This window comes from Streptomyces sp. NPDC051569 (assembly GCF_044454085.1).
GTDB lineage: Bacteria > Actinomycetota > Actinomycetes > Streptomycetales > Streptomycetaceae > Streptomyces.
The window spans coordinates 169,369-226,719 of record NZ_JBITDJ010000008.1 but is presented as its reverse complement, the minus strand read 5'-3'; the positions used below and the strand labels follow the sequence as shown (position 1 = coordinate 226,719).

The following is a 57,351-nucleotide window of genomic DNA, read 5'->3' as shown; positions in this document are numbered from 1 at the left end:
TCACCGCCCAGTACTCCGGCGCCCTGGTCGCGGCCGGTGAACCAGACGAGGCAGCCAACGCCGCACTGGAGTCCCTGGCGCTCGCCGCCGGGGCCCGCTTCGGGCAGGCCCTCGCAGAGCTCCACCGCACCGCCGACGACCTCGCGTCGCATGCCCGACGTCCGGCCGTACGCGAGTTCCGTCAGCGGCTGGGCGAGCTGACGGTGGCTTAGCCGGCCAGGAAGGCGCTCACCTTCCCGATCACCTCGCGCTGCCATGCCTGCGACTGCGGGTCCAGGTAACTCGGATCGTCATGGACGGCGAAGCCATGCTGGGCACCGTCCAACTCCACCAGCTCCACCGGCCCGCCGAACATCGGCTTGTGCCGGCGGGAGGACGCGATCGGCACAAAGGTGTCCGCGGTGCCGTGCACCATCAGCACCGACGCCCGCACCGCGGCCAGAATCGCCGGGGTGTCCAGGTAGAAGAGCTCGTTCAGCAGGGCTCGGTTCACCTCGAACGGCGACTTCTCGGTGAAGCCATGCTCGTCCAGCCGGGCCGCCATGTCTCCGGACAGGTAGTCGTCCGACCATCCAGGCCGGGAGGTGACGTACCGCTCCTTGTAGTCCAGCCGCGGGTTGAGCAGCACCAGTTTCCCGACATCGGCGGGCCGGTGGGCGGCGTGCAGCGCGGCGGCCCCGCCGGAGAACGAGGCGGCGATCACATGCGTCGGTCCCGGCCAGCCGGTGTACGCGCGCAGGTGGTCGCCGGCGGCGCGGATGTCATTGGTCACCGCGGCGATCGTCAGCTCCGACTCACTTCCGCCGCTGGCCCCATGGGCCCGCAGATCGAACCGCAGACTGGTCACCCCCGAGGCGGCCAGCCCGGCGGCCAGGCGCGCGAAGAAGCCGCCCTCTTCCCGGGTCACCCCCGACCCGTGGACCAGGACCGCCATCCCGGCCGGAATCTCCGCCAGGGAGATCGTGCCGAACAACGCGGTGCCGTCAAGGGACTGAAACGCCGTCTCGTGAGTGACCACAAGCAGATCGTAGCTATTCGGCCGAGCATCCGGGCCCGCTCGTCGGTTCCTTACCGACGGCTCCATCGAGGCGATCCGCAATCGTCTGTGAACTCTTGTCGGCGCCGACACCGCCGACCGGTACTTCCGGGTGCGGTGGGGCGAGTCCTCCCGCTGCGCCTAGAGGGCTTGTGCCTGCGTGGAGACCACCGCATCGGCCACGTCCGAGGACCGCTACGACTGCGCAGCGGACCTGGCTTCTCTCACGACCGCCGCACTGCACACCGCGCTCGCCTGCCGGGCACTTCGCGGCAACCGAACACCGAAACGTACCGGCCGCAGCCGCCTTGGTGGATGCCGACATCCTTCGACCGCCTTACCCGCACTGACAGCCGCATCGATCGCGCCGGTCCTGGACCGGGTGCTCGATGCGGCCCTACGTACTCTCGCACCGCGCCGATCCCCAAGGCCCCCGCGCTGAGGTGCATCGATATCGCCCAGGAGCAATGCACCGACGAATGACCGGGAATGTCGGATGGAAGCCCCGGGGCAAGGCTCTCCCGGAGCACAGGGTCTATTCGTCGTCGTTCAGGGGGCGAACGGCAGCGGCAAGAGCGCCACCGTCCACCACCTCTTACAGGCGCTGCACCGGCAAGGCCGCGCCGTCCGTACCACCGACCGGGGCCCAACCGCAAGGAGGCCGTCCGCCGACCTGGTCCACGCGGTGAAAGCGCGCGTAGCTGCCGGAGGCGCGCAGCGGGCGGAGCCGGCTCGGCACCCCGGTCCGGGAAGGGCCGGGCCGGGAACAGGCGCCGCTCAGGCGTCGAGCGCCTCGCGCCAGGCACGTACCGCCGTCGCCGACACCGGCTCGCCCCAGCCCCCCGGCCGGGCCGCGCCGCCGATGTGGAACGCGTCGATCCCGCCTGCCCGCAGCGCCGCCACGTGGTCGAGCCGCAGCCCGCCGCCGACCAGGATGCGCTGGCCGTAGCCCGGCTCGCCGCGCTCCGTGGCCGCCGCTTCGGCGAGCAGCGTCGGCAGGCCCTCGTCCACGCCCGCCGGCGAGCCCGCCGTGAGGTACGTGTCCAGGCCCGGCAGCTCCGCCAGCTGCTTGCGCAGGGCGTCGCGGTCGGCCGCGCGGTCGATCGCGCGGTGGAACGTCCACCGGCAGCCTTCGACCTCCGCGATCAGCCGTTCGACCGTCACCAGGTCTGGTGTCCCGTCCGCGTCGAGGAAACCGAGGACGAATTCCTCCGCTCCCACCGCCCGCAGCCCGCGTGCCGTCTCCACGAGTGCGTCCACGTCGGCCGCGGAGCCCGCCGAGAAGCCGTCGGAGAGCCGCAGCATCACCCGCAGCGGGATGTCGACGGCGGCGCGGATCTCCGCGAAGGTCTCGCGGGGCGGGGTCAGCCCGTCCGCTGCCATGTCGGTGACGAGTTCGAGGCGGTCCGCGCCTCCGCTCCGGGCGGCGACCGCGTCCTGCGCGTCGAGAGCGATCACCTCCAGGACTGCACGCTTGCTCATGGGGACCCCATTCGTATCGGTGGAGGATCGGTGGGTGGAGGGACAGTGGAGGGACAACTGGCCGGTTATAGGTCTAGTCCAATGTCCCAGCCTACGGGGCGTTCACGCCTTTACGCATCAGCACATCCACACCGCGCCGGCCCTCCCGCCACCGATCTCGCCCACCGGCTCCACCGAGGACGCCACCCAGGACTCCCTCTCGGGGAAATATACCCCCCTGGGGTATTGAATCGAATAGGGGTGGGGGGTATACATGGAGGCAGGTGGGCACCCCTGAGGGGCAGGATGGAGCCATCGGTCGATGACAAGGAGCCGTCAGCCATGAGCGTGACCCGGACCACCGGCGCACCCGCCGAAGTCGAGCTCACCATCGGCGGCATGACCTGCGCCTCCTGCGCGGCCCGCGTCGAGAAGAAGCTCAACCGCATGGACGGCGTCGCGGCCACCGTGAACTACGCCACCGAGAAGGCCAAGGTCGCCTTCGGCGAGGGCGTCGCGGTCCAGGATCTGATCGCCACCGTCGAAGCCACCGGCTACACCGCCCAGGAGCCCGCCCCCGTACGCGGGCCGGACGCGGCGTCGGACGCGGTGGACCCGGCGGACGCGGCGGACGCCGCCAAGGACGCCGAGCTGCGGCCCCTGCGTCGGCGGCTCGCCACCGCCGTCGTCCTCTCCGTCCCGGTCGTCGCGATGGCGATGATCCCGGCCCTCCAGTTCACCTACTGGCAGTGGCTCTCCCTCGCCCTCGCCGCCCCCGTCGTCGGCTACGCCGGCTGGCCCTTCCACCGCGCCGCCTGGACCAATCTCCGGCACGGCGCCGCGACGATGGACACGCTCGTCTCGGTGGGCACGGCGGCCGCGTTCCTCTGGTCGCTCTGGGCGCTGTTCTTCGGTACGGCGGGCATGGCCGGGATGACCCATCCCTTCGAGCTGACCATCAGCCGGAGCGACGGCGCCGGGAACATCTACCTCGAAGCCGCCGCCGGTGTCACCGCGTTCATCCTGGCGGGCCGCTACTTCGAGGCGCGCGCCAAGCGCAAGGCGGGCGCCGCCCTCCGGGCGCTGCTCCGGCTGGGCGCGAAGGAGGTCACCGTGCTGCGCGACGGGCGGGAAGTCGTCGTGCCCACCGGAGAGCTGCGGGTCGGCGACCGCTTCCTCGTACGGCCGGGAGAGAAGATCGCCACCGACGGCACCGTCGTGGAGGGCTCCTCCGCCCTCGACGCCTCGATGCTCACGGGCGAGTCCGTGCCCGTCGAGGTCTCGGCCGGCGACGCCGTGACCGGGGCCACGCTGAACGCGGGCGGCCGGCTCGTCGTCGAGGCCACCCGCGTCGGTTCCGACACCCAGCTCGCCCGCATGGCCCGGCTGGTGGAGGACGCGCAGAACGGCAAGGCCGCCGCCCAGCGCCTCGCCGACAAGATCTCCGCCGTCTTCGTGCCGGTGGTGATCGCGCTGGCGCTCGGCACGCTGGCCGCCTGGCTGGCCGGTGGCGCGGGGATGACCGCCGCGTTCACCGCCGCCGTGGCCGTACTGATCATCGCCTGCCCCTGCGCCCTCGGCCTGGCGACCCCGACGGCGCTGCTGGTCGGCACCGGGCGGGGCGCGCAGCTCGGGATTCTCATCAAGGGCCCGGAGGTCCTGGAGTCGACCCACCGCGTGGACACGATCGTGCTCGACAAGACGGGCACCGTCACCACCGGCCGGATGACGCTCCTGGCGACGCACAGCGCGGGGACGGACACCGACGAGGTGCTGCGGCTGGCCGGGGCACTGGAGCACGCCTCCGAGCACCCCGTCGCGCGCGCCGTCGCGAAGGGCGCGGCCGAGCGCGTCGGTGAGCTCCCCGTCCCCGAGGACTTCACGAACGTCCCCGGCCTCGGTGTCCAGGGTGTCGTCGAGGGCCACGCCGTCCTCGTGGGCCGGGCGAAGCTGCTCGCGCGGTGGGAGATCCATCTGCCGGAGGAGCTGGACCGGGCCCGGCGGGCCGCCGAGGCGGCGGGCCGTACGGCGATCGCCGTGGCGTGGGACGGCGAGGCGCGGGCCGTCCTCGAAGTCGCCGACGCGGTGAAGGAGACGAGCGCGGAGGCGATCCGCCGGCTGCGCGCGCTGGGCCTGTCGCCGATCCTGCTGACCGGTGACAACGAGGCCGTGGCGCGGACCGTGGCCGGGGAGGTCGGGATCGATCAGGTCATCGCGGAGGTCATGCCCGAGGACAAGGTCGACGTGATCAGGAAGCTCCAGGCGGAAGGCCGGTCCGTGGCCATGGTCGGCGACGGGGTCAACGACGCGGCGGCCCTCGCCCAGGCCGACCTCGGCCTCGCCCTCGGCACCGGCACCGACGCGGCCATCGAGGCCGGTGACCTGACCCTCGTACGGGGGGATCTCCTGGCCGCCGCCGACGCCATCCGTCTCGCCCGCCGCACGCTCGGCACGATCAAGGGCAATCTCTTCTGGGCCTTCGGCTACAACGTCGCCGCGCTCCCCCTCGCCGCCGCCGGCCTGCTCAACCCGATGATCGCGGGAGCGGCCATGGCCTTCTCGTCCGTCTTCGTGGTCGGCAACTCCCTGCGGCTGCGGGGCTTCAAGGCCTCCTGATCACGGCCGGGAACGCGGGGCACGGTCCACGGCCGGGGCGTGCCCGGGAAAACTGCCTATGGTTTTCCCATGCCCGACACCGATCTCCGCAGCCGTTTCGCGACGACACTCCTGGCCCTGCGCGACCCGGCCCACGAGTCCCACAAGTCCCACGAGACCAACGAGACCAACGAGACCCGCGAGGCTCACCCGGCCGCCTCCCCCGACCCGTACCCGTACGCCGACGATCTCCTCGCCCGCTGGGCCGAGCCGCAGCGCCGCTACCACACCACGGATCATCTGGTCGCCGTCCTGGCCCACGTCGACACGCTCGCCGAGTACGCCGACGAGCCCGGCCTCGTCCGCCTCGCCGCCTGGTTCCATGACGCCGTCTACCGGCCCGACCGCTCCGAGAACGAGGAGCGCTCCGCCCGCCTCGCGGAACGCGCCCTCCCCGAGGCCGGGTTGAGCCAGGACCGTACGGACGAGGTCGCCAGGCTCGTACGTCTCACCACCACCCACGCCGCCGGTCCCGGCGACCGGAACGGCGCGGTCCTCTGCGACGCCGACCTCGCCGTCCTGGCCGCCGCCCCCGACGCGTACGCCGCCTACGCGGCGGCGGTGCGGGAGGAGTACGGCTTCGTCCCGGACGACGCCTTCCGCACGGGCCGGGCCGCTGTCCTGGAGCAACTCCTCGCGCTGCCGGCGCTGTTCCGCACCCCCCATGGCGTACGGGAGTGGGAGGCGCCCGCCCGCCACAACCTGACGACGGAACTGGCCTCGCTCACGCACGGAATGTAATGGGCTCCACGGGCGTTGGCCCCTGTTATGCCAGACTCCGACGAACGACGTTCCAGCATGCCGCTCGCCGTCTACATCCTTGGTCTTTCGGTCTTCGCGCTCGGCACGAGTGAGTTCATGCTCTCCGGCCTGCTCCCGCCGCTCGCCGACGACATGAACGTGTCCATCCCCACCGCCGGGCTCCTCATATCCGCCTTCGCGATCGGCATGGTGATCGGCGCCCCGCTGCTCGCCGTCGCGACGCTGCGGCTCCCGCGCCGCGCCACCCTCATCGCGCTGATCTCGGCCTTCGGCCTCGGCCAGGTCCTCGGGGCCCTCGCTCCGACGTACGAGGTGCTCTTCGCGTCCCGGGTGATCAGCGCCTTCGCGTGTGCCGGGTTCTGGGCGGTCGGCGCGTCCGTCGCCATCGCCATGGTCCCGTTCGACGCCCGCGCCCGCGCCATGGCCGTGATGATCGGCGGCCTCTCCATCGCCAACGTGGTCGGTGTCCCGGCCGGCGCGTTCCTCGGCGAACACCTCGGCTGGCGCTCGGCTTTCTGGGCGGTCGGCGCCGCCTCCGCGATCGCCCTCGTCGGCGTGGCGACCCTGATCCCGCGCATCCCGCCGGCCGCCGAGAAGCCGCTTCTGCGGCGGGAACTGACCATCTACCGTGACCGGCAGGTCTGGCTCGCCATCGTCGTCACCGCGCTCGCCGGGGGCGCGGTCTTCTGCGCGTTCTCGTACCTCGCCCCGCTGCTCACGGACGTGGCGGGCCTGGACAGCGGCTGGGTCCCGACCGTGCTGGGGCTGTTCGGGGTCGGCGCGCTGATCGGCACAGCGATCGGTGGCCGGTACGCGGACGCGCACCTCTTCACCGTCATGATCAGCGGCATCACGGCGTCGGCGGTCCTGCTGGCGCTCCTGGCGCTCACCGCCTCGAACCCCGTCGCCGTGGTCACGCTGACGTTCCTCCTGGGCGTCTCCGCCTTCTACACGGCCCCGGCCCTCAACGCCCGGATGTTCAACATCGCCGCCGCGGCCCCCACCCTCGCCGGTGCCACCGTCACGGCTGCCTTCAACTCCGGCAACACCGCCGGGCCCTGGCTCGGGGGCGTGATGATCGACGCGGACTTCGGCTTCGCCTCGACGGCGTGGGCGGGCTCGGCGATGGCCGTGGCCGCGATCGGCCTGGGCGTCCTGTCACTGCGTCACCACCGCAAGGCCGGCAGCCGGATCGTCGCGGGATCGGGCCCGGCGGAGAAGGCACCCGTGCGGGTGCCGTCGGACGCGGAGTCCGTGTAGTAGGGGGGCGGGGCCTCCCGCGACGTGGTCGCCGACCTCGTCGCCCGGAACTCGTCCCCGAAGGCGTGACGTTCTCCCGAAACCCGGTCGGGTGGGCGTGGCCACGCCATTGGTAGCCTGGCGCCTCCCCTATCACTCCCCTATCGCTCCTCCGAAGAGATGTGAATGAAGACAGGCAGACGAACCGTCGCGGCGGCCGCGCTCGCGGGGGCGCTGGGCCTCTCGGTGCTCAACGCTCCGACGGCCCAGGCGGCGGACACCGGCATCACCGTGTCACATATCGTCATCAACAACGGCAAGCCGATCGTGGTCGGCACGTCGACGACGGTGGAGCCTCCCATCAGCTTCAACATCGCCCTGCCGTCCGGCTACAGCACAGCCGACTCCCTTCGCTACAGCGCGGCTCCCTTCCTCTACCGCGGCAGCCCGAAGACGGCGGCCACCAGCGGAGAGAACTTCATCCAACCGGGCCTGTACATCTGCTACGAGATCGGCGACAAGCACGCTCGCTGCGAGGGAAACCTCCACATCAACCCGCGCCGGAGCTGGAAGCACGTCGACTCCAACAGCGACGCCACCACGTGGAAGGTCGCCGTGTCGCTCCGCCTTTTCAAGGCCAGCGGCGGCCTCAAGGCGGAGGAATACGAGACGAGGTCCCAGACCGTCCGACTCAAGCGCGCCGCCAAGATCACCGCTGCCGACGCCACGCCGGAGCCGGTCACCAACGGCAAGAAGATCACCATCACGGGCAAGCTGACCCGGGCGAACTGGAGCACGAAGAAGTACGGCGTCCACGGCGGCCGTTCGGTCAGTCTCCAGTTCCGTGCCAAGGGCACGAACTCGTTCAAGACGGTCAAGAAGGCCACCACCAGCAGCACCGGTGCCCTCAAGACCACCGTCACGGCCTCCACCGACGGTTTCTACCGCTGGGTGTACTCCGGCGACACCACGACCGGCACCGCCGTCAGCGCGGCGGACTACATCGACGTGCGCTGACGGGCCGCCCTCCGGCCGCCGCCCTTCGGCGTCCATGGTCCTGGCAACGCCAAATGCCACGAAATACTGCGCAGGCCCTCGTCCCGCTCGCCCAGGGCGGGGGCCTGAGCGTGCGATTTCCCGGGTTCGCGTTGTCCCTGTGGGCCTGGGCGGTGAGCCAGGCCGCTACCCCGACGGCGTGCGGGTCTTCGGACTCCTGAGCGGCGATCATGCCCCGCTCGATGGCGGGGGAGACCCGAGGGCGACGTCGGCCGGCGCCGCGGCGTGGGACGACGTAGTCGCTGCGCGAGAATGCGCGGCAGGTGGTCGCGTCTCCGCATACAACGACGTCGGTTCCTCCTGGACACAAGCGATATCCCGGCCCGTTCCCGCCGCCATCGCCCTGACGCGGCAGCACCAACCTCACGAAATAGCACAGCCAGCCCGGGATGAAGGACACTGCGGCTACTGACGATATCCGGCGGGCGAGGTCCGCTGCGCCAGGGATTCCTCGGCGCGTATAGAGAGCGAGGGCGGAGCGCATCGTCTCCAGTTCACGGCGATTGCGCTGGGAGGCGACGCCGTCCATCAGCTCGACGCTTCGGCTCCACAGGCCGATGGCTTCTTCATGCCGGTCTTGGGCGGCGACTGCTTTGGCGATGTTCGCGAGGGTGAGGCCCCGGACGCGGCGGCAGGGTCCTGCGGCGCGTTCGTTCAGCGCTCGTCGGTAGTGGCGCTCGGCGGCCGGGTGGTCACCCATCTCCGACAGGGTCCGACCGGTGTGAGAGGAGACGACCGCGGCGACCGGCCCCGCGGCTGCCGCGTAGTCGGGAAGGCTGTCTGTGCCGGCGAGCACGGCGTCCTCTGCGGCAAGGATCAAAGCGGCGGCTTCCGGGCCGTTGCCGCTTGCCCCGTGGGCCCGGACAGCCGCGATGAGCAGAAGCGCTTCGGTACGCCGGTCGACTTGGCCCCGCGCGCACCAGCGCTGCTTCGGCGAGTTCGACGGTGCCTGCCGGCTGGCGGACATCGATGGCCTGGTGGACAAGCGCCCGCATCGCCCAGGCGGCGTGCCCGGCCGGGTCGGACTCGCAGGCGAACCGGTAGGCGAGCTGGTAGAAGCGCTGGGCGGCGCCCTCACGGCCGAAGTCATGGCACTTCCACCCGACCAGGGTGGCGAGCGCGGCGGCGGCTTCGAAGGCACCACGTCGGACCTGGTCGTTGGGGAAGGCCCCGTTGAGCATGGGGGAGACTACATCGCTGAGAAACACAGCGACGACAGCGAGTCCATGGCCGCCGCCGAGCCGCTCGTCGGCGGCTCGGAACGTCTCGGTGAACTGGCGGACCGTGGCGACCTCGTCGGGACCGACGCGCCGGCCGGACCCGGCGCTGCGCAGGGTGGTGGCGGCGGCCTGGCGGTCGAAGGTGAGCGGGAACAGAACAGCGCTGGTGGAGAAGGCGAGTGCGAGAAAGTCGCGGCGGTTGTGCACGATGAGTCTCCCCAGGTCGGATGCGGCGGCCACAGGGCTGACCATGAGGTCGGTGCTGCCGTCCGGGCCCAGGCCGATCTCGGCGACCGTCACAGGACGCCGGAGCTTTCTGGTAAGTGCCTCGGCCACGTAGGCGGGGGTCCGCCCGGCTGGAATAGCGCCGGCAGCGACCCAGGCGTGAACGGCCGAGCGGGAGGTCCGGAGGGTGTCTCCCGTCTCCGCCGCGACTGCCCTGGTCGCCATGGCCAGCGCTTCGTATGTGTAGCCGGCTTCTGAGATGACGGCGGCGAACCTGTCGTTGGGAGTCCTGGATCTCGTCAACGCGCCCCCTCAAGTGGCCTGTGAGAAATGCAAACTGACCGACCCGCGGTAATCCCGCTGGTGGCCTGGTCGGTGGGAGAGCTGGATCCGGCCACGGCCGTGGCGCCGGTCAGAACACGGGAGGACGTCCGGCCCGGGTCAGGCGCCACACGGTGGCCCAGGAGATGGGCCGTCGCTCGCCGTGCCCGCCGTGCAGGCCTTCCCACAGGCCGGCGAACCACGTGGCCAGAGGCTTGCGGGACCGCGTCCGGGCGGCCGTGATGCCGATCCACGACGCGATGTAGATGGGGACCAGCGGCGCGGGCAGGCGCCGGTAGGCGACCCAGACCCGGTTGCGGGCGACCAGGCGCAGGTAGAGGTCGTGGCGGGCCGGGTCGGTGGCGGGGTGGTGGACGATCACGTCCGGGGCGTACCAGCCGGTGAGGCCTTCGTCCCAGATCCTGAGCGCGAGATCGAACCCCTCGTGGTAGAGGAAGAAGTGGCCGGGCCAGCCGCCGACGCGTTCGAAAACGTCGCGGCGGACCAGGATGACGCCTTCGGCCATCGCGGCGACGGTGCCGGGGCGGGTGGGGTCGCCGGCGCGCAGGCGGGGGACCCAGCGGCGCACCGTGACGCCGGTGCCGGGGTCGGCGATGCGCGGCTGAACGTAGGCGGCCGCGGGATGCCGGCGGGCCTCGGCAACGAGCTTGGCCAGGACGTCGCGGGCGGGCAGGATGGCGTCGTTGTCGAAGAAGAACAGGAACTCGCCGGCGTCGGCTCCGGCGAGGGCCTCGGCGCCGACATTACGGCCCCCGGGGATCCCGAGGTTCTCCGGCAGGGCGAGGGCTGTGACGCCTTGAGGCACGAGGTTGGGTTCGCAGCCGTTGCCGACGACGATCACGCGCAGGTCGACGTCCTCCTGGTTGAGCAGCGAGGCCATCGCCTTGGGAAACTCTTCGGGCCGGTCGTTCATCGTGAGGACCACGACGTCGACGGTGGCGGCCTTCGTGGTGCTGGTCATGCGCTCTCCGGTGCGGGGGTGACGGGAAGGATGTGACGATCAATCAAGTCACACAGGTCGGCGGCGATCTGCGCCACCGGGCGGTGGGCGCTGTTGACGATGGCGGGCCAGTCGTGCAGGCGGGCGAGGTGCCGCAGACGGGTGGCGATGTGCTCGGTGAAGTCACCGAATTCCATCGGGTCGCGGCTCACTGTTCCGGCGCGGCCGAGTACCGGGTCCGGTGATGAGGCACCGCCCCGGCCGGGGTCTCACACGCAGTCGGCGGCCGGGGCGGCGATCAGTGGTCCCGCTGCGGGATGGCGGGGGGAGACCCGCCCGCGAGATCGCCGGGCGTGATGGGCGGCCCGTGGAAGAGCATCGTCACTCCGTGCTCTTCGCAGTACGCGCCGGTCTCGTCCTCGTCAGGGAAGTCGTGTTCGCCGCTGACGCATTCCGTCATCGGTGGGCCCCCTGTTCGATGCGCCGTGCCTGGCCCGTCCGGAGAAGCGCGTCGACGGCCTCGACCTCGCAGAGCCGTCCGACGCTCTCCGGAGGCACCGCCCAGTGCACGCCGATCGGCTCGATGCGGTCGACCCGGGGGACGGCGAGCCAGCAGTTGAGGCCCTTGGCGGTGGCGAGGGGCGAGTGCCAGGTCTCCGCTGTCCCGGCGGGGACGAGGGCGTAGTACCAGGCGGCCGGATCGTGGATGACGGGGCCGTCGAGGATCTTGGCGAGGGCGCCGCCGACCTTGTCGGGCTGCGCGGTGCCGACGGCGGCATGGACCAGCTGCTCGCGGACGCGGATGGCGTCGAAAGTGAGGCCGGTCCGGAGGAGCGCGTGCCGACCGACGTCCCAGTCGCGGCGGCCGACTGCCGGCGCTTCCTGGCCGGACAGCAGCCATCGCGAGAGTGCGGAATCGGATTGGATTTTCGCGTACACGATCACCCCTGCGTCCATGGCGGATTTACCACCGATGACGGTAGGAGAGGGCAGGCAGTGCCAGACGCACAGAATGTGCGCCCTCGGTGTCAGGCCGTCAGCAGCCCCAGAGTAAAAGCGAGTTCGGATGCACGCCGTCGGCGAGCGGGGACCTTGGATTCGACGTGTTCCAGCACGATGGCCTTCGCGTACCCGTTGTACTTGATCGTCTCCGGGGCGGCCTGATGTGCGCGGTCCAGGGTGTCGAGCGCCACGTCCGGCTGCCCGTCGAGCTGGTAGCCGCGCGCCTCCTCGATCCGGTGGCGCGCCCGGCGCGGCCTGGACGGGATAGCGGTGGCATCCGAGGCGGCGGCCTGGCGCACCGACTCCCCGCCCGCGCGGAGTTCCACCGCGACGGTGACCGCGTGCGCGCCCATGATGGCCCGCGAGAAGGACGTGATCGGGTGGTAGTAGTCCCCGGGGAGTCGCAGCGCCATGGCGCGCGCCTGGTCCCAGCGCCGCCACGCCGTGCCGGTTTCCCGGCGGCGCGCGGCGGTGTATCCGGCCTCGAAGATCAGCGCGCCGGTGATGGCCAGGACATGGTCCGAGGCGTCCGGGAGCAGCGGGGTGAGGAACTCCAGGGCGTCGGCGGTGACCTTGTCCGCGGCGTCGTAGTGGCCCGGCCCGCTGTCCCTGTGGGCCTGGGCGGTGAGCCAGGACGCCACCCCGATGGCGTGCGGGTCTTCGGACTCCTGCGCGGCGATCATGCCCCGCTCGGCGATCCGCCACAGCAGAGGTGCGTCGGGCTGATAGGCGACGAAGAACTGGGACAGTGAGTACACCTCGGAGAGCGCGCTCTGGGCCGCTCGTCGGTCAGCGGCGCGGTCCGCCTGGCGTACCGCGAGCTGTGCGTCGCGAATCAGGTCCGGAAGCAGCGCGCCGATGACATCGCGGTGGTTGGGTGCCGAGTGGCGTGCCGTCCAGGCGCGGGCGAGGCGGGCTTGAATGTGCGCGGTGGTCGGCGCCTCGCGCCGCATGGTGAGCGGGTACGCGTTGATGGCGTCCTTGACAGCGCCGAGCCGCGCGTGGCCGGGCCCGGCGAAGAGAGACACGGGCACAGAGCTGTTCCCGACGAGCGCGGAGAGATCCGGCAGCCGAAGTACCTCGGCCATGCGGAGAACCGTCTCCAACTTGGGTGTCTGGAGCCGTCCTTCCTCCAGAGCCCGGACCCAGGACGCGGTCCTGTCTCCGACGAGACCGCCGAGCTGAGCGCGCGTCATGCCCCGCCGGGTGCGCAGGATCTTCAGCCGCTGCCCGAATGCGATCGGGTGGGCGTACGGGTCCGGGGTAGCGTCAGACGGCACGGCCTTGCCCCTCTCTGAACAGCTCGACATGGTCAGTATGGGGCGAGGCCATTCTCATGTGAGTCGAAGTACGCGAAAGTGCCCCCTGCCGGCCCGAAGGCCGAACCGCCGGGCTCCTCACATCCGCGTTCGCGATCGGCACAGTGATCGGCGCCCCGCTGCTCGCTGTGGCGACGCTGCCCGACCGCGACGCCGCCACGTTGGAGGAGATCGCGGGCATCTGACAACCCGCGCGGGACCGCTCAGTCCGGTCCGTTGACCAGGAGAAACCCGTAGTCATCGGACTGTTCCGTATGCCACGCTCCAGCAAATGGAGCCCCACAACGAACAGGCCGCAGGCGAGGTCCTGCATCAACGCGGCTGGCGCAAGGCATTCACCGTCCAAGAGATGGTCGACAAGTGGGCCTGGCTCGTGGGCAAAGTCGAGGACGGTTACAGCCACCTGGTCGACGAGTACACCAACAACCTCTACAGCCGGAACTGGTTGCACGAGGCATGGCCGATCCTCACCGAGCGCGAGATCGTCCTATGGACCCCGCAGATCAAAGCCCTCGACGACCGCTTCCGGGCCGCCACCGTCTTCGACGACGGCATCGCCTTGTCGCAGTTCGCTCGGCAGGCGCCACCGACTGATCCTCGGCAGCACGACGCACGAGAGTCCGCCGAGCCATGATCGCCACCCGGATCACTCGGACGAGCGACAGTATCGACCCCAACTCGGCGTCACGGATATGCAGTCTATGAATCGCCGCAGGTCAGAGCCGGATCATGAGCTCCTGCGATCGGTAAACGCGACGAGGCCCGAGAGTCCGCCGACCCGGTCCGGCTGATGCGCCTGTTCGGGATCACCTCGCACACGGCGATCCACTACGTCCGCACGGCCCACCCCGAGCGCTGCACCATCGACCCCACCCAGGCATGACGAGATGCTTCCTATTCTGCTCTGCCGCTGCTCAAGGACGTGAGCACGTGATCCACCTCATTCGGCATCACAGCGACAAGAAGGGTCCCCTCGGCAGAGGTGCACTCAACAATTCTGGACCGACCGTTGATCCTTAGCGCCTCGCGCCATGACGGTGAACGCACGCTGACCTGCCGCAACTCATCCGGGAGGGTCACTGCCGCACCGGCCTTGGTCCGTGGCTCCCAGCCCATTCCGGCGGGACCTATCAACAGCCGCCCCCAAAGCCATCGCCCTTAGAGCGAAGGATGCCGGAGCAGGCAGGGAACCTTGATCACATTTGCCTGAGCGGCACTGTCTGCTCGCTGCTTCACTCTGCGGCGAAGCAACCACGCCGTCAGTCCTGCCGCTGCCAGAGAAACCACCAGTTCGATCACTGAAGCATTCAAGCAGCGCTGAACCTGAGTGCCCAACCCTTCAAAGGCTCGCCATTCCAACGGGTTCACTTGCACTCGACCTTCAGAATCTGCGAACCCGCTGGTTTCGGCCTTCGGCCTCGGCAAGGCCCTCGGGGCCCTCGCTCCGACGCACGAGGTACTGTTCGCCTCCCGGGTGCCAGAGGTGAGGGTGCTGCGCGAGGTGTTGGCGCTGCCCCCCGGCGGGAGGGACAGCGGCCGTGGTGCGGATCAGCGAGGCAACCGCAGCGGATGTTGAGGCGATCTCCGAGGTCCTCGGAGAGATCGAGGCCTACTACGGCGGCGAGCCGGTGCCCGGGAACCCCGAGCAGATCCGTACGGCCCTGTTCGGCGACCGGCCGGCCGCGACCGTCCTCCTCGCGCGGGACGCGGACGATGTCCTTGGGCTCGCCTCGTACACCCTCCTCTGGCCTGCCGCCGGGGCTGAGACCTCCCTGTATCTGAAGGAGCTTTTCGTACGGTCCGAGGCACGGCGTCGCGGCGTCGCCCGCCTGCTGATGGAGGAGCTGAAGGCGGCGGCGGTGACCGCCGGATGCTCGCGTGTCGAGTGGACGGCGGACACGGACAACCCGGCCGCGCTCGACTTCTACAAGGCCCTCGGTGCGCAGCCACGGGACGGCAAGGTGTTCTACCGCGCTGCTCTGTAAAGCACGAACGCGCCCCGCCCGGCCGGAAGTCGGAAGGGCGCGCGAATCCCCCCCACGGCGCTAAGCGGAGGGCCGGCCCTTCGGCCGCCGTAGTCCCGCCCCGGTGATCCTGCGGACGAGTTCCTTGGAGCCGATCTCGACCGCGCCCGCGCGCACCGCGTCCGGGTAGCGGTCGGACGGGACGTCGTAGTGGTCGCGTTCGAAGGCGCGGGGCGGGCAGCCGATGGACGCGGCGAAGGCGTGGAGTTCGGCGAAGGAGACGTCGCTGACCAGGTGTGACCAGAACCGGCCGTGACCGGGCCAGTCCGGCGGGTCGATGTAGACCGTCACGAGGTCCGCGTACCGTCCAGCCCGCCCACCGCCGCGACCTCCGTGCCGGCCTCCGCGCACACCCAGTGCGGGTCGGGCCCCAGCTCCGGTTCCACGACCAGCGCGTGCGGCTCGGCCTCGTCGCAGACCTGGCAGACCGGCCAGCGCCCGTAGCCCTCCAGCAGCCCGTCCTGTACGTCCTGGGCCACCAGCCCGGCGACGTACGTGATGCCCTCCGGCCACTGCTCGGCCCACCAGCGACGGTGCGCCACCGAGTCCTCGACCAGGGACACGACGTCGGGGCCGGCGACATCACCCGCCGCGAGGTCGGCCAGGACCAGGGCACGTGCGCTGTGCAGCGCCTGCTCCAGGGGGTTCACATCCGGGGTCGTTTCGTCCATCCAGCCATTGTCACACCGTCCCCGACAACACCGGAGCGACCCGTGAAAGGCCTGTACGAGGGGGTTGACCCGGGCCCTCTTTGAAAATATCTTTCATCCGTGACCCATGACGTGAAGGAAAGTTTCAACGGTGGGGCCCCGCCCGCTCCCGCCGCCCTCGCGGCGAAGGTGCGGACGCTGGCGCCGTCCATGACCCGCTCCATGCAGCTGGTCGCGGAAGCCGTGGCGAGCGACCCCGCCGGCTGCGCCGCGCTCACGGTCACCGGTCTCGCCGAGCTGACCGGCACGAGTGAGGCCACCGTCGTCCGCACCGCCCGCCTCCTGGGCTACCCCGGCTACCGCGATCTGCGCCTCGCGCTCGCCGGCCTCGCCGCCCAGCAGCAATCCGGCCGCGCCCCCGCCGTCACAGCGGACATAGCCGTCGACGACCCGATCGCGGATGTCGTCGCCAAGCTCGCGTACGACGAGCAGCAGACCCTCGCCGACACGGCCGCCGCGCTCGACACCGTCCAGCTCGGCGCCGTCGTCGCCGCCGCGGCCACCGCCCGCCGCATCGACATCTACGGCGTCGGCGCCTCCTCGCTGGTCGGCATGGACCTCGCCCAGAAGCTGCTGCGCATCGGGCTGATCGCCCATGCCCACAGTGACCCGCACCTCGCCGTCACCAACGCCGTGCAGCTCCGTTCCGGCGACATGGCCATCGCGATCACCCACTCCGGCTCCACCGGCGATGTCATCGAGCCGCTCCGGGTCGCGTTCGACCACGGCGCGACGACGGTCGCGATCACCGGACGTCCGGACGCTCCCGTGTCGCAGTACGCCGACCACGTGCTCACAACCTCCACCGCTCGTGAGAGCGAGCTGCGCCCGGCGGCCATGTCCAGCCGTACGAGCCAGCTCCTCGTGGTCGACTGCCTGTTCATCGGGGTCGCCCAGCGGACGTACGAGACGGCCGCCCCCGCGCTCTCGGCGTCGTACGAAGCACTCGCCCACCGCCACAGCCCCCGCAGCGCGCGCTGAGCGGCGCCCCCCGCGCCCGCTCCCGCGCCGCCCCACCCCCCACTAGCCGGTAGCCAGCAGAAAGAGCCCCCCTCCATGTCCTCCCAGTACGGCGAACTCCGCGCGCAGCTCGACACCCTCACCACCGAGGCGTTCCGCCCCGAGCTGGCCGAGATCGACCAGCTGCCCACGCTGGAGATCGCCCAGATCATGAACGGCGAGGACAGCACCGTCCCCGCCGCCGTCGCCGAGCAGCTCCCCCGGATCGCCGCCGCCATCGACGCCACCGCCGAGCACGCGGCGCGCGGCGGCCGGCTGATCTACGCGGGTGCGGGGACGGCGGGACGGCTCGGCGTGCTGGACGCCAGCGAGTGCCCGCCCACCTTCAACACCGATCCGTCCGAGGTCATCGGCCTGATCGCGGGCGGCCCGAGCGCCATGGTGACGGCCGTCGAAGGCGCGGAGGACTCCAAGGAACTGGCCGCCGCCGACCTGGACGCCCTGCGGCTCACCCCGAACGACACGGTCGTCGGCATCTCCGCCTCCGGCCGCACCCCGTACGCGATCGGCGCGGTCGAGCACGCCCGGAGCCTCGGCGCGCTCACCATCGGCCTCTCCTGCAACGCGGACAGCGCGCTGGCGGCGGCGGCCGAGCACGGCATCGAGGTCGTCGTCGGCCCCGAACTGCTCACCGGCTCCACCCGCCTCAAGGCCGGCACGGCGCAGAAGCTCGTCCTCAACATGATCTCGACGATCACCATGATCCGGCTCGGCAAGACGTACGGGAATCTGATGGTCGACGTGCGCGCCTCCAACGAGAAGCTGCGCGCCCGTTCCCGCCGGATCGTCTCGCTCGCCACCGGCGCGACCGACACCGAGATCGAGGCCGCGCTCGCCGCGACCGACGGCGAGGTGAAGCACGCCATCCTCGCCATCCTCGGCGAGGTCGACGGCCCCACCGCCGCCTCCCTCCTCACCGATTCCCAGGGCCACCTGCGCGCGGCGCTCCGAGCCGCCCGCACCGCCTGAACCACCGACCGGGGCACCTTCCGGGACACCGACTGAAAGCCGCCTGACAACCCGTACCTCCGCACAGCAAGGCACCACGCACCATGGCATCAACTGACAAGAACCGCGCCACAGCCGAGGCGATCCTCCCGCTCGTCGGGGGCGCCGCGAACGTCGCATCCATCGCGCACTGCATGACCCGGCTCCGCCTCGGTCTGCACGACCGTTCCCTTGTCCAGGACGAAGCGCTGAAGGCGCTCCCCGCCGTCATGGGCGTGGTCGAGGACGAGACGTACCAGATCGTCCTCGGTCCGGGTACGGTCGCCCGGGTCACGCCGGAGTTCGAGGCGCTGGTGGAGGCGGAGAGGGCGGCCGCCCCGGCCCCCGCCCCTGCCGCCGCGCCCGGCTCGCAGCAGACCGGCTCCGCCACGACCGGCCCGCAGCAGACCGGCTCGCAGCAGACCGCCGCCACCGCCGAGGAACTGGCCGAGCGCGGCGCGGCGATCAAGGCGGCCCGGAAGGCGAAGAACACCACGCCGTTCAAGCTCTTCCTGCGCCGGATCGCCAACATCTTCGTGCCGCTGATCCCCGCCCTCATCGGCTGCGGCATCATCGCCGGCCTCAACGGCCTGCTGACGAACCTCCACTGGCTTCCGGCCCTCGTCCCGGCGCTCGCCGCGCTCGCCTCCGGCTTCATGTCGCTGATCGCGGTCTTCGTCGGCTACAACACGGCGAAGGAGTTCGGCGGCACGCCGATCCTGGGCGGCGCGGTCGCCGCGATCATCGTGTTCCCGGGCGTCGCGAACATCGACGCGTTCGGCCAGAAGCTCTCGCCGGGCCAGGGCGGTGTGCTGGGCGCGCTGGGCGCGGCGGTGCTCGCGGTGTACGTCGAGAAGCTGTGCCGCAGGTGGGTCCCGGAGGCGCTGGACGTCCTGGTCACCCCGACCCTGACGGTGCTCGTCTCCGGTCTGGTCACGATCTTCGGCCTGATGTTCCTGGCCGGTGAGGTCTCCACGGCGATCGGCGACTTCGCCAACTGGCTGCTGGCGAACGGCGGAGCGGGCGCGGGCTTCGTCCTCGGCGGCCTCTTCCTCCCGCTGGTGATGCTGGGCCTGCACCAGGCGCTGATCCCGATCCACACGACCCTGATCGAGCAGCAGGGCTACACCGTTCTCCTCCCCATCCTCGCGATGGCGGGCGCGGGCCAGGTCGGCGCGGCGGTGGCGGTCTACTTCCGTCTCCCGCGCAACGGTTCGATCCGGCGCACCATCAAGTCGGCGCTGCCGGCCGGTTTCCTGGGCGTCGGTGAGCCCCTGATCTACGGCGTCTCCCTGCCGCTGGGCCGTCCGTTCATCACGGCCTGCGTCGGCGGCGCGTTCGGCGGCGGCTTCGTCGGCCTGTTCAACCAGCTCGGCGCGGCGGTCGGCTCGACGGCGATCGGCCCGTCCGGCTGGGCCCTGTTCCCGCTCCTGGACGGCAACAAGGGGCTGGGCGAGATGATCCCGGTCTACGCGGGCGGTCTGGTGGTCGGCTACCTCGTCGGCTTCATCGCCACGTACTACTTCGGTTTCACGAAGACGATGCTGACGGAGCTGAACGCGGACGCGGAGGACACGGAGCGGGCGCCGGCGCCGGCGAACGTTCCGGCCGTGGAGCCCGTCACGCAGCAGCGGGAAGCCGCCCAGGCCTGACCGGACGACCGGTACGAGCCATGCGCGCGACAGCCGAGGGCGGCACCCCGCACGGGGCGCCGCCCTCGGCCGCGTTCAGAAGCCGCTGTCCGGCCCCCGCCGGGCTCGGACCGCCCGGCACGGCCGCACCCCGCCGCTCACGGGTACCGCCGCTCACGGTTCATCTCCGTCACCTTCGCCCGCAGGACCTCCCCGGGCGGAGCCGGGTGGACCGACTCCGGCGGACAGTCCCACTGCGTTCCGCCGCCCGGCGGGCGCAGGAGGACGTAGCTGCCGTCGCGGCTCATCACCCGTCCCACCCGCCCGTCCCGGGAATCCACGGCGTACGACCCCAGCTCGGGCACGTACCCACTCTCATCCGCGCCGCTCATCGCCGCCGCGCTCCCTTCGTTGCCGGTCACCATGACCACCGCCCTCCACGCTGAGTATCCGCTCTCCCTACGCTCCGTGGCCGACGCCGCCGGTCCGAACCGGGTCGGCACCACAACATCCCTACGTGTTCCGACCGGAGTCCCCATGGGTGGACGGAACTGGTCGCCCCGGTCAACGGCACGGACGCCGATGTGGCAGGCTCCCCCCGGTGTCGATTTTTGATCTCCTGACCGACGTGGCGAAGACGGGCCGGATGGGTCCGGTGTTCTCCGGGGCCCGCTGGGACGACGTCACGGCAGCCCTCGGTGAACCCATGAACATGGCCCTGCTCAGCGGCTCGCGCGACGGGCCCGAGCTGCTGGCGTACGGCGACCTCGAAGTCAGCGCCTGTCACTGCCGGAGTGTGGTGGAGGCCATCTGCGTCCAGACCTGGCGGGACGTCATCGAACTGCCCGGCCGCCCCGCCGAACCGGGCCCCCTCGCCTACGACCAGGTCGCCGCGGCCCTGGACGCGGCCGCGTGCGACTGGGAACCGTATCCGCCGCTCACCTTCGGCACCCAACTCACCCTGGTCACCACGGCGACGGGTACGACGTTCACCTTCGAGGCGTTCGATGGTGCGCCGCCCGTGCTCAATGTCGTGGGACTGCTCGTCACCCCGCACGGCTGCGCGGAGAATCCCGCCGCCACCTGACCGGACGCGGCAACTCCGCTTCTCCGGAAGCCTTTTGCCGTCACGGTCGCGGATACGGGTGCCGGGCGGGCTGTACGGGAACATCTCGGAGGCCTCGGCCGCCCCCGCCCCACGGCCCACGGCCCACGGCCCACGGCCCATGTTCCGCCGACACCGGGACAGTTGTCGTGATCCGGTGATTCTTCACCTGTGATCATCTCATTCATGCTGTTGGGTGCCGGTGTTCACCTGACACGGCGAATCTTCGGTGGCGCGAAACAGCCCACCGAACGGATTTTTGATGAAGAGCACGCCCCACGGCGGGACCGCGGGCCTCCGCCTCGACTGGAACGAGTGCGCGGCCGGGCCGTCCCCCGCGGCCATCGCCCGGGTCGTCGCGAACGCCGGCGATCTGCACCTGTATCCGCGGGGGCTCCTGGGTGAGGTCACCGAGGCCGTCGCGCGGGAGAACGGGGTGGCCCCGGACTCCGTACTGCTGACCAACGGCATCGACGAGGCCGTCGATCTGGCCCTCACTCTGGTCGACACCGCCTGGTTCGTCGCGCCCGGGTTCGACGCGTACCCGGACCGGGCCCAGGTGCTGGGGCGTACGGCGCGGCCGATCCCGCTCGACGAGCACGGGGAACCGGCTCTCTCCCCGGCGGAACTGGCGGGCCGGGGTGCGGTGTTCCTCGCACAGCCGCACAACCCGACCGGGCGGCTGTTCCGCTCCGCGTGGGTGAGCGAGGCGATCGGGGGCGCCGAACTGGCCTTCCTCGACACGACGTACGCGGACTTCGCGGACCCCGGTGCCATGGAGGAGATCCTCGATCCGGACTCTCTCGCCGCCCACCCCCGGTTGCTGGTCTTCCGCAGCTTCTCCAAGAGCCACGGCCTCGCCGGGGTCCGCCTCGGCGCGCTGATCGGCACCCCGGAACTCATCGCCCGCCTGCGCGGCCGCCAGCGCTTCCACTCGGTCAACTCCGTCGCTCTGCACGCGCTCGCCGGGTCTCTCGACGATCAGGACCACCGCCGGGAACTGCGCGACCAGGTGCTGGCCGACCGGCCGCGCTACGTCGCCGCGCTCGGCGCCCATCCGGTGTTCGCCGAGGCCCGCGACACGCACGCCAACTTCGTCGTCGCCCGCTGCCGGAACGGCCTGACGTCGGCCGAGGTCACCCGGCGGCTCGCGGAGCAGGACGTGTGGGTACGGGACTGCGGCCCGCTCGGCCTGCCCGGCTGGCTGCGTATCTCGGTCTCCACCACCGCCGACCTCGAACGACTCGTCGACGCGCTCCACACCGTCGACGCGCTGACCGCGACCGCCCCCGCGCCGCACCTGGCCACCCGCTTGCTGGAGGAAGTGTCATGACCGACCCCGCCGTTGCCGCACCTGTCACCACCCCCGTTCCCGCCGCCACCACCGCTGTCCCGACCGATTTCGAGCACCGGCTCGTCGAGGCGATCCAGCCGATCCGCCACCTCGCGCTCGCCCACGCGCTCTACACGGTGATGGACAACGGCGTGTACGACACCATCAAGGCCGAGCCCGGTCTGCCGGCCGCCGTCATCGCCGACCGGCACGGGCTCGACGCCGAGCGGTTCGGCGGGCTGTGCCTCTACCTCGCGAACGAGGGATACCTCGCCCGGGAGAACCGTGGGACGGAAACCGGCTGGCACCTCACCGGCAAGGCCGAGGCCCTCGCACCGTTCCAGCCCTGGTACACCCTGCTGGTCGGCGGCTACGCGCAGACGTTCGGGCAGCTCGGGGACGTACTCAGGAAGGACGCCCCGTGGGCGCACCGCGACGGCGCCAAGGTGGGCGCCGGGTCCTGCGGAATGAGCATGTTCGACGCGCTGCCGCTGGCCGACCGCCTGCTGGACACCCTGCCCGCCGAGGGACTCACCGTGGTCGACCTCGGCTGCGGCGACGCGGCGTTCCTGACCGAACTGGTGCGGCGCCGCCCCGGCCTGCGCGCCGTGGGCATCGAGCCCGACGAGGTGGGCAGCCGGCTGGCCGCCGAGCGCGTCGAGGCCGAGGGCCTCTCCGACCGCATCACGATCCACCGGGGCCGGGCCGCCGACGCCGTCTCCGTCGACCTGCCCACCGACGGGCAGCTCTGCTTCCTGACCGCCTTCGTCCTCCAGGAGATGCTGGAGCAGGAGAGCGAGTCGGCGGTCGAGGACCTGCTGCGCAAGACCATGGAGAACTACCCCGGGGCGCACTGGCTGGTGATCGAGGTCGACCACCAGCTGGACGACCCCCGCACCATGGCCCACTCGCTCGGCCAGGCCTACTACAACCCGTACTTCCTGCTGCACGTCATCACCGAACAGCGGCTGGAGAAGCGCGCGTTCTGGGACCAGCTCTTCGTCCGGGCCGGGCTCGACACCGTCGACTTCGCGCACCCCGACACGAGCGTCGACTCCACCGGGCTCGAACTGGGCTACCTGCTGCGGGGCCGGCACCTCGACGCCGGCTGACGACGGCCCGGCCCTTCCCGCTTCTTCACCCCCGCTTCTTCACCCCCGCTTCTTCTCCCCCGCTTCTTCACCCCCGCTTCTTCTCCCCCGCTTCTTCTCCCCCGCTTCTTCTCCCCCGCTTCTTCTCCCCTGTGGCTGATCCCGCGTCGAGGCCGATGCCCGACGCGGGATCCGCCACGGCCTCCACCCATCACGGCCAGAACCCGAGGACACCCATCGTGCCCGTCCCGCCGATATCCACCCCTCCGTCGCCCGCCGCCGACGACGGCCCCCCGGCGGCCGGCGGCGCACGGCCCGTCCAGGGCGTGCCGGCCGCCCTCGCGCGGCATGCCCGAACCCAGCCCGACGCGATCGCGGTCACGGACGGCACGGCCGAGCTCTCCTACCGGCAGTTGTACGCCCTGGCGTCGTCCTACGCCGAGGAACTGCGCCGGGCGGGCGTCGGGCGGGGCGACACCGTCGGCCTCGGTGCCCGGCGCGGCTGCGGCACCGTGGTGGCGATGCTCGGACTGCTGCTCGTCGACGCCGCGTTCGTACCGCTCGATCCCGCCGACCCGGCGGAGCGGCTGCGCTCCATCGCCGAGGGCAGCGGTGTCGGTTCGGTGATCGCGTCCGAGCGGTGGCTCCCGGCCTTCGAGGCGGCGGGGCTGCGTCCGCTGCCGCCCGTACCGTCCCTGCCCGGGGACGGCCGGTACCCGCAAGCCCCGCAAGCCCCGCAAGCCCCGCAAGCCCTGGCGGACCAGGCGCCTGTGGCCGGGCGGCCGGACGATCTGGCGTACATCATCCACACCTCGGGGACCACCGGCCGGCCCAAGGGCGTCGGCATCCCGAGGCGGGCGCTGGACCACTTCAGCCGGGAGATCGCCGCCGGATACGGTCTGGCGCCCGGCGACCGCGTCCTGCAGTTCTCCTCGATATCCTTCGACGGCAGCATCGAGGAGATCTTCCCGCCTCTGTACGCGGGCGCCACCATCGTCGTACGGGACGAGGGGACGCTCGCCTCACCGGGCGCGTTCCTCGGCTGGTGCGGTGAACTGGCCCTCACCGTCCTGCACCTGCCGACCGCCTACTGGCACGAAGTCGTCGACGCCATGGCCCAGGACGGGCTGCGGCTTCCCGCGTCGGCCCGCATCGTCAGCGTCGGCGGTGAGGAGATCCGGCAGGACCGCGTCGCCGACTGGCGACGGCTGCACCACGACTCCCCCGTCCGGCTGGTCAACGTCTACGGTCCGACCGAGACCACCGTCGTCGCGACCTGGGACGACCTGGCGGGACCGCTCGCCGTCCCCCGGCCGGAGGGCGAACCGCCGACGATCGGCCACCCGCTGCCCGGCGTACGGGTACGGGTCATGGGGAGCGCCGGTCCCGTCGAGCCCGGCGAAGAGGGCGAACTGCTCATCGGCGGCCCCACGGTCGGGCTGGGTTACATCAATCTGCCGGAGCTGACCGCCGAGCGGTTCAGCACCGACGCGGACGGCACGGGCACGGACAACACAGGTGCGGGCGGCACGCGTTACTACCACACCGGGGACAAGGTCAGGCAGCTGCCGAACGGCAACCTGGTCTACCTCGGCCGGATGGACCGGCAGATCAAGGTACGCGGCTTCCGCGTGGAGCCCACCGAGGTCGAGGAGGCGCTGATCGCGGATCCCCGGGTCCGCGACGCCGTCGTCCGGTACGACGCCAAGCGCGCCATGCTCGTCGGTTATCTGCTGGCCGCCGGCGAGGACGCGGGCCCCCTGGACACGGCGGAGCTGACCGCGCGCCTGACGGAACGGCTGCCCGCGTACGCGGTGCCCTCCCGGCTCATCGGCGTCGCCGCGTTCCCCCTCAACTCCCGTGGCAAGGTGGACGCCGAGGCGCTGGCCGCGCTGCCCCTCCCGCCCGCACCGGCCGCGCCTGCGGGCACCACGGGCCCGGACGGATCCGGCACCGCGACCAGCACGGCGACCAGCACCGCGACCGGCACCCTGCGCACGATGGCGGAGCTGATCGCCGACGTGCTCGGCCTGGAGTCGGTCGGGACCGGTGAATCCGTCTTCCTGCTCGGTGCGCACTCACTGTCCGCGATCCGCATCCTCACCAGGATCGAGCGGGCGTTCCACGTCCGGCTCACCCTCGCCGACCTGTACGCGAACCCCACCGCCGAGGCCCTGTGCGCGCTCCTGGCGGACGCCGCACCGAGCACGGCTCCGGCGCCGGAGGCAGCCGCCGGAGGCCGGACCACCGACGGCGAGCCCGACAGCGGCGAAGCCGGCGACCGGCTGCCGCTCACCGCCTTCCAGCACGACGCCTGGCTGGCCGAACAGCTTCTGCCCGGCACCCCCATGCACACGCTCGGACTGCGCTACCGCATCACCGGACCGACCGGACCCGCCGCCGTCACCGCCGCCCTGCGGCTGCTGGCCGAGCGCCATGAAGCTCTGCGCGCGGTCTTCGAACAGGTCGATGACCTACCGCTGATGGTGTTCGGCGGCCCGGTGCCCGACATCGAGGTCGACACGCACGACCTGACGGGCCTGCCCGCCGCCGATCGCGAGACCCGGCGCCGCGAACTGGCCGCCGCCCGGGGCCGTACCGTCTTCGACCCGGCCACCGGCCCCCTGCTGGCCGGCACGCTGCTGCGGCTGGACACGGACACCTGGGAACTCGTCCTCGCCGTCCACCACCTGGTCTTCGACGGGTGGTCCGCGTCCGTGTTCGCCGAGGACCTGGCCCTGCTGCTGGACGGCGCCGAGCCCGCCCCCGCCGGGGGCTTCGCCGCGCGGCTGCGCCAAGGGGTCCGGGACGGCCGGTCCGCCGCCGCCCCGGCCCGGGCGGCGCTGCTCGACCACTGGATCACCCGGCTCGACGGGGTGGACACGGAGGTCGAGCTGCCGGCCGACCGTCCCCGGCCGGCCGTACGGTCCTTCACGGGCGCCAAGATCGACCACCGGCTCGACCCGGCGCTGTCGGACCGCGTCGACGCCGCCGCCCGGCAGGCGGGGACCACCACGAACGCCTTCGTCCTGGCCGCCCTGGGGACCCTGCTCACCCGGCTGACCGGCCACACCGACATCACCGTCCTCGCTCCGGTCGCGCACCGCGACGATCCGGCGAGTGAGCGCGGGGTGGGCGCCTTCATCAACATCCTTCCGCTGCGCACCGACCTCTCCGGTGACCCCGATTTCCGTACGGCCCTGCGGCGGGCGACCGAGACCGTGGTGGACGCGCTCAGCCACCAGGACCAGTCGACGGCCGAGCTGGTCCGGGCGCTGCCGGTCCGGCACCGCGCCGACCGGGGTCCCCTCACCCAGGTGATGCTGATCGTCGTCAACACCCCTGCGGCCCGGGCCACGCACGGCGCGGTGTCCGTCGAGCATCTCGGCGACACCTTCCCGGGCACCACCAAGCTCGATCTCACGGTCACGCTGGACTTCCCGGCATCGGGTCCGGTGCTCTCGGTCGAGTACGCCACCGAGCTGTTCGACCACGCGACCGCGCGGCGGCTGCTCGAACAGCTGCTGACACTGCTGGAGGGGGCGCTCGACGAGCCCGGCACGGCGATCAGCCGCCTCCCGCTGCTCTCGGCCGAACGGCGCCGCGAGGTCCTGGCCGCCGGCAGCACCGCGAGCACGGAGCCGCTCCCGGCCGCGCCCGGCGAGACGGGCAGCGAGACGGGACCCGAGGCGGGCACCGAGGCCGGACCCGGGGAGGAACCCGGGGACGGACCCGGCGGGGTCCACACCCTGTTCGAGGAGCACGCCCGCCGGACTCCGGACGCGCCGGCCATCACCCATCAGGGCCGGCACTGGAGTTACTCCCGGCTCGACCAGGAAGCCACCCGGCTGGCCCGGCGGCTGCGCGCGGCCGGTGTCGCCTGCGGGGACCGGGTCGGCATCCACCTGCCGCGCGGCCCGTGGGTCTACGCCGCGGTCCTCGCCGCCTGGAAGACCGGCGCGGCGTACGTACCGCTGGACCCGCAGTACCCGGCGGAGCGGCTGCGCCACATGTTCTCGGACAGCGGCGCCCGTGCGCTGGTCACCGACGAGTCGACCGGATTCGCCCCGCCGGCCGGTGTCCCGGTCGTCCGCGTCACCGGAGCGGCAGCCGACGAGGACGGCCCCGAGAGGCCGTCGGCCGGGGAGCGGGTCTCCGCCGGCGATCCGGCGTACGTGCTCTACACCTCGGGCACCACCGGTCTGCCCAAGGGGGTCGTCGTCTCGCACGGCAATCTCCATCACGCAGTCGCCATGTGGCGCTCCGCGTACGGGCTGGAGCCGGGCTGGACACACCTCCAGGCCGCCAACGCCTCCTTCGACGTCTTCGTCGGTGAGACCCTGCGCGCGCTGGGCACCGGCGGCCGGATCGTTGTCTGCCCGCACGAGACGCTCCTCGACCCGCCGGCGCTGCACACCCTGCTGCACGACGAGCGGGTCGCCGTCGCCGAGCTGGTCCCCACCGTGCTGCGCGGCCTGCTCGACCTCGCGAAGCCGCTGCCCGCGCTGCGGCTGCTGGCCGGCGGCGCCGAGAAGTGGTACGTCCACGAGTACCGCCGGGCCGTCGCGCTGCTCGGTCCCGGCGGCCGGGTCGTCAACTCGTACGGGGTGACCGAGGCGACCATCGACAACGCCTACTTCGAGGGGGACGTCAGCGACGAGGCCCCGGGGGCGTCCCTGCCGATCGGCCGCCCGTACCCCGGCAACCGGCTGTACGTGCTCGACGCGCACGGGCTGCCCGTGCCGTTCGGCGTGCCGGGCGAGCTGTGGATCGGCGGCCCGGGTGTCGCCACCGGCTACCACGAGCGTCCCGATCTCACCGAGGCGCGTTTCCGCCCCGACCCGTTCGCTCCGGCGCCCGGCGCCCGGATGTACCGCACCGGGGACGGCGCGCGGCTGCGTGCCGACGGTGTCATGGAGTTCCTGGGCCGTCTCGACGACCAGGTCAAGCTCAACGGCCACCGCATCGAACTCGACGAGGTCGAGGCGGCCCTGGCCGCCCAGCCCGGGGTCCGGGCGGCGGCGGTCGCGATCAGGACCGACGCCCGGGGGCTGCCCCGGCTCGTCGGGTACGCCGTCCCGGCCGACACCGGCCGGCCGCCGGGTGCCGAGGAACTGCGGCGCGGGGTCCAGGAGATCCTGCCGCACTACGCGATTCCCGCCAGGACGGTCATCCTTCCGGCGCTCCCGCTCAACGCGAACGGCAAGGTCGACCGCAAGGCGCTGCCGGAGCCGCCGGAGCAGGGGCCCGGCGACGCCCCGGCCGGACCGCGCACCGGCACCGAGAAGGAAATCGCCGTGCTCTGGGGCGAGGTGCTGGGCCGGGACGGCGTCGGGATGGACGACGGCTTCTTCGAGCTGGGCGGCGACTCCTTCGCCGCGCTGCGGCTGGTACGTCTCGTCGAGCAGCGGTGCGGCGTACGCGTCGCGCTGCTGGACCTGTACCGCAACGCCACGGTGGCGCGGCTGGCCGAACACGTCGACCGGCGGACCGGCACCGAAGCCAGGGCCGTATCCGGGTCCGGGGCCGCATCCGTATCCGGGTCCGGGTCCGGGTCCGGGACGACGGAGACGACACCCGGCGGGGAGGGTTCGCTGCTCCAGCACTTCACGCCGGACCGCGAAGGACCCCTCGCCGCCACCCTGGTCTGCATCCCCTACTCCGGCGGCCAGGCGCTCTCCTTCGAACCGCTGGCCAGGTCGCTGCCGGACGACTGGTCGGTGTACGCGCTCCAGAGCCCGGGCCGCGACTGGAGCCGTCCGGACGAGCAGGCACTGGACTTCGACATCCTCATCGAGCGGTGCCTCGACGAGATGCGGCACCTGCCGGGTCCGCTGTATCTGTACGGGCACTGCCACGGCTCGGCGATCACCGTGGAACTGGCGCTGCGGGCCGAGGCCGAGGGCCTCCCGCTGGCCGGTGCGGCGATCGGCGCCATGTTCCCGATGGCCCGCCTTCCCGGACGGTTCTTCGACTGGGTCTACCGGCACTTCCCGGTCGACCGGCTGGTCTCCGACCGCGCCATCCTGGAGGAGATCCGGGCGCTGGGCGGCGGGATGTCGGAATTCGACGACCCGGAGGAGTACGCCTTCGCGATGCGGTCCGTCCGGCACGACGAGCGCGGCTCCGAGGACTACTACGCGCGCACCCTCAGCCAGGAACGCGGCCAGGGCGCCGGGCGGGTGCTGCGCGCCCCTCTGCTGAGCGTGGTCGGCTCCAAGGACCGGGTCACCGAGCTGTACACCGAGCGCTACCAGGAGTGGGAGCACTACGCCGACGACGTCGAACTGGCGGTCATCCCCAAGGCGGGCCACGGCTTCCTCAAACACCAGGCGGTGCAGCTCGGCGCCGAACTCGCGCGCTGGGCGGCGAACAGGAGCGCTCCGGACGAGTCACCGGCACCACCCCCGGCCGAACGGGCCCCCGCCGCGCGTACGGCGGATGCCCCCGACGCGGGTACGGCGCAGGCTCCCGCCGCGCACAGGGCACAGGCTGCCGCCCGGCGTACATCACAGGCTCCCGCCGGGCCGAAGCCGAGCCTCGGCCGGTTCGCCGCCGTGGCGGCGGGCCAGTTCGTCTCCACGGTCGGCAGCGCGCTCAGCCAGCTGGTGATGAGCCTGTGGGTCTATCAGCAGACCGGACGGATCACCGACTTCGCGTTCGTCACGGCGGTCTCCCTCCTGCCCGGCCTGCTGCTGGGGCCGCTCGCCGGGGTGGTGGCCGACCGGTACGACCGCCGCAAGGTGATGCTCTTCAGCGACCTGGGCGCCGGGCTCGCCACGCTGGCGATGATCGGGCTGATCGCCGGTGACCGGCTGAACATGCCGTACGTCTACCTGCTCTGCGGACTGACCTCGGTCAGCGCCGCCTTCCAGCGGCCCGCGTATCTGGCGGCCGTCGCCCAGCTCGTCCCCAAGCCGTTCCTCGGCCACGCGAGCGGTGTCACCCAGCTCGGTACGGGAGCGGGCGCGCTGTTCGCCCCGATGCTCGGGGCCGGACTGCTGAGCGTCATGTCCCTTCCGGCGATCCTCCTCATCGATGTGGCGACCTTCGTGGTGGCCGTGGGCACGCTGCTGCTGGTCCGCTTCCCGGACCGGATGTTCCGCCGCCGTGAGGAAGCCGTACGGGCGGAGATCGTGAACGGCTGGCGGTACATCACCAAGCGGCCCGGCCTGAAGTCCATGCTCTGGTACTTCATCGTCGACCACTTCCTGTACGCCGCCGGATTCGCCCTGATCACCCCGCTGATCCTCATCGAGTACGACATCTCCACGCTCGGGGTGGTGCTCACGGCGGGCGGCCTGGGCGCGGTGCTCGGTTCGGTCGCCATGGGCATCTGGGGCGGCACCCGCCGCCGTACCGACGGCATGATCCTCTTCATGGGCGCCAACAACCTCGGGCTGCTGGTGATCGGCCTCGCCGGGGAACCGTGGCTGCTGGTCGCCGGCATGTTCGGCATGGCGTTCACCGAATCCCTGATCAACGGTCACTGGATCGCGCTGCTCCAGCGGAAGGTCGGCCTGGAGCTCCAGGGCCGGGTCCTGGCCATCTTCATCACCATCGTCACGATGGCCATGCCGCTGAGCCACCTGGTCGTCGGGCCGCTCGCCGACCACGTCTTCCGCCCGATGCTGCTGCCCGGCGGCGCGCTGGCCGGTTCCTTCGGAGCCCTCCTGGGCACCGGTCCCGGCCGGGGTCTGGCGCTGGTCGTCATCACCAGCGGCCTGCTTCTCACCCTGTGGACCGTGCGCGCCTGGTTCAACCGGCGGCTGCGGTACGTCGAGGACGCCCTGCCGGACGCGGTCCCGGACGCCGAGATCGAGGACCGGGACACCGAGCAGCGCCGCGCGGACGAGAAGCTCCTGGGGACCGCCGGTGTCCTGGTGGCCGGGCCCACCGCCGCACCGGCCGCACCCACCACACGCACCACACGCACCCCTGCGAACGCCTCGGCCGCCTCGGCCGCCGAGCAGGAATGGCTCGACACCTGGCAGAGCGTCTACGACGCGTCGTACACCGGGTCGTGGGACGCGATGGGCGAGGACTTCACCGGCTGGGACAGCAGCTACGACGGGTCGGCGATCCCGGTCGCGGAGATGCGCGAGTGGCGCGACGCCACGGTCGACCGCATCCTCGAAACGCGCCCGCGCCGGGTCCTGGAGATCGGCGTCGGCAGCGGCGTGTTCCTGGCCCGGATCGCGCCGCACTGCGAGACGTACGTCGGTACGGACCTGTCGCCGGTGGCCATCGCGACGCTCGGCACGCAGCTCGAAGCGCACCCCGCGCTCCAGCAGCGGGTGGAGCTGCGGGCACAGCCCGCGCATGTCACCGACGGGCTGCCGGAGGGCTCCTTCGACACCGTGGTGATCAACTCGGTGGTGCAGTACTTCCCCAGCGGCGAGTATCTGACCGGTGTCCTGACCGGCGCGCTGCGGCTGCTGGCCCCCGGCGGCCGGCTCTTCATCGGTGACGTACGGAATCTCCGGCTCCAGGAGAGCTTCGCCGCCGCCGTCCAGCTCCGCCGCGCACCCGCCGGTACGGACGCCGGGGCGCTGCGGGCACTGACGGCGCGGGCCGTCGAGACGGAGAACGAACTGCTCGTCGATCCGGCGTACTTCACCGCCCTCGCGGCCGGACTCGACGCGATCGCGGCCGTCGACGTGCGGACGAAGCGGGCGACGACCGGCAACGAGCTGACCCGCTACCGGTACGACGTCGTCCTGGCGAAGTCCCCGGCCCGGACCGTCTCGCTGGCCTCGGCGGCCCCGCTGGTCTGGGGGACGGAGGTGACGGACCTGGACGGGCTCGCCGCCCTCCTCACCGTGCCGGGGCGTGTGCTGCCGGTCCGTGTGACGGGCGTACCGAACCGGCGGCTCGTCCCGGACGTGCCCGAGCCGGACGGCTCCCTGGCTCCCGACACCGAGGAGTTCCACGCGCTGGCCGCGCGGCTGGGTCTGTGGTCGGCGGCCACCTGGTCGGCCACCCGGAACGACCACGTGGACATCCTGTTCGCGCGGGCCGCCGACACCGAGGGCGCCGCGCTCACGGGCCTCCTGGGATCACCGGAACCCTCCGCCGACGCCTCTTCCGGGCCGCTCACCAACACCCCGGCACGGCGCGCGGTACCGGTCGGCTGACCGCCCGTCACACACCCACCGGCCCCGGCCGCCCACCCGACCGACAGGTCACCACGGGCAGCCGGGGCCGCCTGGTGTCCGGGGCGCCGCCCGGAGCTCAAGCCGCGTGCTCCGAGCCCTCTTCACAAGGAGTGGCAGGAAGGATCAGTACCCACCCACCCACCCACCCTGACTGACTGGCGAGTTGACGCCTGGTGACCGGCTTGCCACGGAGGGTGTCGGCGCTCTAGCGTGCCCAGAGAGCAAACAGCCCCCGCTCGGTGCGACAACACCTGCGGGGGCCTGACCAACAAGATCGACCACTTGAGAAAGCGATCTGATGGCTGACACCCAGTTTAGTGCTGCCCCCGACCCGTCGCGCCCGGCTCCGCCCGACCTCGCGGCATCTCCGCAGGCTTCTCACCCGATGGCCAACCCCGGCTACGGCAAGCGTTCGACCCCGGATCAACCGCCCAGGGGCTCCGCCGACTTCGCCCACCTGCCGCGCCGCGAGGCGGCCGTCGCCGCCTTCATCGACCGGCTGCGGGACGGCTCGGACATGTCCGTGAAGACCCTCGCCAAGGCCCTTCCGTACGGCCAGTGCGCACTGCGCACCGCGCTGCGGACACTCCAGGCCACCGGCCATCTGCGGCGGGGCCGCGAACACCTCTTCACGGAGGACGGGGCGCGCTGGGTGACGCGTACGTGGTTCTCCCGGACCGCACGCACGAACGCCTGGTGGTCCGCGTTCATCTCCGGTGACGTACCGCCCGACGACGGGGCGTCCGCCCGTAGGCAAACCCGCTCCCGCGCCTACATCCTGCTCGCCGCGCTCGGCCGGACCGCCCCCGCGCTGTCGCTGTCCGCCGCCGACTGCACGGCGCTGGAACCGCTCACCGCCACCTGGTTCGAGCGGGGCGCCACCGAACGGCAGGTGCTGCGCGCCCTCACCAACGGACTGCCCTCCGTCATCCACCACCCGGCGGCCTTCACCCGTAAGCGCCTGGAGGAGAAGCTCCCACCGGAACCGGTCATCGCCCCCCGGCCCGCGCTGCGGATCCTGGAGTGCGCCACGTGCTGCGCCCCGGGCCGCCCCGAGACCCTGCTCGACGGCGAGTGCGGCCCGTGCCGGGGCGAGCCCGCACCCGTACGCGGCCCGTCCCCGGTGCCCCCGGACCGGGTCCGGGCACTGGCCGCCGAGGCCCGCGCGGCGGCGTCCCGCCCCCCGGAAAGGACCCCCGTGTGACGGTTCAGTTGATCCGCCGACACCAGCCCGGGGCACCATGGAGGCGAGGAGGCGACACCATGACCCCCAGCTCCAGCGCCCACATCGGCCAGATGTCCGTCGAGGACTTCGAGGCGATCGCTCGTCATACGCCCGAGACGGTCACGCTCGAATTCATCAACGGAAAGCTAGAGGTCAAGCCCGTGCCGGACGGCGACCACGGTGAGATCATCATGTGGCTGCTGCGGCAGTGTCTCCAGCAGCGCCCGGAACTGGGCCTCTATCCGGAGCAGGGGCTGATGGTGGAGACATATCGCAACGGCCGTGCCCGCCCGGACGGCACATTGACGCAAGTCGGCAACTTCGCCGGGCACAGCGAATGGGCTCCGGCCGACGGGGTCCTCATGACCGTCGAGGTCACGTCGCACGACCGGGACACCGATCGCCACGATCGTGTGGAGAAGCGGGACGGCTATGCCGCTGCGGGCATCCCCGTCTACCTCCTGATCGACCGGGACGCCGAGCAGGTCGTGGTGTACACCGATCCGGAAAAGGGCCGTTACCGGAATCGCGTCTCCCACGCGTACGGCGCCACGGTCAAGCTCCCGAGTCCCGTTGCCATCACCCTGGACACCGAAAAACTCCAGGACTACGCGCGCTGAAACGCCCGAGGGCGGCACCCCCTCGTGAGAGGAGGTGCCGCCCTCGGTCAGGACGGTTGATCAACCGGCGGCCGGAGCCTGGGGTCGATCAGAAGTCCATGTCACCGCCCGGCATGCCACCCGGAGCACCGGCGGCGCCGGCCTTCTCGGGCTTGTCGGCGATGACGGCCTCGGTCGTGAGGAACAGCGCCGCGATGGAGGCCGCGTTCTGCAGGGCAGAGCGGGTGACCTTCGCGGGGTCGATGATGCCCTCGGCGATCATGTCGACGTACTCGCCGGTCGCGGCGTTGAGGCCGTGGCCGACCGTCAGGTTGCGGACCTTCTCGACGACGACGCCACCCTCAAGACCACCGTTCACGGCGATCTGCTTGAGCGGGGCCTCCAGCGCGAGCTTGACGATCGCGGCACCGGTGGCCTCGTCGCCCGAGAGCTCCAGCTTCTCGAAGACCGAGGAAGCCTGGAGCAGAGCCACGCCACCACCGGCGACGATGCCCTCCTCGACGGCGGCCTTGGCGTTGCGCACCGCGTCCTCGATGCGGTGCTTGCGCTCCTTGAGCTCGACCTCGGTCGCGGCGCCGGCCTTGATGACGGCCACGCCGCCGGCCAGCTTCGCGAGGCGCTCCTGGAGCTTCTCGCGGTCGTAGTCCGAGTCGCTGTTCTCGATCTCGGCGCGGATCTGCTTGACGCGACCGGCGACCTGCTCGCTGTCACCGGCACCGTCGACGATGGTGGTCTCGTCCTTGGTGATGACGACCTTGCGGGCACGGCCCAGCAGGTCCAGGCCGGCGTTCTCAAGCTTGAGACCGACCTCCTCGGAGATGACCGTTCCACCGGTGAGGATGGCGATGTCGTTGAGCATGGCCTTGCGGCGGTCACCGAAGCCCGGGGCCTTGACGGCGACGGACTTGAAGGTGCCACGGATCTTGTTGACGACCAGCGTCGACAGCGCCTCGCCCTCGACGTCCTCCGCGATGATCAGCAGCGGCTTGCCGGACTGCATGACCTTTTCGAGCAGCGGAAGGAGGTCCTTCACGTTGCCGATCTTGGAGTTGACGATCAGGAGGTACGGGTCGTCGAGGGACGACTCCATGCGCTCCATGTCGGTGGCGAAGTACGCCGAGATGTAGCCCTTGTCGAAGCGCATACCCTCGGTGAGCTCCAGCTCCAGACCGAAGGTCTGGGACTCCTCGACGGTGATGACGCCTTCCTTGCCGACCTTGTCCATGGCCTCGGCGATGAGCTCGCCGATCTGGGTGTCAGCGGCGGAGATGGAGGCGGTCGAAGCGATCTGCTCCTTGGTCTCCACGTCCTTGGCCTGCTCCAGCAGGGCGCCGGAGACGGCCTCGACGGCCTTCTCGATGCCGCGCTTGAGGGCCATCGGGTTGGCGCCGGCGGCCACGTTGCGCAGGCCCTCACGGACGAGCGCCTGGGCGAGCACGGTCGCGGTGGTCGTACCGTCGCCGGCGACGTCGTCCGTCTTCTTGGCGACTTCCTTGACCAGCTCGGCGCCGATCTTCTCGTACGGGTCCTCGAGCTCGATCTCCTTGGCGATGGAAACACCATCGTTGGTGATCGTGGGGGCGCCCCACTTCTTCTCGAGGACGACGTTGCGGCCCTTGGGACCAAGGGTGACCTTGACGGCGTCGGCGAGCTGGTTCATCCCGCGCTCGAGACCGCGCCGTGCCTCCTCGTCGAACGCGATGATCTTAGCCATGTGAAGTGGTCCTCCCGGACTGGGGTGGATTGCTCCGGACCGTGTCGGCGCCCGCGACGGACGGCCTGAGAGCCATGCGGTTCCTTGCCCCGCCGGCTCTTCGGGCCTCACCGACCCGGTCCATAAGTTGTCACTCTCACTTGCAGAGTGCTAACGCCAATGATTAGCACTCGACCCCCGAGAGTGCAAGCTCCTCCGGCGTCTCCGGCGAGCGACCGCCCCTCGCGGAGACCGCCCGGACGGCACCCACCGCACCCGGTCCGGGCACCCGCGAGCAGCGAGGACACAGGCGCGCGGGCGCGCGGGCGCGCGGGCGCGCGGGCGCGCGGGCACGGGCAGCGGGGCACGCGCACGGGCACGGGCAGCGGGGCACGCGCACGCCGGGCACGCACGAGGGGCCCGTATCCCATCTCTGGGATACGGGCCCCTCGGCGTGAGTGCGTCGGTGGCCGATCGCGCCGGGATCAGACGGCGAGCTTGACCATGTCCGCCTGCGGACCCTTCTGGCCCTGCGAGATCTCGAACTCCACTCGCTGACCTTCTTCAAGGGTGCGGTAACCGTCCATCTGGATCGCGCTGTAGTGGACGAAAACATCCGCACCACCGTCGACCGCGATGAAGCCGTAGCCCTTCTCCGCGTTGAACCACTTGACGGTGCCCTGAGCCATGCCTAACTCCCCTATTACTGGCCCTTGCGCGGGGCCATACTTCGCGCCGGAACGCGTCGACCGCGGCTGAATGTATCTGCCCAACTGCCCTCTGCAACAGGTCAATCGGACGAGAATTCTGGGCATGGCTGAACACGCATAGCGATGAATTCACTGCGTTCCAGGGCAAGTCGGGCCGGGCAAAGCGCACCTAAAGCGCAAACGGCACCGGGAGTTCGGCCCCATCTTGTCGCGTTCTCACGGGCGTTGGGCGCGTGGAGCGGAGGGGCGTTCCCTTACTCTATCGCGCTCAACCATAAAGAACGGCCCCCTCCGCTTCGCTTGCGGAGAGGGCCGTGGGAGTTACGGAGTGTCAGCAACCGCCCGCGACGGCGGGGATGATCGAGATGCCCGCGCCCTCGGGAGTGGCGGTCTCCAGGCCCTGCTCGAAGCGGACGTCGTCGTCGTTCACGTAGACGTTCACGAAGCGCCGCAGCTTGCCCTGGTCGTCCAGGACACGGGCCGCGATGCCCGGGTGGTCGGCCTCCAGGGACTGGATGACCTCGGAGAGGTTCGCTCCCTCCGCCGGGACCTCGGCCTGGCCACCGGTGTACGTACGGAGAATGGTGGGGATGCGGACCTTGACGCTCATGGTGGGGTGCCTTCCTTCAGTGGTGGGCGGTGGTGCTCGGCGGGCCCGCCGCCCGGCAGGGCGCGGGCCCGGAGCGGGCCGGACGGGGACGGCGTGGTCAGCCGGCCAGGCCGGCGGCGCGGAAGGCGTCGAGACTCGCGGGGATCGTGGCAGTCGGCCCGGTCGTCGGCGCCACGGCGTCCAGCGTCTTCAGACCGTCGCCCGTGTTGAGCACCACGGTGGTGAGCGTCGGGTCCAGGAGTCCGGCCTCGATGAGCTTCTTCGTGACACCGACGGTCACGCCGCCCGCCGTCTCCGCGAAGATCCCCTCGGTGCGCGCCAGCAGCTTGATCGCGTCGACGATCTGCTCGTCGTTCACGTCCTCGACAGCGCCGCCGGTGCGGCGGGCGATGTCCAGGACGTACGGGCCGTCGGCCGGGTTTCCGATCGCCAGGGACTTGGCGATGGTGTCGGGCTTCTGCGGCCGTACGACGTCGTGCCCGGCCTTGAAGGCGGTGGACACCGGGGAGCAGCCCTCGGCCTGGGCGCCGAAGATCTTGTACGGCTTGTCCTCGACCAGGCCGAGCTTGATCAGTTCCTGCAGGCCCTTGTCGATCTTCGTGAGCTGCGATCCGGAGGCGATCGGGATGACGAGCTGGTCGGGCAGCCGCCAGCCGAGCTGCTCGCAGATCTCGTACGCGAGCGTCTTGGAGCCCTCGCCGTAGTACGGGCGGAGGTTGACGTTGACGAAGCCCCAGCCCTCGCCCAGCGGGTCGCCGATGAGCTCCGAGCAGAAGCGGTTGACGTCGTCGTAGTTGCCCTCGATGCCGACGAGTTCACCGCCGTACACGGCGGCCATGACGACCTTGCCCTGCTCCAGGTCGTGCGGGATGAACACGCAGGAGCGGAAGCCGGCGCGGGCGGCGGCGGCGCCGACGGCGCCGGCGAGGTTGCCGGTGGAGGAGCAGGAGAGAGTGGTGAAGCCGAAGGCGCGGGCGGCCTCGACGGCGATGGCGACGACGCGGTCCTTGAAGGAGTGCGTCGGGTTGCCGGAGTCGTCCTTGACGTGGAGCGAGCCGGTGATGCCGAGTTCGCGGGCGAGGTTGTCGGCCTTGACGAGCTTGGTGAAGCCGGGGTTGATGTTCGGCTTCGTGGCCACGTCGGCGGGGACGGGCAGCAGCGGGGCGTAGCGCCAGATGTTGTCGGGGCCCTCCGCGATGCGCTTCTTCAGCTCTTCGGGGCCCCCGCTCGGCAGGTTGTACGCGACTTCGAGCGGCCCGAAACAGGAGGCGCAGGCGAAAAGGGGACCGAGGCCGAAGCGCTCTCCGCATTCGCGGCACGAGAGGGCGGCGGCGGGTCCGAGATCGACGGCGCCGGAGGCGGATTCGTGGTGGACGGTCTGCACAGCCATGGAGGCGAGGCCCTTTCTCCTCATCTTCCTCGCGACGCACTTCGCCGCGAGACGGAATTGGCACCTTCCCCACCGTGACCTCGCGGTCGGCGGGATGGTTGCCGGGGCTTCAACGGGCCGTTCCCTCTGCCCCTCTGGATGAGCGGTATGGCGCCGGACCTGGGGTCCGGTGCGTTTTTCCACGTAACGGCCCCCGGCATGCGGCAGCCATTCGTGTTGTTCAAGACTGTAACGGAAGTAGCGGGCGGTTGAGATGGTCGTCCGCACCGCGAGATGGATCACGTGCAGGGAGTGCCGACCGTGCTGGAAGAGGTGGAACGCTGGCTGACCAGGCGTTCCTGGTCCGTGGCCGACCGCCCGCTCGACCGGATCCTGGCGGCGAAGGCGATGCGAAGCAGCACGGTGAGCGTGGTGCTGCCGGCGCTGGACGAGGAGGAGACGGTCGGCGAGATCGTCTCGGTGATCCGGCGTGAGCTGATGGAGAAGGCGCCGCTCGTCGATGAGCTGGTGGTGATCGATTCCGGTTCGACCGACCGTACGGCGCGGGTCGCCGCGGCGGCGGGCGCGCGCGTGGTGCACCGGGACACGATCCTGCCGCGACTGCCCGCGCTGCCCGGCAAGGGCGAGGTGCTGTGGCGGTCGCTGCTGGTGACGAGCGGGGACATCGTGTGCTTCGTGGACGCGGATCTGCGGGAGTTCTCGGCGGACTTCGTCTCCGGGATCGTGGGGCCGCTGCTGACCGACCAGGACGTGCGGTTCGTGAAGGCGATGTACGACCGGCCGCTGAGCCGGGCCGCCGGGGGGACGGCGGGTGGCGGCCAGGGCGGCCGGGTGACCGAACTGGTGGCGCGGCCACTGCTGAATCTGCACTGGCCGAGGCTGGCGGGCTTCGTCCAGCCGCTGGGCGGGGAGTACGCGGCGCGGCGCTCGCTGCTGGAGCGGCTGCCGTTCCCTGTGGGGTACGGCGTGGAGCTGGGCCTGCTGGTGGACGCGCTGGACACGGAGGGGCTCGACGCGCTGGCGCAGGTCGACGTGGGGGTGCGCGTCCACCGCCACCAGGACGAACGGGCGCTGGGGCGGATGGCGGCGGCCATCTACCGTACGGCTCAGCTGCGGCTGTCCCGGGCACATCTGGTGAGGCCGCGGCTGACGCAGTTCGAGCGGGGCGAGGACGGTTTCGTACCGAGGACGCACGCGGTGGACACGGAGGAGCGGCCGCCGATGCTGGAGATCGCCGAGTACACGGCCGGGCGCGCGGCGTGACGACCGGTCTCCAGGTCAGGTGCCGGGTCGCCGCCCCGGCGGGGCACGCGCAGCGTGACGAGTGAGGCACGACTCACCCCAGCGCGGGCATGTCCGTACGTTTGAGCGTTTCGGCTACGGGCTAGGTTCGGCACATGGTCTCCGAGCAGCCCGCCCAGGTCCCCGTACGGACCCCCGCCCAGGTCCTCGTCGCGTCCAACCGCGGCCCCGTCTCGTACACCCTGCGTGACGACGGCGCGCTGGAGGCGAAGAGGGGCGGCGGCGGACTCGTCTCGGGGCTGTCGGCCATCGGGTCCGACGCGGACGCGGTGTGGGTGTGCGCGGCGCTCGGCGCGGGTGACCGGGAGGCGGTCCGGCGCACGGGCGGCAGGCTCGACCAGGCCGACACGGGCGATCAGCGGGTCAGGATGCTGGGGATCGCGCCCGATGTGTACACGGACGCGTACAACGGCGTGGCCAACTCCACGCTCTGGTTCGTCCACCATCTGCTCTACCAGACGCCGCTGGAACCGGCCTTCGGGCCGGAGTTCCGCGCGCAGTGGGCTTCGTACGAGACGTACAACCGCGCCTTCGCCGAGGCGCTGGCCGACGAGGCGGCAGACGGCGCGGCCGTCCTGATCCAGGACTACCACCTGGCCCTGGTACCGGGGATGCTGCGGGCGCTCCGCCCCGACCTGAGGATCGGGCACTTCTCGCACACCCCGTGGGCGCCGGTCGACTACTTCCGGCTGCTGCCGGACGACATCGCGCGGCAGCTGCTGCGCGGCATCCTCGGCGCGGACCGGGCGGCGTTCCTGACGCGCCGGTGGGCGGACGCGTTCACCGCCTGCTGTACGGAGCTGCTGGGCGGCACCGGCAACACCAGGATCGGCGTGCACGGCCTGGGCGCGGACGCCGACTTCCTGCGCGAGCGCGCGCACCGCCCCGACGTGGACGAGCGGCTGGTGTCGCTGCGCGAACAGATCGGCGGCACCGACCGGAAGGTCATCGTCCGCGTCGACCGGACGGAGCTGTCCAAGAACATCGTGCGGGGCATGCGGGCGTACCGGCAGCTGCTGGCGGACCATCCCGAGTGGCGCGAACAGGTCGTCCATGTCGCCTTCGCCTACCCGTCCCGGCAGGACCTGGCGGTCTACCGCGACTACACGGCCGAGGTCCAGCGCGTCGCGGACGAGATCAACGCCGAGTTCGGCACGGATGGCTGGCTCCCGGTCGTCCTCCACGTCAAGGACGACTTCGCGCGTTCCCTGGCCGCCTACCGGCTGGCGGACGTGGCGCTCGTCAACCCGATCCGCGACGGCATGAACCTGGTGGCCAAGGAGATCCCCCTGGTCGCCGAGAACGGCTGCGCACTGGTCCTGTCGCGCGAGGCGGGCGCCTACGAGGAACTCGGCGAGGACGCCCTGGTCGTCAACCCGTACGACATCAGCGCCACGGCCGCCGCCCTCCACCAGGCGCTGAGCATGCCCCCGGGCGAACGGGCGGAACGCTCGAAGCGCCTGGCGGCGGCGGCGACGGCGCTCCCGCCCCAGCGGTGGTTCCTGGACCAGCTGGAGGCGCTGCGCGCGCTGCCCGCCTGACACCCCGGGCGGTACACGTCGGGTCCGGTCAGGTCCGGTCAGAAGCTGTTGTCTTTCCGTACTTGATCGCTGACTTTCTGCTGGTCAGACATGGTGTGGCGGATTCTGTGGCAGACAGGACACGTCGTGTCGTCTTGGTCGTGGAGGTCCGGGATGCCGTCGGTGGTCGGTTTGCTGGAGGAGCGGGAACAAGGTGCCCGGCAGCGGGTTGAGGTGTTGCGTGAGGGAAGCGGACCGGGTCCTTGCCGAGCTGCGCGACGCGGAGTTGTTCTGGGGAACGGTTCGTGAGTGCGCGGGAGGTTCTCGTCGAGGTTCTCGCTGGTCCGGGCGGTGGTGCTGACGTCGGGAAGACGGCTGTGCCGGTTGCGGAGAACACTGCCCCGTCCGCCATCCGAGCCGCCTTCGACCGCGTCCAACATAGACATCAGGACCTCCTGGCGTGCTCGGTGTCTCAGCAACTCCGAACTGCACCAGAGGCCCTGTCTTCATGCACGAACACGACCAAGTTCACCCGCCCCCGCAGCCACTTTCGATCACACCGCACTCAAGATCGATAGGACAACGGCTTCTTACCCACCTGCCAAAGCCGCTCCGGCCGGCCGCGTGGGCGAGGCGGGCGCTGTCTCAGCAGCGGTCGAAGGAGGGGCGGGAGTTGATGCACCGGGCGTTGACGAACGGGTCGTGTTGGACAGCCCGCTCCTGCTACGGTCATCCGTTCGCCGAGGAGGTCATGATGACTGTTTCCCTGCCTGTCGCTGCCCGAGTGGACCTGCGCTGTCAGCCGGTCGAAGACGTGCTGGAGCGAGTGGAAGAGGCTCTGCACGTGCGGCTGGATCGGGAGGCACTGGTACGCAAGCGCCGTTCCTTGGGGGGCCGTACGGAGCGGGGCACGTGGGTGCGTATCGAGCGGCGGGGATTCGAGCGGATTGGCCCGCAGGGCTGGAACGGGACTGAGGCCGCTGCCGTGCTGCAAGGGGTCGCGATGCCCGAGTGGTACCAGGGCGTGGCGTGGCGTGAGTCGGGCGAGCCGGTGATGTGGCGCGCAGATGAGCTGGAGCTGATTCCATCGCCGTCTATCGGCAAGGGTGCCCTGGTGCTCGAAGACCCGGACCTGCCAGCCGAGTGGTGGGAGGCGCTGAACGCTTCGCTGAACGCGCTTGCCTCACAGCAAACGCCCCGGATCGCGACGCCGGACACGGTGACGATCACGCAGGAGCAGGTGACCCAGACCCTCGGGGCGGTCTTCCCCGGGGTGGCCGATACGCGGATCGAGCGGTGGGCGCCGGCTCATGCGGACCTGACCTGGGCCAACGTGATGGGGCCGGAGTTCTCCCTCATCGACTGGGAGGACTGGGGCATGGCACCCCGGGGCCTGGACGCCGCGACACTGTGGGGCAACGCGCTTGCCGTCCCGGGGCTCGCGGACCGCGTCCAGCAGGAGCGGCGCGCGGACTTGGAGAGCCGGGACGGCAAGTTGATGTCACTGTTCTTCCTGGCGAAGATCGTCGGACCCCACGCGTACGAGGAGGATCCGTTGCTGGCGCCGGCCCGGAAGGAGGCCGAGCGTCTGGTGGCCGAGCTTCAGCTCTGACGGAGCCCGTGGAGGGCGCGCAGGTACTGACTGACGGCGGCGGTGTCCACCTCCGTGCCCAGGGCCCTGACCAACTGGGCCAGGTGCCCAGGGTCGTCGGTACCCACCGCCATCGCGGAGACGCTGGGCAGATGGAACGCGGTCCGGAACGCCGCCTGCACGCGGGACAAGCCATCGTGGGGCGGTCGGAGGAACGGCCGAGGATCGAATTCCTCCCACACCTTCCTGTGGCCGCCACCGAAGGGGCTCATGCCCCAGGTCTCGCCCGCCTGCCAGGCAGTACGCAGGACGGTGGTGGCGTCGAGGAGGTCGATGCCCACGAGGAACCCGGCCCGGACCATGAGGACGTCCGGAGACGGCAGGTCGTACACCTGGACCGTGCCGAGTGGCCCGGGGTCCCAGGAGGCCACACCCCAGACGCTGCACAGACCGTCGCGGGCGGCATCGGCCAGGGCGGTGCAGGCATTGCCGAGGAGGGCATGGCCATCGGCAGGGGACAGGCCCCCGAGGCTCCGTTCGGGGTTGTGGAGAAGCACGGTGTCAGGTTCCCTGCCGAGCTCCTGGGTGGCCTTCTCGATGGCCAGCCGCAGCCGGCCAGGATCGAGGGAGTGCTCAGCACTTCCGGCGCTCGGGAAGAAGCCCACCTTTGTGGAGAGGGCGAACTTCGGCAGCAGATCGGCCGCCGTCTCGGCCAGTACCACGTGCGAACGGAAGCCGAAGTAGGGAGCCGCGGTGTCCAGGGCGGTGACGCCGAGGTCGAGTGCGGCCGTCAGGACGTCCCGGTGGTGACGAGACCGGTGTAGGCCGAGGACAAGACGGGGGTCAGCTCCGTGCACAGTTCCTCCTTCAGCAGGATCCCGGCGAGCTGTGCCACGTCCACGCCGGTCTTCTCGGCGGCGTCGGCGATGTCGACGGGGTGGCCGCTCAGCAGCAGGGCGAGGGCGGGGCACGCCTTGCCGGCGAACGTGAGCTTCTTGCCCGCGGCGAGTACGTCCACGGTGTCGTGGTGCTGCTCGATCACGGGCTCGAAGTCGGTGACGCACACGACGGCCCCGGGCTTGCCGAACAGGCCGGTGGCCGGGACGTGCCGGGCGGCCAGGCGTTCCCGCTCGCGGACATCGAAGAAGTCCTGCGGAGTCAGCTTCGTAGCCAGCTCGGCGACGGCGTCGGCCAAGAGCTGCTGCTGTCCCTCCCACTGGCCGGGGGAGTTCCAACGGCCCAGGTCGTAACGGAAGAGTTCCTGCGTGCGGGCCTGGTCGGCGAGCCAGGCGAGCCAGTTCACGCCGACGCGCTTCACGATGCCGAAGGTGGCGTGGAGGCTGTAGCCGTCGCCCTGGTCGTCGCGGGTGGCCTGGTGCCAGAAGCCGCGCGGGATGTGCATCACGTCGCCGGGCTCCATGACGCCCTGCCAGACGATTACCTCGCTGGGCTCGGCGGTGGTGGCGGAGTCGCGGTACATCGGAACCTTGCGCGAGGTGCCGCGGACTTCCCAGCTCTTGCGGCCGGCGAGCTGGACGATCAGGGTGTCGTGGTCGTCCCAGTGGAGCCTGAAGCCACTGGCGTCCTGAGTGGTCAGGTACGCGTTCACCTGCACCAGCTCGCGGGCCCACCACTGAAGCGCGCGGCAGGTGGCCTCCATGGCCGGGTCGAAGAAGTCGACCTCGTCCAGGACCATGGTGCAGCCTTCGCGCATCAGCCCGCCGACGCGGCGCATGTCGGCCATGGGGATGGCCTGTCCCCGCCGGGTGACGGAGGGCTGGATGTAGCGGCCGGGGTGCAGTTCGGCCCCGTCCTGGAAGATGCGGAACTGGGGCGTGGTGACGCTGCGGCGCATCACCAGGTCCAGCAGCTTCCTGGGGTTGAGCAGGCGATCGAGCAGATCGAGGTCCTCGATCGTTCCCCGGGCGAAAGCGGTTCCGAGTTCACCGGGCCCGTCCCAGCCGAGGGCCTTTTCCAGTGCGGTGACGAAGTGGTGGTCCACGTGTTCCTCCGGTCGGCGTCATGGGCGTGGGGCCCGGGGACCCGCCGTGGATGACGGGCCCCCGGTTGGTGCTGTGGGATGCTGGTGGTGCTACTCCTGCGGGAGGTTCAGGCCGTCGCGGTTCTCACCGTCATCGCCCGCGGAGGTGCCGGTGGAGTCGGACTCCGCCGCCGCAGCGGTGAAGCGGTCCTGGACCTTGATCAGGCTCTCGACGCCGATCAGCAGGTCTTCCTTCTGTGCTGCCATGTGTGTCTCCAATTCCCGGAAGTCCAGGGCCGACGGGTGCCGGCCCAGCCCCGATGGGGCGTGCCTCACCAGCCCGGTTGTTTCCGGGCCGGTGGGGAGACGGGGGTGGCGTGAGGCCACGGATCGAGCGAACGCGGGATTCATGCCGGAAGCCGGCTGCTGGTCAGCGGCCGGGATCACCAGCGATGGCCAGGGTGACCACCAGGACGGTGACGGCAGCGGCATAGAGGAGCACGGCGAAGTGTTGGCGCCAGCCCCACGCAGCTCGACCACGTACCCGGGGATCCCGTTCTAAGGGAGCTTTCAACATTGGAAGGCGGCCACTACGCCGCCCCCGGCGCGATGGATGCCGGCTGAAGGGCACGGACCGACGACGAGGTACCGCCACAGCGGGGGCACTCGCACGGGGGATAGCGGCCGGGGTTCGAGAGGATGTCGAACGGGTCGCCTTCCAAGACCCGTGTGCTCGGCGACCACGTCCGGCCCGAGTCCCGCGACACCCGAATGCTCATCAGGACGCGGGGCTCTGTGCCCAGGTCAGGGGTTTTCTTGAGGGCCGTTCGCTCTGTGTCAGGAGTGCCCGCCGAATCGTTCAAGGCGGTCGTCCTCGGTCGCTTCGCCATGTCCAGAAGGATCGCGATCAGGACGCTGGGCCAGAAAGGCCCAGCGGATTACCCAACTTGGGTAGCATCACGGTCGGTTGAGACCTTGAAGCGATCCGTAGTCTTCCTCCGGAGCGTGCCCGATGCCCGAGACACGTCGTACGAAGGAACTACCAGTAAGTCTGCTCACCGAGCCCGAGATGATCGAGGCGTGCCGCGTGCGCGACTTCGCAAGGGTCTTTCGCCTGGTGAAGACGCGGGCGGGCATCTACCCGTCGATGATCGCGCGGCAGTGCGAGCTGACGCCGAGCCGAGTGGGTGAGGTGATCGCGGGTCAGCGGCAGCTCCTCCACATGGAAGTGATCGAGCGGATCGCCGATGGATTGCGCATCCCGGGTCACATGCTCGGGCTTGCCCGCCGCACGTGGGAGACGCCGGCTGTCTTGGCCGTGGCCGAGCGGGAGAGGCCGGAGTTCGGTCACCTGCCCGGTGAGTCGAAGCCACTCAGCGCCTTACCGGGCGTGGAGGTGGACAGCATCCTGGCTCTGGCCGCCGGGACCAACCCGAGCCCATCCACGCTGCACGCCCTGCGTTCTTCGATCGAGGACTACTGGCGTCGCGACGACGAGCACGGGGGCGAGACACTCCGGCCCGCTGTCGTCGGCCAGCTGCGATACGTCGAGGGGCTGCTGAAGGACCAACGACCGACGCCGATCCAGCACGGCCTGTACGGCATCGCGGCGGAGCTGGCGCGGCTGACCGGGTGGACGTACTTCGATGCTCGGCAGTACCACCAGGCCCGCGCGTACTTCTCGGAGGCTCTTCAACTGGCCCGGGAGATTGACGACCACCCATTCATGGCCAACGTTCTGGCGTGCATGAGCCTGCAAGCGACCTACCAGGACAAGCCGGCGGACGCCCTTGCTCTGGTGTCTGCTGCCCAGGACCAGGCCCGAGCGGCCATCGGCACGACGCCGAGAGTCCGGGCCATGCTGGCCATGCGTGAGGCGTTCGCCCACGCGACCTTGGGTGACCGGACCGCGACCCACACCGCGATCTCCGAGGCGCACAGTCAGTACGGCCGGATCAAGGGGGACGACCCGGACCCGGCATGGGTGACCTACTTCGACGAGCCGAAGCTCATCGTGGACACGGGCATCGCTCACGGCCGTCTCGGCGAGGCGGCGATCGCCGAACCGTTGATCGCGGATGCGCTGGAGCGGGAGGACCCCGCGAACCAGCGGGGTCGGGCGTTCCACGCCTTCTGGTTGGCCCGTACGCGGCTCCAGCGGGGCAAGCTCGACCAGGCGTGCCACACGGCGATCGAGGCACTGGTACCCGCCGCAGCCGTGTCGTCCGAGCGGTTGACCGGGCACCTTCGCGAGTTCTACGAGCAGCTTGCGCCCTATCGCGAGGTGCCGGCCGCGGTTGCCTTTGAGGCCCACCTACGCGCGATGCTTCCCCCGCAGGGTCAGCGAACCCCTTCGTCCATCAGGACGTAGAGGAGGCCGACGAGGGAGCCGCTGCTGACGATCTCGCGGCGGTCGATCATGCCCCGGATGTTCGCCAGGGGAATCCACTCGATCCGGTCCGACTCGTTCTTCTCGGTCGGCGGCCCGTCGTACGTGGCGCCGTCGGCGCGGAACAGGTGGTGCTGGGAGTCCGTGATGCCGTTCGCCGGTTCGGCGTAGATCAGCGGCTTCATCGGGCCCGGACGCCAGCCGGTCTCTTCGAGGACTTCGCGGGCGGCAGCTTCACCGGGGGTCTCATCCGCCTCCACCAGGCCCATGGGCAGTTCCCAGGCCCACGCGTCTGTGATGAACCGGTGGCGCCACATCATCAGGACCTCTTGGCGGTCGTTGATGACAGCGGCCACGGCCAGGTGGCGGAGCTTGACGACGTGGTGTTCCCAGCGGTGCCCGTCCGGCGTCTCGACGTCGGTGAGCCACAGGTTCACCCACTTGTTTTCGTAGATCGGACGTTCACCGTGGATCTTCCACTGCATCGCTGCGGCCCCTCTCGATCGGCCTCCAGCATCGCAGAGCCGTCACAGAGCAGTCCCTGAGTTCGGAAAATCGTGTCAGGGTGACGAAATGGGGGGTGTTACCCGCCGAGCTGCTTGAGGAAGTCCGTGACAAACTTCTCGACTTCTGACTTCTGGGTGGTGTCCTGGACATCGAGACACTTCTGCGATGGATGGCAGCGCCTCGATGTAGCTGATGCTCATCCCGCGGTCTCGAGCGGTCGCGGTGCGCATGGCATCTGCGATCCGTCCGAGAACGTCGTCGGTGAAGCGAGACAGTAGGTGTGGCTCGACCTCCAAGAGGGCCTTGTACATGTCGATGCCGAAGTCTGTTTCCCAGAGGATCAGGCGCACTGTCGTTACATCGGCGGCAACGTCGGCGGCTTCAGCGTCGCCCAGGCGATGGAGGAGAATGGCAGCGGCGCCGAGTGCCCGTTCACCACGAAGTCGATCGGCTTCGTCCTGAGACAAGCCCGTTCGGGTCCGAGAGGATCGCGTCCAGCGAGCTCAAGTCTTCACCCATATGCCAGAGTCTGAGTAGGGTCAGGTCAGGATCAGGTCAGCGGGCCGCAGGTCAGCGGGCCGTCGCCGCTCGGGCCAGCGCCGCCAGGAAGTCGACCACCGCCGCCGGGCCCTGGAGGCGCAGGTCGGCGCGGTCCGCCAGGTCGGGGACCTCCGTGCCGCTGCACACGAGCAGGCCCGGAAGGCCGTCGGAGCGGAGCTTCTCCACCGCCGCGTACGCCGGGAGGTCGCCCAGGTCGTCGCCCGCGTACAGGACGGTCTCGGCGCCGGTCTCGTGTACGTACTCCGTCAGCGCGACGCCCTTGTCCACGCCGGGCGGGCGCAGCTCCAGCACCATGCGGCCCGGTTCGACGATCAGGCCGTGGCGGGCCGCCAGACCGGTCAGCGGGTCGCGCAGCGCGTCGAAGGCGGCCCCGGGGTCGGCGGCGCGGCGGGTGTGGACCGCGAACGCCTGGCCCTTCTCCTCGATCCAGGCGCCCTGGGAGACACCCGACCGGTCGAAGATCGAGGGGAGTTCGGCGCGGGCCGCCGCCACGCCCGGGTGCGGGGCGGGGGCGCTGACGGTGCCGGTGGCCGCGTCCCAGCGCTCGGCGCCGTAATGGCCCAGGACGACGAGATGCTCCAGGCCCGGCACTCCGGCGAAGCCGCCGTACTCGACCGCGACCCCGGCGGGACGGCCCGTGATGACCGCGACGGACGCCACGTGCGGCGCGAGGGCGGCGAGGGCCGGGACGGCGCGCGGGTGGGCGCGGGCCGAGGCGGGGTCGGGGACGATCTCGGCGAGGGTGCCGTCGAAATCGAGCGCGACGACGGCTTTGCCGGGCCGGGCGAGAAGCGCGGCCAGGCCGTCGGCACCGGCGGACGTGGTCGGACTCGGCAGGGGATTCGCGTTGCTGCCCATGCCTCTGACCCTATCCGCGCATCCGGCTCGCAACCATGAACGGCCGGTGGATCCGGGCGACACGGCCGGCTCGGCGCCGCTCTCCGTGCTGCTTTCGGCGCTCACAGCGCTGCTTTCGGCGCTCAGCGCTGCCTTCTGTGCTCGGCCCTGATCCTGCGCAGCCTGTTCACCGTCACGGGGTCGTGCTCGGCGGCGCGCGGATCGTCCAGCAGCGCGTTCAGCAGCTGGTAGTAGCGGGTCGGCGAGAGGCCGAGCCCCTCCCTGATGGCCCGCTCCTTGGCGCCGGGGCCCGGCCAGCCGCGCGCTTCCATGGCGAGCACGGCGCGGTCCCGCTCGGACAGTTCGGCGGGACCGCGTACGTCGTCGGGGCCTCCCCGGTCGCCGGGGTCGGGCGGGTGTGCGGTCATATGACCGACACGCTACTCGGCGGCCTCCGCCTCCGTCGCGTCCCGGGCGATCAGACCGAGCACGTTCCGCGGATCCGCCCCGGGCTCGACCGCCTTGCCGATGTTCTTCTTGACGCTCTCGCTGACGCTCGCCCAGGAGTTCTTGCCGTACGGGTAAAGCTCGGAGGTGGACAGCGCCGCCAGGAAGCCGGTCAGGTGCTGGTACTTCGGGTCGTCCGCCATCGCCTCGCCGGCGCTGTAGGTGACCGGCAGCAGGTTGTACTGGCCGACGAAGTCGAGGACGTTCTTGTCCTCGTACACGAAGTCCAGGAACGTGCCGATCTCCTGGCGGTGGCCGTTCTGCTTGAAGGCCATCATCCAGTCGGCGACCCCCATCGACGCCGTGGCCTTGTCGTTGATGCCGGGCAGCGGGACCGTTCCGACCTTGATGCCGGCCTTCTCGGCGTCCTGCATGAGCGTGGGGTGGCCGTTGAGCATGCCGACCTGGCCGCTGGTGAACGCCTTGAAGGCGGTGGTGCGGTCGAGCTTGCCGGGGGCGATCGGGCCGGTCAGCTTCTTGCCGACGAGGTCCTTCTGGAGCCACTCGAAGGTCTTGGTGTTCTGCGCCGAGTCGATGTTGTACGAGCCGTCGGCGGTGTCGGTGTAGCCGCCTCCGCCGCTCAGCAGCCAGATCATGGTCTCGGCCTGGGACTCCTCGGAGCCCAGCGGCAGCGCGAAGGGCGTGGTCACGCCCTTCTTCTTGAGGGCCTCGGCGTCGCTCCGGATGTCGTCCCAGGTCTTCGGGGCGGTCAGCCCGGCGTCGTCGAAGAGCTTCTGGTTGAAGAAGAGCAGCCGGGTCGACGCGATGAACGGCAGCCCGTACTGGATGCGGTCGACCTTGCCCGCCTCGGACAGCTGGCTGAGGAAGTCCGACTGGGTGGGAACGGAGAGCAGTTGGTCGGCGCTGTAGAGCTTGCCCTGCTTGGCGTAGTCGGCGTAGGAGCCGATCTGCGCGATGTCGGGGGCCCTGCCCTGCTTGACCATCTCTTCGACAGCGCTGTCGATGGTCTTCCAGGAGCGGACGTCGACATCGATCGTGATGCCGGGGTGCTTGGCCTCGTACTCCTTGGCCAGTGCCGACCAGTAATGCTCGGAGCCGTTGGCCGAGCCGTTGCCGTAGTCCGCCGCGACGAGTCTGAGGGTGACGTCCCCGGAGCTTCCCGTGCCGCCGCAACCGGCCAGCGTCATTGTCATGCCCAGTGCGGCTATTGCCGCCGTCACTCCGAGAAAGCGCCGTCGCACAGCTCTGTTCCACCCTTTTTGATTCTTTGCGTGTGTTGCCGCTCGCGAAGTCCACGACGCCCGTGGCGACCGCCACCCCGTCACTCCTCGTGAGCAAACTGTGATTTTCCCCCATCCGAAGGCGGGGGGCCATACGGAGGCGGTTGCGCTTCGGCAACGGCTACCCCGTGATCACGTTCGTACTCCTGTCGCATGGCAGCTCGTTTGTATGGCCGCGCAACAATTTCAGGACAGTGGACTAGACCTTTCACCGTTCCACGCGGGACACTGTCCTCGTGAGACACGTCATCGCCCTCGATGTGGGCGGCACCGGCATGAAAGCCGCCCTGGTCGGGGCGGACGGCACGCTGCTGCACGAAGCGCGGCGGCCGACCGGCAGGGAGCGCGGGCCCGACGCCGTCGTCGAGACCATCCTCGGCTTCGCCGCCGACCTGCGCGCGTACGGCATCGAGCACCTCGGCGAGAGCGCCGTCGCCGCCGGGGTCGCCGTCCCCGGCATCATCGACGCCGAGCACGGCATAGCGCGGTACGCGGCCAACCTCGGCTGGCGCGACGTACCGCTGCGGGATCTGCTCGCCGCGCGGCTCGGGGACGTCCCCGTCGCGCTCGGGCACGACGTACGCACCGGCGGTCTCGCCGAAGGGCGGCTCGGCGCGGGCAAGGGCGCCGACCGGTTCCTCTTCGTCGCGCTGGGCACCGGGATCGCGGGCGCCATCGGCATCGCCGGGACCATCGAGGCCGGCGCCCACGGCTCGTCGGGCGAGATCGGCCATGTCGTGGTCCGGCCCGACGGACCGGAGTGCGGCTGCGGACAGCGCGGCTGCCTGGAGACGCTCGCCTCGGCCGCCGCCGTGACCCGGGCCTGGGCCGCCGCGAGCGGCGACCCGGGGGCCGACGCGGCCGACTGCGCGAAGGCCGTCGAGTCCGGCGACCCGGCGGCCGTACGGGTCTGGCGGGAGGCGGTCGACGCGCTCGCCGCCGGCCTCGTCACCGCGCTCACGCTGCTGGACCCCCGCACACTGATCATCGGTGGCGGACTCGCCGAGGCGGGGGACACCCTGTTCACGCCTCTGCGCGCGGCGGTGGAGGAGCGAGTGACCTTCCAGAAGGTGCCCGGGATCGTCCCGGCGGCCCTCGGCGACACCGCCGGCTGCCTGGGCGCGGGGCTGCTCGCCTGGGATCTGCTCGCCGCACCGGCCGCACCGGTCACCGCGCCCGCCACCGCACCGCCCGCCGAACCACTCGTCACGGAGGTATCCGTCTGATGGCCGCACACGCCGAAAGCACCGTACTCACCGGGGCCCGGGTGGTGCTGCCCACCGGGACCGTGGAGGGCGGGCAGGTCATCGTCGAGGGCGGCAGGATCGCGAGCGCCGCCCCGGCCGGCGCCGTACGGCTCGACCTGCCGGGCCACTGGGTGGTGCCCGGCTTCGTCGATCTGCACAACCACGGCGGTGGCGGCGCCTCGTTCACCTCCGGCTCCGTGGACGAGGTCCTCAAGGGCGTCCGTACGCACCGCGAGCACGGCACCACCACGCTCGTCGCCTCCCTCGTCACCGGCGAGACGGACTTCCTCGTCCAGCGCGCCGGAATCCTCTCCGAGCTGGTCGAGGAGGGCGATCTCGCGGGGATCCACTTCGAGGGTCCTTTCATCTCGCCGTGCCGCAAGGGCGCGCACAGCGAGGCGCTGCTGCGCGACCCCGACCCGGCCGAGGTGCGCAAGCTGGTCGACGCGGCACGCGGCACGGCCAGGATGGTGACGCTCGCGACCGAACTGCCCGGCGGCATCGACTCCGTACGGCTGCTGGCCGAGCTCGGCGTGATCGCCGCGATCGGGCACACGGACGCGACGTACGAACAGACCGTCGAGGCGATCGACGCGGGCGCGACCGTCGCCACGCACCTCTTCAACGCGATGCCGCCGCTCGGGCACCGGGCGCCGGGGCCGATCGCCGCGCTGCTGGAGGACGAGCGGGTCACCGTCGAGCTGATCAACGACGGGACGCATCTGCACCCGGCGGCGCTGGAGCTGGCGTTCCACCGCGCGGGCGCGGGCCGCGTCGCCTTCATCACGGACGCGATGGACGCGGCGGGCTTCGGCGACGGGCTCTATCAGCTCGGCCCGCTGGCCGTCGAGGTCGAGCAGGGTGTCGCGCGGCTGGTGGAGGGCGGCTCGATCGCGGGCTCCACGCTGACGCTGGACACGGCGTTCCGGCGGGCCGCGACGGTGGACCGGCTGCCGGTCGAGGACATCGTCCGGTCCATCTCGGTCAACCCGGCGAAGCTGCTCGGGCTGTACGACAGGATCGGTTCGCTGGAGCCGGGCAAGGACGCCGACCTGGTGGTCCTGGACGCGGACTTCGCGCTCAAGGGCGTGCTGCGCAAGGGCGCGTGGGTGGTCGAGCCCCACGTGGGCTGACCCACGGATTCGCGGGAAGGCGGTCGGCCCGGACTCTGGGCCTGCCGCCTTCTTTTTGGCATGATCACCCCGGTAACCGGCCGCACGCGGCCGGAAGGCGCGCGTTCTCCGGGGGTGCGACGGATGATCCGGACGGTCTCACCCGACGTCGCGGCGGGCCGCGAGCGGCTGTCGCCCAGCCCGTTACGCACGGGCAGGACGGCCCCGGCCGCCAGGGAGACGTGGGGGGCGTATGCCACTCGTCAGCACCGGTGAACTCGTCACGGCCGCAGCGGCCGGGGGACGGGGCATCGCCGCCTTCAACGTCATCACGCTGGAGCACGCGGAGGCGATCGCGGCCGGCGCCGAGCGGGCCGGGATGCCCGCGATCCTGCAGTTGTCGGAGAACGCGGTGCGCTTCCACGGCGGCCGTCTCGGCGCGGTCGGCGCCGCCGTGGCCGCCGTCGCCCGCGCCTCCTCCGCGCCCCTCGCGCTCCACCTCGACCATGTCGAGTCGGTGGAGCTGCTGCGCGCCGCGCCCGCCGGGGGCTTCAGCTCGGTGATGTTCGACGCGTCGAAGCTCCCGTACGCGGAGAACCTCAAGGCGACCACAGAGGCCGTGCGCTGGGGCCACGACCACGGCATCTGGATCGAGGCGGAGCTGGGCGCGGTGGGCGGCAAGGACGGCGACCGGCCCCTGGACGCGCATGCCCCGGGTGTCCGTACGGACCCGGCGGAGGCCGTCGTCTTCGTCGCCGAGACCGGCGTGGACGCGCTGGCCGTGGCGGTCGGCTCCAGCCACGCCATGATCCGCCGCACGGCCACCCTCGACCACGCACTGATCAGCGCCCTGCGGGCGGCCGTGTCCGTACCGCTGGTGCTGCACGGCTCGTCCGGGGTGCCCGACACCGAGCTCCGCCGGGCGATCGCCGCCGGCATGGTCAAGATCAACGTCGGTACGGCCCTCAACACGGCCTTCACCGGCGCCGTACGCGCCTTCCTGGCCACCGACCCGTCGGCCGTCGACCCCCGGAAATACCTCGTCCCGGCTCGCGAGGCGATGGCCGGGACGGTGGCGGGAGTCCTGAGGGTGGTCGGCCGGGCCGCCGGGCGGCCGCTGCCGGAGCGCACGGACGACACGCGGACGGATGGCGCGCGGACGGACGGCGCGCGGACGGATGGCGCGCGGACGGATGGCGCGCGGACGGGCGGCCGGACACCGGCCGGCCCGCCGGTCCGCGACTGATCAGCCCTTGCCGTGACCGGCTGTCAGTTCGAGCTGGTCGAGATTGGCCTCGCACTGGTCGCCCTGCTCACAGGAGACCCTGATCGTGTTCGATCCCTTGGCGAGATTGACGTACGCGTAGGTGTTGGTCCAGCCCTTGTCCCAGGCGCCCTCGGGGGCATGGGCGAAGTTGGCCATGTTGATGCTCTGGGCGGGCGCCTTGTCGTTGATGGTCAGCGTCGTCTTCGCGTCCTTGCCCGGCACGCCGTACTTGATGTGCAGGGTGTACGCCCCGCCCTCGGGCACCTCGACGGTCCAGGTCGCCGCCGCACCGGCCGCGTTCAGCGACACGTAGGCGCCGCTCGCGCTCTTCGCGCCCGCTACATCGGACGCGGTGGACGCGGGGCCGCTGAGCTGCAGGGTCGCCGCGTCCTGCTTGGGCAGCTCGACCGGTTCCTCCTCCGCGCCGCCGGGCTCGTCGCCCGGCTGCTGGGACTGGTCGGCGGTCGGTGCGCCGGTCGGTGCCGTGTCGTTCTTCTTGTCGCCGTCACCGTTGGTCATGACGGCGACGGCGATACCGATCACGACCACCGCGACCACCGCGATCGCCCCGATCAGCAGGCCCTTGGTGTTGGGACCGCCGCCGCTGCCGCGCCCGCCGCCGCGCTGGGCCGGGACCTGACCGGTGCCGCCCGCGCCGTGCTGGGCGGGGGGAGCGCCGTGCTGGCCGCCCTGCTGCTGGCCGTAGGGCGCCTGGCCGTACGGCTGCTGCTGCGCCTGGCCGTACGGCTGCTGCCCCTGCTGCTGCCCGTACGGCTGCTGCGGGGCCTGCTGCTGCCCGTACTGGCGCTCGCCGACCGCCCTCACCTGGTTGTACGAGGTTCTGGGATAGCCGTAGCCGCCCTGGCGCCCCTGATTGGCCGCCGCCGCCTGTCCGTCCTCGTACAGATAGCCGAACGGGTCGTCGTCCTCGGGCGTGCTCGCGCCGTTGTTCCCGGCCGTCATCCCTGGTCACTCCTCACCATCTCGCCAGCGTCGCCGACCGGCCGAGCCTACCTCGGATGCACAAGCGTACCGGCGGCCCTTGACGCGATAACGGCCGCTGTGCGGCACACCGATGAACGTGCGAGGCCGGTCCGGCTAGCCCGCTCGCCGGTGCACCTTGTTCCGCGATCGCTTCTCGACGTACATCCGCTGGTCAGCGGATTGCAGAACTTCCTCGACCGACATGCCGCAGCTCGCCCAGCTGATGCCGAAGCTCGCGCCGACCCGGACCGCGCGCCCGTCGACCCTGATCGGCGGAATGATCGCGTTCCGCAGGCGTACGGCCAGGTCAGCGGCGTCCGCCGAGCCCAGACCGTCCGCCAGCACGACGAATTCGTCACCACCGAGCCGGGCGACGGTGTCCCCGTCGCGGACACCCGTGGTCAGCCGCCGGGCGACCTCGATCAGGACCTCGTCGCCGGTGTTGTGCCCGAACCGGTCGTTTATCGACTTGAAACCATCAAGGTCGCAGAAAAGGACCGCGAGGCCCTTCGTACCGTCTTCCGCGTCGCCGTCGTCACCGGGCGGGACCATGTGGACGTGGTGGTCGCCCTGACCGCCACCGGGGCCGAATCCGGCAGCCGGACCGAATCCCGCGCGCGGCCCGCCACCGCCTCGTCCGCCCGCGCCCTCCTCGTAGCCGTCGTACCCGTCATAGCCGTCGTACGCGTCGTACCCGGGCTCGTAGATGACGGTGCCCTCGTACCCGCCGTACGCCGCGTCCAGGGCCTCGACCGCCGTCTCCCGCATGGCGTGCGGCCGTGAACAGAGCCGGGCACTCAGGCGCGAGCGCAGCTCCGCGCTGTTCGGCAGGCCGGTGAGCGAGTCGTGCGAGGCGCGGTGGGCGAGCTGGAGTTCGCGGCTCTTGCGCTCCTCGATGTCCTCGACGTGGGTGAGCAGGAAGCGGGGGCCGTCCGTGGTGTCCGCGACGACGGAGTTGCGCAGGGAGACCCAGACGTACGTGCCGTCCCTGCGGGTCAGCCGCAGTTCGGCGCGCCCGCCCTCGGCGGAGGTGCGCAGGAGGGTGCCGATGTCCTCGGGGTGGACCAGGTCGGCGAACGAGTAGCGGCGCATCGCGGACGCCGGGCGGCCCAGCAGCCGGCAGAGCGCGTCATTGGTCCGCAGCAGGCGGCCGTGCTGGTCACCGCCCATCTCGGCGATGGCCATCCCGCTAGGTGCGTACTCGAACGCCTGCCGGAAGGACTCCTCGCTGGCCCGCAGCGCCTGCTGCTCACGCTCCAGCCGGACGAGGGCCCGCTGCATGTTCGCCCGCAGACGGGCGTTGCTGATCGCGATGGCCGCCTGGGACGCGTACATCTGGAGGGCTTCCTGCCCCCAGGGGCCCGGACGGCGGCCGCCGCGCGGCCGGTCGACGGAGATCACGCCGAGCAGTTCGCTCACGCCACCCGACGCGTACATCGGCGCGTAGAGCCGGTCGTGGGGGTGCCACTCGTCCTCGAAGCGCGGGTCGGGGCCTTCGGTGTACCACTGGGGGACGTCGTCCTCCTGGAGCACCCAGCCCTCGGTGTGCGGGATGAAGCGCAGGCTGCCCCAGCTCTCCCCCATCGTGAGCCGGCGCTCCCAGGAGGCGCGGGAGCCGACCCGGCCGGTGATCAGGGATTCCGCGGCGGCGCTGCCCGCGAAGGCGGCGACGACGAGATCGCCGTCGGCCTGGACGACATTGACGCACGCGAGCTGGTAGCCGAGCCCGGCGACGACGCCG

47 protein-coding genes and 1 riboswitch (2 of these 48 cut by a window edge) are annotated in these 57,351 nt (G+C 71.1%); of the genes, 23 read left to right on the top strand and 24 right to left on the bottom strand.

The features are described from left to right. On the top strand, positions 1 to 212 hold the 3' portion of the coding sequence (locus ACIBAE_RS15725) for a multiprotein-bridging factor 1 family protein (RefSeq protein ID WP_399285374.1). Its footprint begins 1,102 nt before the window's first position; only the last 212 of its 1,314 coding nucleotides appear in the window; its start codon lies beyond the left edge, outside the window; it ends in the stop codon at positions 210 to 212. Here the strand turns inward: ACIBAE_RS15725 and ACIBAE_RS15720 are convergent. Both ACIBAE_RS15720 and ACIBAE_RS15715 read right to left on the bottom strand, forming a co-directional pair. After that, positions 209 to 1,018, bottom strand: coding sequence for an alpha/beta hydrolase (locus ACIBAE_RS15720; RefSeq protein WP_399285345.1), 810 nt, complete (start codon positions 1,016 to 1,018; stop codon positions 209 to 211). The two genes, ACIBAE_RS15725 and ACIBAE_RS15720, sit on opposite strands and share 4 nt — an antisense overlap. Positions 1,019 to 1,813: 795 nt before the next feature. Further along, on the bottom strand, positions 1,814 to 2,518 hold the full coding sequence (locus ACIBAE_RS15715; RefSeq protein ID WP_399285343.1) for a copper homeostasis protein CutC: 705 nt from the start codon (positions 2,516 to 2,518) through the stop codon (positions 1,814 to 1,816). Between the two features lie 321 nt (positions 2,519 to 2,839). Here ACIBAE_RS15715 and ACIBAE_RS15710 point away from each other — a divergent pair, with 321 nt between their 5' ends. From ACIBAE_RS15710 to ACIBAE_RS15695, 4 genes are all read left to right on the top strand, one after another. Then, complete coding sequence (locus ACIBAE_RS15710; protein WP_399285342.1) at positions 2,840 to 5,113, top strand: heavy metal translocating P-type ATPase; 2,274 nt, start codon at positions 2,840 to 2,842, stop codon at positions 5,111 to 5,113. A gap of 69 nt (positions 5,114 to 5,182) precedes the next feature. Beyond that, entirely contained in the window at positions 5,183 to 5,893 is a 711-nt protein-coding gene (locus ACIBAE_RS15705; RefSeq protein ID WP_399285340.1) for a hypothetical protein, read from the top strand. Between the two features lie 57 nt (positions 5,894 to 5,950). Then, positions 5,951 to 7,174 carry a Cmx/CmrA family chloramphenicol efflux MFS transporter gene (locus ACIBAE_RS15700; RefSeq protein WP_399285373.1) on the top strand — a complete coding sequence of 408 codons (1,224 nt, stop codon included), beginning with the start codon at positions 5,951 to 5,953 and terminating at the stop codon, positions 7,172 to 7,174. 165 nt (positions 7,175 to 7,339) lie between these two features. Then, positions 7,340 to 8,170 carry a hypothetical protein gene (locus ACIBAE_RS15695; protein ID WP_399285338.1) on the top strand — a complete coding sequence of 277 codons (831 nt, stop codon included), beginning with the start codon at positions 7,340 to 7,342 and terminating at the stop codon, positions 8,168 to 8,170. Positions 8,171 to 8,901: 731 nt separating this feature from the next. Here ACIBAE_RS15695 and ACIBAE_RS15690 read toward each other — a convergent pair. The 6 genes from ACIBAE_RS15690 to ACIBAE_RS15665 form a co-directional block, all read right to left on the bottom strand. Further along, entirely contained in the window at positions 8,902 to 9,765 is an 864-nt protein-coding gene (locus tag ACIBAE_RS15690; protein ID WP_399285337.1) for a hypothetical protein, read from the bottom strand. Between the two features lie 301 nt (positions 9,766 to 10,066). Next, on the bottom strand, positions 10,067 to 10,957 hold the full coding sequence (locus ACIBAE_RS15685; protein WP_399285335.1) for a glycosyltransferase family 2 protein: 891 nt from the start codon (positions 10,955 to 10,957) through the stop codon (positions 10,067 to 10,069). Then, positions 10,954 to 11,133: a hypothetical protein gene (locus ACIBAE_RS15680; RefSeq protein WP_399285334.1), complete on the bottom strand. Its 180-nt coding sequence runs from the start codon at positions 11,131 to 11,133 to the stop codon at positions 10,954 to 10,956. Before ACIBAE_RS15680 ends, ACIBAE_RS15685 begins: the two co-directional genes overlap by 4 nt. A gap of 101 nt (positions 11,134 to 11,234) precedes the next feature. Further along, a complete protein-coding gene (locus ACIBAE_RS15675) occupies positions 11,235 to 11,396 on the bottom strand; it encodes a hypothetical protein (protein WP_399285332.1) in 162 nt (53 codons plus the stop codon). Next, entirely contained in the window at positions 11,393 to 11,893 is a 501-nt protein-coding gene (locus tag ACIBAE_RS15670; protein ID WP_399285330.1) for a hypothetical protein, read from the bottom strand. Before ACIBAE_RS15670 ends, ACIBAE_RS15675 begins: the two co-directional genes overlap by 4 nt. A 71-nt stretch (positions 11,894 to 11,964) precedes the next feature. Then, positions 11,965 to 13,218, bottom strand: a complete 1,254-nt coding sequence (locus ACIBAE_RS15665; RefSeq protein ID WP_399285329.1) for a helix-turn-helix domain-containing protein — start codon at positions 13,216 to 13,218, stop codon at positions 11,965 to 11,967. Between the two features lie 310 nt (positions 13,219 to 13,528). Between ACIBAE_RS15665 and ACIBAE_RS15660 the strand changes: the two genes are divergently transcribed. Together ACIBAE_RS15660 and ACIBAE_RS15655 are read left to right on the top strand one after the other, a co-directional pair. Then, complete coding sequence (locus ACIBAE_RS15660; protein ID WP_399285327.1) at positions 13,529 to 13,891, top strand: hypothetical protein; 363 nt, start codon at positions 13,529 to 13,531, stop codon at positions 13,889 to 13,891. Positions 13,892 to 14,795: 904 nt separating this feature from the next. After that, positions 14,796 to 15,242 (top strand): GNAT family N-acetyltransferase, encoded by a 447-nt coding sequence (locus tag ACIBAE_RS15655; protein ID WP_399285326.1) that lies wholly within the window; start codon positions 14,796 to 14,798, stop codon positions 15,240 to 15,242. 60 nt (positions 15,243 to 15,302) lie between these two features. Here ACIBAE_RS15655 and ACIBAE_RS15650 read toward each other — a convergent pair whose 3' ends face one another. After that, positions 15,303 to 15,572: a DUF4031 domain-containing protein gene (locus tag ACIBAE_RS15650; RefSeq protein ID WP_399285325.1), complete on the bottom strand. Its 270-nt coding sequence runs from the start codon at positions 15,570 to 15,572 to the stop codon at positions 15,303 to 15,305. Continuing rightward, the gene (locus tag ACIBAE_RS15645; protein WP_399285323.1) at positions 15,569 to 15,952 is read right to left on the bottom strand and encodes a hypothetical protein; all 384 of its coding nucleotides are present in this window, start codon (positions 15,950 to 15,952) and stop codon (positions 15,569 to 15,571) included. Before ACIBAE_RS15645 ends, ACIBAE_RS15650 begins: the two co-directional genes overlap by 4 nt. A gap of 99 nt (positions 15,953 to 16,051) precedes the next feature. On the opposite strand from ACIBAE_RS15645, the gene ACIBAE_RS15640 reads away from it, so the two are divergent. The 3 genes from ACIBAE_RS15640 to ACIBAE_RS15630 all read left to right on the top strand — a co-directional run bounded on the left by ACIBAE_RS15640 (position 16,052) and on the right by ACIBAE_RS15630 (position 19,650). Continuing rightward, a complete protein-coding gene (locus ACIBAE_RS15640) occupies positions 16,052 to 16,972 on the top strand; it encodes a MurR/RpiR family transcriptional regulator (protein WP_399285322.1) in 921 nt (306 codons plus the stop codon). 75 nt (positions 16,973 to 17,047) lie between these two features. Further along, positions 17,048 to 17,980: an N-acetylmuramic acid 6-phosphate etherase gene (gene murQ, locus ACIBAE_RS15635; protein ID WP_399285321.1), complete on the top strand. Its 933-nt coding sequence runs from the start codon at positions 17,048 to 17,050 to the stop codon at positions 17,978 to 17,980. Positions 17,981 to 18,063: 83 nt separating this feature from the next. Then, a complete protein-coding gene (locus tag ACIBAE_RS15630; RefSeq protein ID WP_399285320.1) occupies positions 18,064 to 19,650 on the top strand; it encodes a PTS transporter subunit EIIC in 1,587 nt (528 codons plus the stop codon). 137 nt (positions 19,651 to 19,787) lie between these two features. Here the strand turns inward: ACIBAE_RS15630 and ACIBAE_RS15625 are convergent, their stop codons facing one another. After that, the gene (locus ACIBAE_RS15625) at positions 19,788 to 20,021 is read right to left on the bottom strand and encodes a hypothetical protein (protein ID WP_399285371.1); all 234 of its coding nucleotides are present in this window, start codon (positions 20,019 to 20,021) and stop codon (positions 19,788 to 19,790) included. A 209-nt stretch (positions 20,022 to 20,230) separates the two neighbouring features. Between ACIBAE_RS15625 and ACIBAE_RS15620 the strand changes: the two genes are divergently transcribed. The 6 genes from ACIBAE_RS15620 (at position 20,231) to ACIBAE_RS15595 (ending at position 34,161) form a co-directional block, all read left to right on the top strand. After that, positions 20,231 to 20,716: a hypothetical protein gene (locus tag ACIBAE_RS15620; RefSeq protein WP_399285319.1), complete on the top strand. Its 486-nt coding sequence runs from the start codon at positions 20,231 to 20,233 to the stop codon at positions 20,714 to 20,716. A gap of 280 nt (positions 20,717 to 20,996) precedes the next feature. Then, positions 20,997 to 22,067 (top strand): pyridoxal phosphate-dependent aminotransferase, encoded by a 1,071-nt coding sequence (locus ACIBAE_RS15615; RefSeq protein WP_399285317.1) that lies wholly within the window; start codon positions 20,997 to 20,999, stop codon positions 22,065 to 22,067. Further along, entirely contained in the window at positions 22,064 to 23,179 is a 1,116-nt protein-coding gene (locus ACIBAE_RS15610) for a 2-ketoarginine methyltransferase (RefSeq protein WP_399285315.1), read from the top strand. Before ACIBAE_RS15615 ends, ACIBAE_RS15610 begins: the two co-directional genes overlap by 4 nt. Positions 23,180 to 23,397: 218 nt before the next feature. Continuing rightward, entirely contained in the window at positions 23,398 to 32,295 is an 8,898-nt protein-coding gene (locus ACIBAE_RS15605; RefSeq protein WP_399285314.1) for an amino acid adenylation domain-containing protein, read from the top strand. 319 nt (positions 32,296 to 32,614) lie between these two features. Next, positions 32,615 to 33,520, top strand: coding sequence for a hypothetical protein (locus ACIBAE_RS15600; protein ID WP_399285312.1), 906 nt, complete (start codon positions 32,615 to 32,617; stop codon positions 33,518 to 33,520). 59 nt (positions 33,521 to 33,579) lie between these two features. After that, on the top strand, positions 33,580 to 34,161 hold the full coding sequence (locus ACIBAE_RS15595; RefSeq protein WP_399285311.1) for a Uma2 family endonuclease: 582 nt from the start codon (positions 33,580 to 33,582) through the stop codon (positions 34,159 to 34,161). A gap of 88 nt (positions 34,162 to 34,249) precedes the next feature. Here ACIBAE_RS15595 and groL read toward each other — a convergent pair whose 3' ends face one another. The 4 genes from groL to thrC form a co-directional block, all read right to left on the bottom strand. Further along, positions 34,250 to 35,875 carry a chaperonin GroEL gene (groL, locus tag ACIBAE_RS15590; protein WP_399285309.1) on the bottom strand — a complete coding sequence of 542 codons (1,626 nt, stop codon included), beginning with the start codon at positions 35,873 to 35,875 and terminating at the stop codon, positions 34,250 to 34,252. Positions 35,876 to 36,339: 464 nt separating this feature from the next. Further along, the gene (locus ACIBAE_RS15585) at positions 36,340 to 36,543 is read right to left on the bottom strand and encodes a cold-shock protein (protein ID WP_005315736.1); all 204 of its coding nucleotides are present in this window, start codon (positions 36,541 to 36,543) and stop codon (positions 36,340 to 36,342) included. 352 nt (positions 36,544 to 36,895) lie between these two features. Further along, entirely contained in the window at positions 36,896 to 37,174 is a 279-nt protein-coding gene (locus ACIBAE_RS15580; protein WP_399285308.1) for a MoaD/ThiS family protein, read from the bottom strand. Positions 37,175 to 37,271: 97 nt separating this feature from the next. After that, positions 37,272 to 38,564, bottom strand: a complete 1,293-nt coding sequence (thrC, locus tag ACIBAE_RS15575) for a threonine synthase (protein WP_399285306.1) — start codon at positions 38,562 to 38,564, stop codon at positions 37,272 to 37,274. A 17-nt stretch (positions 38,565 to 38,581) separates the two neighbouring features. Then, positions 38,582 to 38,709: riboswitch (SAM riboswitch) on the bottom strand. Positions 38,710 to 38,864: 155 nt separating this feature from the next. Between thrC and ACIBAE_RS15570 the strand changes: the two genes are divergently transcribed. The 3 genes from ACIBAE_RS15570 (at position 38,865) to ACIBAE_RS15560 (ending at position 42,998) form a co-directional block, all read left to right on the top strand. After that, positions 38,865 to 39,827 carry a glucosyl-3-phosphoglycerate synthase gene (locus ACIBAE_RS15570; protein WP_399285369.1) on the top strand — a complete coding sequence of 321 codons (963 nt, stop codon included), beginning with the start codon at positions 38,865 to 38,867 and terminating at the stop codon, positions 39,825 to 39,827. Between the two features lie 134 nt (positions 39,828 to 39,961). Then, the gene (locus ACIBAE_RS15565) at positions 39,962 to 41,407 is read left to right on the top strand and encodes a trehalose-6-phosphate synthase (RefSeq protein ID WP_399285305.1); all 1,446 of its coding nucleotides are present in this window, start codon (positions 39,962 to 39,964) and stop codon (positions 41,405 to 41,407) included. A gap of 733 nt (positions 41,408 to 42,140) precedes the next feature. After that, entirely contained in the window at positions 42,141 to 42,998 is an 858-nt protein-coding gene (locus ACIBAE_RS15560; protein ID WP_399285367.1) for a hypothetical protein, read from the top strand. Here the strand turns inward: ACIBAE_RS15560 and ACIBAE_RS15555 are convergent. The 3 genes from ACIBAE_RS15555 to ACIBAE_RS15545 all read right to left on the bottom strand — a co-directional run bounded on the left by ACIBAE_RS15555 (position 42,989) and on the right by ACIBAE_RS15545 (position 45,225). Then, complete coding sequence (locus ACIBAE_RS15555; RefSeq protein ID WP_399285304.1) at positions 42,989 to 43,834, bottom strand: aldo/keto reductase; 846 nt, start codon at positions 43,832 to 43,834, stop codon at positions 42,989 to 42,991. The genes ACIBAE_RS15560 and ACIBAE_RS15555 overlap by 10 nt on opposite strands. Then, positions 43,768 to 44,979: a JmjC domain-containing protein gene (locus ACIBAE_RS15550; RefSeq protein WP_399285302.1), complete on the bottom strand. Its 1,212-nt coding sequence runs from the start codon at positions 44,977 to 44,979 to the stop codon at positions 43,768 to 43,770. Before ACIBAE_RS15550 ends, ACIBAE_RS15555 begins: the two co-directional genes overlap by 67 nt. 90 nt (positions 44,980 to 45,069) lie before the next feature. Then, entirely contained in the window at positions 45,070 to 45,225 is a 156-nt protein-coding gene (locus ACIBAE_RS15545) for a hypothetical protein (RefSeq protein ID WP_157853303.1), read from the bottom strand. Positions 45,226 to 45,970: 745 nt separating this feature from the next. Here ACIBAE_RS15545 and ACIBAE_RS15540 point away from each other — a divergent pair. Further along, positions 45,971 to 47,329: a hypothetical protein gene (locus ACIBAE_RS15540; protein ID WP_399285300.1), complete on the top strand. Its 1,359-nt coding sequence runs from the start codon at positions 45,971 to 45,973 to the stop codon at positions 47,327 to 47,329. Here ACIBAE_RS15540 and ACIBAE_RS15535 read toward each other — a convergent pair. The 4 genes from ACIBAE_RS15535 to ACIBAE_RS15520 form a co-directional block, all read right to left on the bottom strand. Next, a complete protein-coding gene (locus ACIBAE_RS15535) occupies positions 47,299 to 47,832 on the bottom strand; it encodes an NUDIX hydrolase (protein ID WP_399285298.1) in 534 nt (177 codons plus the stop codon). The genes ACIBAE_RS15540 and ACIBAE_RS15535 overlap by 31 nt on opposite strands. A gap of 592 nt (positions 47,833 to 48,424) precedes the next feature. Continuing rightward, positions 48,425 to 49,273: a trehalose-phosphatase gene (otsB, locus tag ACIBAE_RS15530; RefSeq protein ID WP_399285297.1), complete on the bottom strand. Its 849-nt coding sequence runs from the start codon at positions 49,271 to 49,273 to the stop codon at positions 48,425 to 48,427. Between the two features lie 122 nt (positions 49,274 to 49,395). Continuing rightward, positions 49,396 to 49,680, bottom strand: a complete 285-nt coding sequence (locus ACIBAE_RS15525; protein ID WP_399285295.1) for a DUF3263 domain-containing protein — start codon at positions 49,678 to 49,680, stop codon at positions 49,396 to 49,398. Between the two features lie 12 nt (positions 49,681 to 49,692). After that, on the bottom strand, positions 49,693 to 50,913 hold the full coding sequence (locus tag ACIBAE_RS15520; RefSeq protein WP_399285293.1) for an extracellular solute-binding protein: 1,221 nt from the start codon (positions 50,911 to 50,913) through the stop codon (positions 49,693 to 49,695). Positions 50,914 to 51,236: 323 nt separating this feature from the next. Here ACIBAE_RS15520 and ACIBAE_RS15515 point away from each other — a divergent pair, with 323 nt between their 5' ends. From ACIBAE_RS15515 to ACIBAE_RS15505, 3 genes are all read left to right on the top strand, one after another. After that, on the top strand, positions 51,237 to 52,226 hold the full coding sequence (locus ACIBAE_RS15515; RefSeq protein ID WP_399285292.1) for an ROK family protein: 990 nt from the start codon (positions 51,237 to 51,239) through the stop codon (positions 52,224 to 52,226). Continuing rightward, the gene (gene nagA / locus ACIBAE_RS15510; RefSeq protein ID WP_399285291.1) at positions 52,226 to 53,380 is read left to right on the top strand and encodes an N-acetylglucosamine-6-phosphate deacetylase; all 1,155 of its coding nucleotides are present in this window, start codon (positions 52,226 to 52,228) and stop codon (positions 53,378 to 53,380) included. The genes ACIBAE_RS15515 and nagA overlap by 1 nt, the downstream gene beginning before the upstream one ends. A 232-nt stretch (positions 53,381 to 53,612) precedes the next feature. Further along, positions 53,613 to 54,605 carry a ketose-bisphosphate aldolase gene (locus ACIBAE_RS15505; protein ID WP_399285290.1) on the top strand — a complete coding sequence of 331 codons (993 nt, stop codon included), beginning with the start codon at positions 53,613 to 53,615 and terminating at the stop codon, positions 54,603 to 54,605. Here the strand turns inward: ACIBAE_RS15505 and ACIBAE_RS15500 are convergent, their stop codons facing one another. Continuing rightward, positions 54,606 to 55,589 carry a carbohydrate-binding protein gene (locus tag ACIBAE_RS15500; protein WP_399285288.1) on the bottom strand — a complete coding sequence of 328 codons (984 nt, stop codon included), beginning with the start codon at positions 55,587 to 55,589 and terminating at the stop codon, positions 54,606 to 54,608. 135 nt (positions 55,590 to 55,724) lie between these two features. Then, positions 55,725 to 57,351, bottom strand: the 3' portion of a protein-coding gene (gene cdgB / locus ACIBAE_RS15495) for a diguanylate cyclase CdgB (RefSeq protein WP_399285287.1). Its footprint extends 116 nt past the window's final position; the window shows 1,627 of its 1,743 coding nt (coding positions 117-1,743); the start codon falls outside the window, past its right edge; the stop codon is at positions 55,725 to 55,727.

Excerpts from the sequence above, each read along its gene's own strand:
- otsB (WP_399285297.1), bottom strand. The coding sequence starts at position 49,273 with ATGGGCAGCAACGCGAATCCCCTGCCGAGTCCGACCACGTCCGCCGGT.
- nagA (WP_399285291.1), top strand. The coding sequence starts at position 52,226 with ATGGCCGCACACGCCGAAAGCACCGTACTCACCGGGGCCCGGGTGGTG.
- ACIBAE_RS15535 (WP_399285298.1), bottom strand. The coding sequence starts at position 47,832 with ATGCAGTGGAAGATCCACGGTGAACGTCCGATCTACGAAAACAAGTGG.
- ACIBAE_RS15505 (WP_399285290.1), top strand. The coding sequence starts at position 53,613 with ATGCCACTCGTCAGCACCGGTGAACTCGTCACGGCCGCAGCGGCCGGG.
- ACIBAE_RS15585 (WP_005315736.1), bottom strand. The coding sequence starts at position 36,543 with ATGGCTCAGGGCACCGTCAAGTGGTTCAACGCGGAGAAGGGCTACGGC.
- ACIBAE_RS15560 (WP_399285367.1), top strand. The coding sequence starts at position 42,141 with ATGACTGTTTCCCTGCCTGTCGCTGCCCGAGTGGACCTGCGCTGTCAG.
- ACIBAE_RS15630 (WP_399285320.1), top strand. The coding sequence starts at position 18,064 with ATGGCATCAACTGACAAGAACCGCGCCACAGCCGAGGCGATCCTCCCG.
- ACIBAE_RS15660 (WP_399285327.1), top strand. The coding sequence starts at position 13,529 with ATGGAGCCCCACAACGAACAGGCCGCAGGCGAGGTCCTGCATCAACGC.
- ACIBAE_RS15580 (WP_399285308.1), bottom strand. The coding sequence starts at position 37,174 with ATGAGCGTCAAGGTCCGCATCCCCACCATTCTCCGTACGTACACCGGT.
- ACIBAE_RS15520 (WP_399285293.1), bottom strand. The coding sequence starts at position 50,913 with ATGACAATGACGCTGGCCGGTTGCGGCGGCACGGGAAGCTCCGGGGAC.
- ACIBAE_RS15645 (WP_399285323.1), bottom strand. The coding sequence starts at position 15,952 with ATGGACGAAACGACCCCGGATGTGAACCCCCTGGAGCAGGCGCTGCAC.
- ACIBAE_RS15595 (WP_399285311.1), top strand. The coding sequence starts at position 33,580 with ATGACCCCCAGCTCCAGCGCCCACATCGGCCAGATGTCCGTCGAGGAC.
- ACIBAE_RS15600 (WP_399285312.1), top strand. The coding sequence starts at position 32,615 with ATGGCTGACACCCAGTTTAGTGCTGCCCCCGACCCGTCGCGCCCGGCT.
- ACIBAE_RS15685 (WP_399285335.1), bottom strand. The coding sequence starts at position 10,957 with ATGACCAGCACCACGAAGGCCGCCACCGTCGACGTCGTGGTCCTCACG.
- ACIBAE_RS15615 (WP_399285317.1), top strand. The coding sequence starts at position 20,997 with ATGAAGAGCACGCCCCACGGCGGGACCGCGGGCCTCCGCCTCGACTGG.
- ACIBAE_RS15670 (WP_399285330.1), bottom strand. The coding sequence starts at position 11,893 with ATGGACGCAGGGGTGATCGTGTACGCGAAAATCCAATCCGATTCCGCA.
- ACIBAE_RS15680 (WP_399285334.1), bottom strand. The coding sequence starts at position 11,133 with ATGGAATTCGGTGACTTCACCGAGCACATCGCCACCCGTCTGCGGCAC.
- ACIBAE_RS15675 (WP_399285332.1), bottom strand. The coding sequence starts at position 11,396 with ATGACGGAATGCGTCAGCGGCGAACACGACTTCCCTGACGAGGACGAG.
- ACIBAE_RS15710 (WP_399285342.1), top strand. The coding sequence starts at position 2,840 with ATGAGCGTGACCCGGACCACCGGCGCACCCGCCGAAGTCGAGCTCACC.
- murQ (WP_399285321.1), top strand. The coding sequence starts at position 17,048 with ATGTCCTCCCAGTACGGCGAACTCCGCGCGCAGCTCGACACCCTCACC.
- ACIBAE_RS15610 (WP_399285315.1), top strand. The coding sequence starts at position 22,064 with ATGACCGACCCCGCCGTTGCCGCACCTGTCACCACCCCCGTTCCCGCC.
- ACIBAE_RS15540 (WP_399285300.1), top strand. The coding sequence starts at position 45,971 with ATGCCCGAGACACGTCGTACGAAGGAACTACCAGTAAGTCTGCTCACC.
- ACIBAE_RS15715 (WP_399285343.1), bottom strand. The coding sequence starts at position 2,518 with ATGAGCAAGCGTGCAGTCCTGGAGGTGATCGCTCTCGACGCGCAGGAC.
- ACIBAE_RS15700 (WP_399285373.1), top strand. The coding sequence starts at position 5,951 with ATGCCGCTCGCCGTCTACATCCTTGGTCTTTCGGTCTTCGCGCTCGGC.
- ACIBAE_RS15565 (WP_399285305.1), top strand. The coding sequence starts at position 39,962 with ATGGTCTCCGAGCAGCCCGCCCAGGTCCCCGTACGGACCCCCGCCCAG.
- ACIBAE_RS15625 (WP_399285371.1), bottom strand. The coding sequence starts at position 20,021 with ATGAGCGGCGCGGATGAGAGTGGGTACGTGCCCGAGCTGGGGTCGTAC.
- ACIBAE_RS15525 (WP_399285295.1), bottom strand. The coding sequence starts at position 49,680 with ATGACCGCACACCCGCCCGACCCCGGCGACCGGGGAGGCCCCGACGAC.
- groL (WP_399285309.1), bottom strand. The coding sequence starts at position 35,875 with ATGGCTAAGATCATCGCGTTCGACGAGGAGGCACGGCGCGGTCTCGAG.
- thrC (WP_399285306.1), bottom strand. The coding sequence starts at position 38,564 with ATGGCTGTGCAGACCGTCCACCACGAATCCGCCTCCGGCGCCGTCGAT.
- ACIBAE_RS15545 (WP_157853303.1), bottom strand. The coding sequence starts at position 45,225 with ATGGCAGCACAGAAGGAAGACCTGCTGATCGGCGTCGAGAGCCTGATC.
- ACIBAE_RS15695 (WP_399285338.1), top strand. The coding sequence starts at position 7,340 with ATGAAGACAGGCAGACGAACCGTCGCGGCGGCCGCGCTCGCGGGGGCG.
- ACIBAE_RS15705 (WP_399285340.1), top strand. The coding sequence starts at position 5,183 with ATGCCCGACACCGATCTCCGCAGCCGTTTCGCGACGACACTCCTGGCC.
- ACIBAE_RS15500 (WP_399285288.1), bottom strand. The coding sequence starts at position 55,589 with ATGACGGCCGGGAACAACGGCGCGAGCACGCCCGAGGACGACGACCCG.